Below are 57,671 nucleotides of genomic sequence, written 5' to 3'. Positions count from 1 at the left end.
GAAGATAAACACGTAACCATACTTACCAAACCGAAGCTCACGCGCCCATTCTAGCACCCTTTGCTGAATGTCGCGTTCGACATCCACCACATAATCTCCGGTACCAATAAACCAGTCATAAGGCGCAAAGTACTTGCCAAAGCCTATCTTCTCAAACTCCTGGTTTGTGTTATCCGGTTTAACAAACCACCAGCGATGATAAGTCTCGCCTTTGGTTTTTACCTGCTGGCCCAGCTCGCGTACCACATAACTTCCACGGACGTCCTTAAAGTCCCACATTGAGGTCCCCTCGATATGGGGCAGCAACGGATGCATCACATTGATACCACTGGACTTATAGATAAAAAAGTATCCACGACCATTATTAAAACGGATATCTCTCAGTGCTGAAGTAATAATTGCGGTGACTTCAGACTCAGAAAGGTGACGGTTTTGCTCATAAATACGGGAGGCAATCGCGTGGGCTTCGCGCACACGCTGTTTGATAGTGGTTTTAAGCTCCTGCTCAGTTTTTGAGCGGGCATATTCGATCTGAGAGGCAACATGCCCGACCTGGGCTTTTAACAGTGATTCCTGCTGCTCCTGATGCTGCAGATAAAGCGCATTAAGGTCGGCGGCAGAGCTGTTCACCCTGTCTTTGATCCCAAGCCCTACCCACAACAGGGTAAACATGGCAACGATGAGGGCCGGAGCGTATTTAATCAGCCTGATCAATTTGTTATCGGTAAGCTCCGCCATGTTTACTCCCACTCTTTCAGTGCTCCTGTTAACCATAGACGCGCTTTTGACTGTTGGCGAAAAGAAGAGATAACGATTGCGGGCTGACTCAAATTTCGCAGACACTTTTCGCAGCAAACCAAACTCTTTTCTCAATAAGCAAAGACTGCTAGGCTATGCGGCCTGTTTTTCCACCATCACCCAGTTATGAAACTTTCCGCCAGCCCGGTTACTGAGCACGTTTTTAACCAGACCGCGTTTTACTTAAAGCGTGATGATCTGCTCCATTCCCAGTTCAGTGGCAATAAAGCCCGTAAGCTCGCCACCCTGCTTGAAGCGGACATGCCAGAAATCCAGACCCTGATTTGCTACGGCTCAGCCCAGGCGAACTCGCTCTATTCACTGGCAACCCTGGCAAAAATCAAAGGCTGGGCACTGGAATTCTACGTCTCTCACATTCCTGACTGGCTGAAAGCCCAGCCAAACGGCAACTACCGGGCCGCACTGGAGCTGGATGCCAACGTCATTGAAGTAGGCCACCAGCACCACCCGAAAGAATACATAGAATCAGTACGCAAACCGGACAACAGCTGCCTGGTACTGGAAGAAGGTGCGCGCAGCCCGCTGGCCGAGGAAGGGGTAAAACAGCTGGCTCAGGAGATCAAATGCTGGGCTCAGTCCAAACGCGTAACAGAACTGGTGGTCGCCCTCCCTTCAGGAACAGGCACGACCTCGCTCTACCTGCACAAGCATCTTAAAGCCTGTGGTATTCAGGTAGTGACCTGTGCCTGTGTCGGCGGTGATGAGTACCTGACCGAACAGTGGCGCTCACTGGGCGAAGAGGATCACCCAACGATCCTGAGTCTGGGTAAAAAACACTACTTTGCCCGCCTCTACTCTGAGGATTATCAGATCTGGCAACAGCTCAGCGATCAGACCTACATCGAGTTTGACCTGCTCTACGACCCACTGATGTGGCGCTGCCTGCAAAGCTGGTGGCCGGAACAACAGGGCAAAACTCTGCTCTATATCCACCAGGGCGGTCTGCTTGGCAATGAGTCCATGCTGCCCCGCTATCACCGTCTGGAAGAGAAAAGCTACTGACGCCTTCTGTCCCCCTTATCCTGACGACCCGGCCCTGCGCCGGGTTATCTGTCTGACAGGTAATCCAGCATCCCCTGAATGGTCAGTACTTTCGGGTAATCCACTTCCGGTACGTTAATGCCGGTCTGTTTGCTCACCGCTGTCACCAGATTCAGAAAGTCCATCGAGTCCAGATCAAATGCATCACGCATATCTTCGTTTTCCACCAGAACTTCGCCTTCAAGTTCCGGGGCAATGTCTGTCAGCTGAGTGATGATCAGCTGGTGTAGTTGCTCTCTGTCCATAAACGCTCCGGTTGCTGTAACAGCTTGTTGAGTTGATAGAGGAACTTAGCCCCGATATGGCCGTCACTTACGCGGTGATCGGCGGCCAGACTGCAGGTGATCACATCCCGCACTTTCACCTCGCCATCAATAACCAGCGCCTCCTGGTGAGGGCTGCCTGGGGCGATGATCGCCACCTGAGGAGGAAGGATAACCGGCAGCATCTGCTCTGCGCCGCGCTCACCGATACTGCTCACGCAACAGGTCCCGCCGGTGAGCTGAGACAGCGGCAGACGACCCCGGCGCGCTTCAGTCACCTGACGGGTAATAGCCTCCATCATCGCTGGTGCGTCCATCAGGTGAGCATCGCGTATTACCGGCATGATCAGCCCCGTACCACGGACATTGACGGCATGTGACAGGTGCACCACAGATGAAGACGTGAAGCCTCCCTCTGTATACAGCCCATTAAGCTGTCCAGACTCCGCTAACAGGTGCGCAATCGCGCACATCATGGGTGCTGCGAGTAATACCCGCTCCTGTGGCGGCCTGTCCTGATTAAACTCACTGAGGTATGCCACCAGTGCCGTCACGTCGAGACGATGAGTCAGGTAATAATGAGGAATGGTTTGCTTCGAAAGAGTCACCGTATCGCTGATCGCATCGCGCATCATCTGGCGGGTATCCGGCTCTGTCTGAACCGGTTTTGTTTTCGGCTCTGGCACTCTTCTCTCAGCTTCATATCCCGGAAAATCGCTCAGAGTAACCGGCCTGCCGTTCTTCCCGGCAAGTTCAGCAAGATCAAGCCCCAGTGCCGTGGCCTGATAACGGGCTGCGGGTGAAGCAGGAACGAAGGATGAAGACGAACCTGCAGCTGTGCTCACCACTGGCTGTTCAGTAACACTAACCAGCAGCTCAGTGACCGGTTCCTCTGCCTGCGTTGCTCTATCCGGCTCAACAGCCATTTCATTATCACTCTCCGGACCCGGCCCCTGCAGACGGGCGATCACCGTGCCGACTTGCACTTCATCGCCAACCTGTGCCAGCAGGGTATCAATTACGGTATCTTCGAAAATATCGAGCTCAATCGCGCCTTTGTTGGTTTCAATGACCGCCACCACATCACCGCGCTTAACCTCATCGCCCTCTTTTACCTGCCACTCTATCAATGTGCCGGTGGCCATATCTGCGCCAAACGCGGGCATTACCAGATTATGGGTCTGTTTGGTCATAAGCGCCCCCTAACCTGTCTGGCCACTGCCCAGCATCTCAAGGGCGGCTTTCACTATGTCTTCCACCTGCGGAATACACGCCTGCTCCAGATGCTCAGGGTAAGGGAAAGGCACTTCCTGGCCACAGATACGTCTTACCGGCGCATCCAGATACCAGATCGCTTCTTCTGCCAGGGTTGCGCTGATCTCAGCCGACATGCCCACACTCTTCCACGACTCATCAACAATGATCGCTTTGTGGGTTCGCTTCACTGACTCAATCATCGCGTTTCGGTCCAGCGGACGCAGGCAGCGCAGATCCACGACTTCCACTTCAAACCCCAGCTCGTTAAGCTGCTCTGCTGCCTCCATCGCTTTGTACAGGTTGCCACCCCAGGTAAATATGGAGAGGTCACTGCCCGGGCGCCGCACGACTGCGTGGTGCATATCTTCCACTGGTGCAGCTTCGTCATACTCTTCTGTCCGGTTATAGAGCATCACGTGTTCGAAAATGATGGTTGGATCCGGGTCATCCAGCGCCATTTTCAGCATATTGCGGGCATCAGCGATGGTGCCGGGATAGAGCACTTTAAGCCCCGGAACATGAGCAAACATCCCTTCAAAACTGTGAGAGTGCTGCGCCGCCAGTTGTTTACCCGCGCCGCAGGCCATACGGATCACCAGCGGTACACCAACCTGACCATTAGACATGTGCCGCAGCGTAGCGGCATTATTAATGATCTGATCGAGTGCCAGCAGGCTGAAGTTTACCGTCATGATCTCAACAATGGGCCGCATACCGCCCATGGCCGCGCCAACCCCGGCACCGACAAATCCGGATTCAGCCAGCGGCGTATCTATGATCCGTTCACGGCCAAACTGCTCAATCAGCCCCTTGGTGACAGCGTAACATCCACCATAATCCCCGACATCTTCACCCATCAGAAATACCCGGGGATCGTTTTCCAGCGCTTCAACAATTCCGGCTTTAAACGCTTCACGATATGAAAGCTCAGTCATGGCGCACCTCCCGGGCGTAAACGTGTTTATGCAGATCGCTGACCGGCTCATCACGACCGGCGAGCGCAGCTTTCACCGCTGCGTCAATCTCCAGGTCTGCCTTTCTCTCAATCTCCCGGATCTGCTCTTCATCAATATGGTGGTTTTCCTGCAGCCAGTGGCTCAGCTGCACAATCGGTCCTTTCTTCTGCCAGGACTGGATCTCATCTTTGTCACGGTACTGCTGGGAATCAAACATCGAGTGACCCCGGAAACGGTAAGTACGGCACTCAAGAAACTGTGGCCCGGCTCCGCTTCGAATCGCCTGACAGGCAATCTGACTGGCCGCTTCCACATCCACCACGTTCATTCCATCCAGCTGCTGGGCAGCAATGCCGTAACTGGCGGCTTTAGTAAAGATCTGCTGGTTGGACTCCTCGATAGCCAGTGCAGTGCCCATGGCATACAGGTTGTTTTCACACACAAACAGGATGGGCAGTTGCCACAGCTTGGCGAGGTTCATGCTTTCATGAAACTCCCCTTCTGCCACCGCCCCTTCGCCGAAGAAGCAGCAGGTGATGTTATTGCGGCCCTGCATCTTATCCGCCATCGCAAGTCCCACTGCCAGCGGCAGCGCACCGGCCACAATGGCGTTACCACCATAGAAACGCTTCTGTTTGTCGAACAGGTGCATAGAACCACCCCGTCCGCCACTGCAGCCCTCCATTTTGGCGAACATCTCGGCAAACAGGGATTCCATCGAAATGCCTCTCGCCAGTGCATGGCCGTGTTCACGATAGGTCGCGAGGATGGAGTCCTGCTCTGTAAGCGCCTGCATCACACCTACGGAGATCGCCTCTTCACCGTTATAGAGATGCAGGAAGCCACGGATTTTTTGCTCGTTATAAAGACCGACGCAGGCTTCCTCAAAGCGCCGGATGCGGATCATCTCCGTCAGCAGATAATGCAAATGCTCACGGGTGATATGAGTTTTGTGATTTGCCATTCGCTTCTCCTTACGCTTCCCAGGCTACTTTTCATCGCTTTCGAGAGTGGAAGTATCGCCCTCAGGCAGCCCCAGTTCCCGGGCCTTAAGTAACCGGCGCATGATTTTTCCGCTGCGGGTTTTTGGCAGGTTCTCCCGAAATGCAATTTCCCGCGGCGCAACCGCCGGACCGAGACGTTTACGGGCGTGACCGAGCAGGGTTTTACGCAGCTTCTCATCAGCGTCAAAACCAGGTTTTGTCACCACAAAGGCTTTAACGATCTCCCCTGCGACCGGATCAGGCAGGCCAATCACCCCGACTTCAGCGACAGCCGGGTTCTCCATCAGGGCGCTTTCCACTTCAAACGGCCCGATAAGGTGACCAGAACTTTTAATCACATCGTTGGCCCGGCCAACAAACCAGAAATACCCCTGCTCATCCTGATAGGCCAGATCCCCGGTCAGATACCAGTCATCAGTAAAGCAGCTGCGGTACTTCTCTTCCTGATTGAGGTAACCCCGGAACATCGAAGGCCAGCCGGTTTTAATGGCCAGCTCCCCGACTTCCCCGGCCTTGGTACTTATCTGCTTTTCACCTTCTGCGCCGGTATACACCGCCGCCTCAATGCCAGGCAGAGGTTTGCCCATAGAACCGGGACGAACAGTATTGGTGGCGACATTGGCGATCAGAATGCCGCCGGTTTCGCTCTGCCACCAGTTATCATGAATTGCCATGCCAAAGCACTTCTGCCCCCAGACCACCGCTTCCGGATTCAGCGGCTCACCGACGCTGGCAATAAAGCGCAGCGAACTCAGGTCATAACCCTGCGCCAGCTCTTCCCCGACTTTCATCAGCATGCGAATTGCCGTCGGCGCGGTGTACCAGATGGTCACCTTCTGGCTGCTTAAGATCTGATACCAGCGCTCAGCATCAAACTCGGCCTGATCGATGATCAGGGTAAGGCGGTTACACAAAGGCGCGATAATGCCGTAGGAAGTACCGGTCACCCAGCCGGGATCGGCGGTGCACCAGTAGATGTCGCCCGGATGCATGTCCAGCGCGTAGTAACCGGAGAGCTGATGCCACAACACAGCATTGTGGACGTGCATCGCGCCTTTAGGCTTGCCTGTGGTACCGGAGGTAAAGTGCAGCAGGGCTAACTGCTCAGGATCCGTCTCTGCCACCTCAAACTCTGCAGAGCTTTTCTCCAGCAACGCATCCAGGTCCAGACAGCCTTCCGGCAGCTCGTCTGACACGTCATAAAGCAGCACATGCTTCAGGCTTTCCAACTCATGGCGCCACGCCATCACTTTCTTGCGGTACAGGGCCTCACTGGTCACCAGCACCCTGCCGTGACCAATCTCCATCCGCGAGTGAATTGGCTCCGGGCCAAACGCAGAAAACAGCGGCGAGAAGACCGCGCCATATTTCACGCTGCCCAGCATGGCGTAATAGAGGTCCGGTACCCGCTGACACAGGGCAAATACCGTATCGCCCCGCTCAATGCCCAGCTCAGAAAGCAAATTGGCAAAGCGGCTGGTCTGCTCCATCAGCATCTGATAGCTGATATCAACCTGCTGCCCCTCTTTTCCCAGCCAGCGAATCGCGACCTGATCCCCAAACCCAGCCTGAACATGGCGGTCCACCGCCTGATAAGCGATATTTGGTACGCCAGAGTCCCCAATAAGCTGATGTCTGGCGCGCTGCCAGTCGAAGTTTTGGTATGTCTCTGAGTAATCAACCAGATTGTGTAAATGCGCCTGTGACGGGTCTTTTTTGATTTCGGCAAAGTCCATGATTTTCTCCATAGCCAAACGACCTGATGCCTGTATTTAAAGGTTAGGAGACTTGTTGCGGTTTAGCACAGAGAAAGGATGTTCTGAATCAAAAATTTATCTGGTTACACCCGGTGCGACGCCATGTCCGGGGCCTGAGCTCTGACCGGTTCTTCCACCGGGTAAGGCAGGCAGCGGACACAACATCCTGCTTGCCATTTCACCTGTTTGGTATATGTTAGCTGCCAATATATACATTGCCGGTATAGTGGCCGTGTATCTGAAAGACCTCAAGAGCATTACCATGACAAAAGATGTAATTAAGTTTGTTGCCGCCGATATGGATGGCACCCTCCTCGACGCCAACAGCCAGCTTGACCCGGCTTTTTTCCCTCTGCATGAACAGCTTGAGCAAAACGGCATCATCTTTGCCGCCGCTTCCGGCCGCCAGTACTACAGCCTGCTGAAGACATTTGAGCCGATTAAAGAGCGCATGATGTTTATCGCCGAGAACGGCACCATGGTAATGCACAAAGGCGAAGAGCTTTACAGCTGCACCATGAACGGTGATGCCATTGCCGATATCATCCGCACCGCCCGCGCAATTGAGGGCACGCATATCGTACTTTGTGGCAAGCAATCCGCTTACATTGAAACCAGAGATCCGGACGCGCTTAACGAGTTCGCCAAGTACTACGAACGCACCCGCCAGGTAGACGACCTTCTGGAGGTTGACGACGAATTTATCAAAGTCGCCATCTGTAACTTTGGCGGCTCAGAGCAGCTGGTTTACCCGACGATTAACGCCCGTTTCGGCGGGGATCATAAAGTCGTGGTCAGCGCCAAAATCTGGCTGGACATCATGCACAGCGAAGCCTCAAAAGGCGCGGCACTAAAAAGCCTGCAGGAATCACTGGGCTTCAGCTTCGAGCAAACCATGAGCTTTGGCGACTACTTCAACGATATTGAGATGCTGCAGGAAAGCTACCACTCGTATGCAATGGAAAATGCACATGAGGAAGTGAAGAAGTATGCGCGGTTTAGTGCGCCTTCGAATAATGAGCGAGGGGTGATCCGGGTGTTAGAAGAATATCTCAATACCCTGAGTTAAGCGAAAACAGTGATCAGGCTCAGTTTACCTCTTATACGTTTGCCCTTATAAATAAAGCCCCGGCATTTCAGCCGGAGCTTTTCGATAACCAGGCGTTTAGGAGAGCGAATAAGCAACAACTAAACCATTGTTAATAAAGCTTATTCACCCTATCAAAAAGACTGCCGATTGTATTGCTTTCGCTGTCGGTAGTCCTGTATTCTCCGGCTCACATCGACTTATCAGGAAGCACTCTTACTTCAAGTACATTATTGACATCAATTAGCTTAGCCACCGCCAGAATATCTTCTTTTGTGGTTGCAGCTAACACTGCAGCACTGATCCCTTCTGCTTCTATTATGTCCGGGTAAGTTTGAGCTGTTGACGTCAGGTCAAACCAATAGCCGTTACTTTCAACCCGCTGCTCCACCGCATCTATAAGTGGCGTGACAGCCCGCTTAAGTTCATCATCACTGATCAGTCTGCTCTGCAAAGATATCAATACTTTCTTATAAGCTGAAAAAACCTTATCAACCTGATCAACAGTGGTATTGCTATTGATTGTCAGGTATCCGAAGTTCTTGAAATTATAAGATTGCATAAGGCCTGAGCGAGGACTATACGCAGCGCCGGTAGCCTCTCTGATTTCTCTTGTCACACGTTGCTGAATGACACTCTCCAACAATCGAAAGTGCAGCATCTGTTCCGTGTTACGGGCATCAGGCAAGCTCCAGTAGCCACTTGCTAATGCCGTTGTTTTTTCACCTTTGTGATACCAGGTCACGGCTTCTTTCTTGATCGGCGGAAACTCAGCCTGATAACGGTCGATAGCCTGGTCTGCCCTGATATCCAGAGCTCCAAATGTCTGAGCAACATAGTCAACCGCCTCTTGAGGCGAAATATCACCGACAATACCGATCTCTACCGGACCATTCGATATGGCGCTATCAATGATGGGTTTCAAATCAGACATGGAAAATGCGTTAAGCTTTTCCATGGAAGGCTGCGCCCACCGCAAATCACCGCCATGCAGTTTGAGCCCGATAGAGTTACCCATAACGCTTTCTGGACTTTCCTGGTATGTGTTAAGGTGATTACTCAGCATTTGGCGCGCAAAAGACATCCCCTGCTCACGGTAGCCCCCATCGGTCATCAGAGCGGTAAACACTTTAAGCTGACTGAGCGCATCTTCCTTTTTGACAAACCGGTGAGAAGCAAATGCATTCACGTCTACGCTCAGATCAAGCCCCAGAGTCCTCCCTGAAAATATCCGCCTCAAATCATTCATTTCATGTGCTTTAAGCCCACCAGCCGCCATTCCTGCGTTATAGAGGAGGATTAATGGATATTGCTCTTCGGTCAGAGCCATCATTCCTTTACCGACACGCGCAGAGATAAAAACAACGCCCTTTTCATAATCTGTCTGCTTAACATTGAGCATGACGCCGTTATCAAAGCGATAGCTGAGTATTCCCCCAAACCCGGACGTTCCGGTCAGCGTGGCTTTGCCCGGCTTACCAAAATGGTTGTAAGCAAACTCGGTACTTGCTTTTTCAACGTAAGGAGAGACCTTTTCTTTTCTGCTTGCCGCATATGCGTTAAGAAGTTTCTGTTCCAGACCCGGAGTATCACTACGCACAGTTAAATAGATACGGGGAGAAGCCAAAGCCCATCTACTGCGAAAAACCTGATTAACAGACTCAACCGTCAGCTGGTTTCGTAGTTCCTCAAACATAGCCCGGTCTGCTTGCGGTGACGCGATAACGAACCCGCCATCGACAGCATTCAACACGTTATCGGCAAGAGTTGCACTGAACGTATCCCCTTCACTCTCGACACTAAACTGCAGTTCCTTCTCTATCTGTAGAAGCTCACGCTCAATCTCTGCTTTGCTAAAACCAAACTCCGCCGCCTGACGCAACATCTGGTCTATTGTTGTCAGGCCAAACTCCCAGTCATCGTCTGCTGTCGTCACTCCAATCGTATTTACGCGAACCGATTCCAGATTGAAATCTGACGAAATACCCGGAGACATAATGCGCCCACCGCTTTCGTAGGATAATGTATCAATACGGTTGTTTATTGCTCTAAGGCCAATCAAGTTGGTCCAGCGTTCCAATACGGCAGCCTTACTGAGCGCTTTAGGTGACTCCTTCTCAATAAAACTAAGCTCTATACGCGTATCTATATTTGGATCAGAAAAGACTTTAGCTTCCGTCTTCTCAGGAAGGATAAGGTTAAATTCAGGATCAACGGCGGGTTGAAACGCTTTATTACTCCAGTTTGAAAAATAGTGCTTCACACGCTCCAGCATGACCTCATGACTGACATCACCCGCCAAAATCAAGGTTGTATTCGCCGGAGCATAATAAGCCTGATAGAAGCTTCTCAATCCTTTTTGAGTGACCTGGTCCATCCCTTTCAGTGTTCCCAGACCAATCTTTTTAGGCAGGTTTGCGCCTTCGTAAATATAATCTGCAAAATCAAGACTTCGCACCAACCCAACCGAGCTGCGTTCGCGCACTTCAGACTTAATAACCTTACGCTCGCTGTCTATTGCACTTTGTTCCAGGCTCAGTTCAGAAGCGGTCTCCCGCAGCAGAAACAGTGCGGTATTGATACTATCGATATCCGCCTTAGGTAGATCGAGCCGGTAATTGGTATTCGTCATACCTGTTGTCGCGTTGGTATCGGCTCCAAAGGCTAAACCGTGCCTTTCCAGCATTGATATCATTTCACCTTGAGGGACATTCGTTGAGCCATTGAAGGCCATATGCTCTAAAAAATGGGCTAATCCGGGCTCTTCACCCTTCTCCTGAAATGACCCGGCATCAACAAACATCCGAATGGACAGGCCATTCTTTGGGTTACTGTTTTCAATGGTGATAACACGCAGTCCATTCTCAAGCAGCACGGTTTGATAACGAGAGTCCAGAGAAATATCAGTCTGAGGAAACCAGAGGGCTGATTTATTAGGTGCTGAGACGGCAGTAAAGGGAACGCACAGAAGAGAAAGTAATGAGAGATAACACTTAAGACTCAGTTTACACATAGGCACACATCCATTCATCCATCCATACAGGATGAGCAATCAAATAAGCCAATCCTATAAACACCATAAATACCTATCAAGGCATTATCTGTAAGCGTCTGTAGTCATCATGTAATCCTCACCGAAAAACAGCCCCGACACTTCTGAGCATCCGGAAGATGCTGATAAGCAGGCCCTCTTTGCCCCACGCGGCCCCTGGGTAAGGCGAAGCAAAGCCCCCATGGGCAGATTCATACGAGTCTGTGCTCAGCATTTTCCTGATTGACTCATATTTTTGAGCAGTTATGCTGAGTCTGGAGGCAAGTTAAAGATCCGAACTCCCGGCGCGCAAAAACTGCGTTTCTACTTTGAACCACCGACTTCCGTCAATGCCAGCGACAACCGCAACATATCAATATGCTGCCGCCCCCGCTCGAACACCGGTTCATCATAGTGATCAATAAAGAAGTCCTTTATCTCCCCGTCGACCTGAAAGCCGTGGCGCAGAAAAAACCTCAGCTGGCAACCAAATGCCCCGGCACCGGTAAAAACCTGCAAGAATCCCTGCCCAGAGAGCTCCTGTAAAGCAAACCTCAGCAGCCCTGAGCCAATCCCTTTTGACTGCTCTTCCCGCCATACCGCAAGATTGCAGATCTCGCAGATATCCCCCTGACTGGAACTGGTCACGCAGGCCCCCACCAGCTTATTCTGCTCAAACGCACCAAAGCAGACCGAATCTGGCAGATAAGAACGAATACGCTCTTCAGAGGGTTCAGCTTCGAGTAGCAGGGGAAGCGGGATCATTTTTGCGTTGATCTGTTCGTAAGTTGGCATCGCTTTGCCCTTTGGTATTGTTGTCTGTGCTTAGCCTTTCAATTTCAAGCTTAGACAGCATACAGGAAGTACGGCAGATTCAGATACGAAAAAGCCCCTGCATTTCTGCAGGGGCTTTTCTGAATTTGGCGGTGAGTGAGAGATTCGAACTCTCGATACGTTGCCGTATACACACTTTCCAGGCGTGCTCCTTCAGCCACTCGGACAACTCACCGTATTGTTTCTGTCAGTGCCGTTGGCTGCTGACAGGGCGCTAATTTAATGATTATGCCCGGTTGGGTCAAGCATAAATCTTAAAAAAAATCGCTCTTTTGATTCAAGTGGACATTAATTAACTATTTTCGACAAACTTTCACCACTTCGATGAAAAATCAGGCGCTTTGGTAGTAGCCTGGCACACGGAAAAGCTTGCGGCACGAATCCAGGAAGTAGCCGTACAGTACGCCAAGTGCGCAGGAAACCACCGCGTTACTGCTCACGGCAGTGATGATCTGGTCGGTCGATGCGCCAACAGAGAGCAGGATCAGGGCGTAAGCTGGTGACTGGAATGTCACGTAGGCGATCAGGTCGCCAAGTTTGCGCGTAAAACTGCTGTCGTGGAATCGCACGCCGGTACGCAGTACCCAGTCACGGAACACGCCGTAAGGCCAGGCGATCGCGATATTAACCGGTATCGAAAGCACGCGGGAGGCCAGCGACTGTTCAAACGACATACCCGAGACAAAAATCTCAATCAGCATACCCGCTATAAAACTAAACACTACCATCGCAAAAGTATCTGCCAATGCATTACGCATACAGAAAGGCGCTTTCACTTTCATCGCTCAATTCCACCAAAGAAAAAACCAGAAAAAGTCAGAAATGACAAAAGATATAACCAGCAAAAGAACAACCAACCAGTTATGTGAGCTATTAAAACACAAGATTCATAGAATTAGATTCTATATTTTAACTTAAGTGGTAAACTTTCAACCAGTTTTGATTTAAAAAGCAGTCAGATAGACTACCTTCCGTTAACAAAGGATTTCCCACTGCTTTCACTCGTATGAAACGTTACTTTTATACAGAAAAGTAGCCGGAATACACCGGGTGTGGAAGGCGTTGCCAGAGAAAATGGTGAGCAGAAAAAAGAAAGGGGCCGGATGGCCCCTCAGTCAGTCTTTAAGAGGATTTAAGGTAAGGAAGTCCATGTCTTCCGGCGCGGGTGCCAGCTGGTTCTCCAGCGAGGTCTGAATCCGCAGCACAGTCTGTACCATGTCGGCTTTGCCCTGATCTTCACATTTGAGGCGCAGCTGCTCGGCAGTATCAAACGCTTTGGCAAAGTCCTGGTTTTCGATACTGACGTACAGGTCAACCAGCAACTGCTCATAGGTGAGGCCCTGCTGCTCCGGTGGTGGCTGGGAGGATGCCGCTGCTGTGCCAGCCCGGGACTTAAGCTTATCGGCGTTCATCATCAGCACATCATCCAGCTCGGTTTCATCGATTGGTTTGGCGATGATATCGTCTACACCAGCCTGGGTCATTTTCTCCCGGGTGTCTTTGAAAACATCGGCGGTACAGCCAATGATCAATGAATCACACAACGGTGGTGGCATCTGGCGAATAGCCCTTGTGGCTTCAATACCATCCATTACCGGCATGTGGTTATCCATCAGGATCAGGTCAAAAGTCTGGTTTTTCAGAAGCTCAATGGCTTTCTCGCCATTTGGTACTGAAACCGTGACAAAACCTTTGCCGCGCAGGAAGGCGTCAATAATCATGGTATTGGTGCGGTTGTCTTCAACAATCAGTACGGTGAGGCCATTACAGTCGATATCCGTTGTATGGGCGCTCTCTTTGATGAGTGGCTCACACGGCTCTACTTTGATCGTGATATAGAAACTCGAACCCACCCCTTCTTCACTATCGAGCTGAATATCGCCCTGCATGCCTTTAATGATTTGCTTCACAATCGCAAGTCCGAGGCCGGTGCCACCATATTTGCGCGTAGTGGTGCTTTCTGCCTGCTCAAAAGGCTTAAAGATACGCTCCTGGGCCTGTGGCGAGATACCCACCCCGGTATCGCGGATCTGAACAGCCATGAATGTCTCACCATGGCGGATCTCTTCTTTCAGGTACACTTCCACAAAACCTCGGCTGGTAAACTTAATCGCGTTGTTAAGCAGGTTAAACAGAATCTGGCGGATCCGGGCCTTATCAGCGTTATACCAGCGTTCTGCCGGCAACTCGGAGTGAACATTGAAGTTAAGGCCTTTCTCGGCAGCAAGAGTCTGGTACACGCTGTTAATACTGCCAATAATCGCCGCCATGGCGAACGGAGCATTCTCAAGCTCAAGTTTGCCCTGCTCGATTTTCGAAAAGTCGAGGATCTCGTTAAGCAGCGTCATCATGTGCTCGCCGGAATCATACAGGCTGTGAAGTAATTTGGACTGCTGTTCATCCAGCTCCGTTTTAAGCAACAGCTGAGCCGTACCCAGCACGCCGTTCATCGGAGTACGAATTTCATGTGACAGTGTGGCAAGAAACGCAGTCTTGGCCTTGGTTGATGCCTGAGCCCGAAGTTTTTCCTCTTCCAGTGTGTGTGTTTTATGATTGAAACAGTCGATCAGGTGACCAATTTCGTCCTCCTGGGTGTAGTCCATTTTGATCTCACCCCCCGACTGAGTGTCAGAGACTTCATCAGCCAGCTGCACTATCGGCTCAATCAGGTTGCGCCGGATCAGGTAATAACCGGCCATAACGCCGATCAGGAGAATTCCCAGCAGAACCAGTTCAAGCGTGGTTACCAGGTCAAAAGTTTCCTCTGCGACTTTACGTCCCGCATTAATGACATCGATTTGCCAGTTATACGGTCCAAACACCAGAGTCGAGATATACAGATCATCACTCATCCGGAAGTCATATTCGTGGATACTGGCTCCGGCAGAATCTTTAAGCAACACACCAAGGCTGTAACGGTCTGCCTGCTTCTGCAGTTGCTCCACCACCGCAGACAGGGAAACATCGACCGTAGCCACACCGGCAAGGCCCTCACTGCCAAAATAAGGCATAGACGCAGTGATCATCTGCACGTGCGTATAAGGGTCGATATAAACGCCTGACCAGGCCATTTCACCAGCGGCAAGCGCAGCTGCTGAAGTGTACCAGGACTCTTTGTGATAGCCACCGGACTGGGGATTGTTCCAGGAATGGATCCTGTCTGTGCTGCCATCATCACGCTTGTTGAAGAACAGGCTGCTGTATGCCACATCCGGGTCAATGGAATAAGGGGCGGGCCAGATGCCACCACTCACCAGAGCGTCATCGCTTTGACCAATGATACCGGCAATCAGATCATGAGACTGTTCGGTATCATTGTTTTGCGCCGCCGCGACCAGACTGCGCAGGGTGCCAAGAGAAAAAGAAATGGATTTACTGAGATCGGAGGCCAGAAGCTCTGTTCTAAGATCCAGATTCTGCTCCAGCTTACTTCGAACGGGCTTTTCGACCACGAAATAGGTGATGCTGCCGAAAACAGCGATAAAGAGGCACAGGTAAATCCCTAACGCATAAATGCTTCTCTTCTTAAGTGAAGAACGTATATCCATAGCCAAGCCCTCGGGGTACATAATAAAAACTTATATGCTGAGTCTTGATCCATCAAGTCTTTTTCACTATTCGACCTGCTGGTACACTAGTATTTAAATTCACATAAATCGCTTTACGCACACTAATAAAGCGGACTCAGATAAAGGACATCCCCTTGACGCTACAAGAGCTGTTAAACCACCCGGACCTTGAAGGTAAACTGTTGTCAGACGGCCAGATCCGCGGTTTTGTTACTGCTATGGCTGCGGCCCCTAACCTGCTGATGCCCAATGAATGGCTGGCTTTCCTGTGGGGAGGCGATGAACAGGCACCTTTTACAGACCCAGCGCAGCTTGAGAGCTTTGCTGAACAGGTAATTGAGATCTGGAACCAGGCCCGCCCTGCCCTGTTGGGTGGTGAGTGGCAATGGCCTGAGGGTTGTGCGCTGGACGAAGAAGAGATCGTAACCGCCTACACCCGTGAGTTTTGTGAGGGCCTGCTGCAGGGCTGGACGCTGGCACGGGATGACTGGGAAACCCTGATGCCGGAAGAGAGTCAGGATAACGCGCTGCTGGGCGGCGTACTGCTGTCACTGAGCATGCTGTACGATCCGGAAACCGCACTGGCTACCCTGGCTGAGCAGGGAATGGAAGGTCTGGACGAGTTTGAAGAGATCTACAACGCGGTACCAGTGATGCTGTGTGGCCTGACCCAGCGTGGTGATGCGCTGGCGCAGGAGCAGTAAGCTCCTTTCTGGTTTAATCAGACAAATACAACAAGGGCCACGTAATGTGGCCCTTTTCTTATCCGCTCAGTGAGAGCTTAGGCGTTGCCTTTCACTTTCAGGTTCAGTTGCTCGGCAAAATCGAGCATTCGGTTCAGCGGGATCAGTGAGCGTTCACGCAGCGCTTCATCAACAAACACTTCGTGTTCACTGCTGTCTTCAGTCAGCGCTTTTTCAATCGCAGCCAGGCCGTTCATCGCCATCCACGGGCAGTGTGCACAGCTGCGACAGGTTGCACCGGCACCTGCGGTTGGCGCTTCCATCAGCTCTTTCTCTGGTACCATTTGCTGCATCTTAAAGAAGATGCCGCGGTCAGTGGCCACGATCATTTGCTTGTGTGGAAGCTCTTTGGCTGCTTTGATCAGCTGGCTGGTAGAACCCACTGCATCAGCCAGTTCCACTACGCTTGACGGTGATTCAGGGTGAACCAGTACCGCCGCTTCCGGGTACATGGCTTTCATATCACGCAGCGCAGCAGATGAGAACTCGTCGTGCACTACACACTCACCCTGCCACAGCAGCATTTCTGCGCCGGTTTTGTTGGCGATGTAAGAACCCAGGTGACGGTCCGGGCCCCAGATGATCTTCTTGTCTTCTGCGTCCAGATGTTCAACGATTTCCAGTGCGATACTTGAAGTCACCACCCAATCGGCACGGGCTTTTACCGCAGCGGAAGTGTTAGCGTACACCACTACCGTATGGTCAGGGTGCGCATCACAAAACTCGGTGAACTTGTCAGCAGGACAGCCCAGATCCAGAGAACACTCGGCTTTCAGATCCGGCATCAGAATGCGTTTTTCCGGGGTCAGGATTTTTGCTGACTCGCCCATAAAACGAACACCAGCGATGATCAGTGTGCTGGCCGGGTGGCGGTTACCAAACTTGGCCATTTCCAGTGAATCACCCACGAAACCGCCGGTCTCTTCAGCCAGCGCCTGAATTTCAGGGTCAGTGTAGTAATGGGCGATCAGGACGGCATCTTTCTCTTTAAGAAGTCGTTTGATGTTCGCGGTGTGCTGTTGCTTCTGTTCATCCGTTAATGGAGTTGGTTTAGGAGGGAACGGGTAAACAGTATCGATTTTATCTAGTATGTGCGCCATTGCTTCAGCTCTTAGCTACGTCTTAGCTACTTCGTCCAGGAATCCGGGTATTGTACACTTTCAGGCTGCAATTACCACTTTCCCGCATGGCTGACGATTTCTGGCTTCAGACAGCAAAACAGGCAGCCGTGGCTGCCTGTTGATTAGCTGAGAACTACTTAAGGTTCTTACGTGCAATGTTGGCACTGGACGTGTCCGGATGCTCGTCAACAACCTGCTGGTAGTATTTCTTCGCTACGTCCGCTTTGTTGTTGCGGGCCGCAATGTCGCCCAGCTTAAGCAGTGCATCTGCACGCTTGTTGGACTCTTTATAGGCTACCACCGCAGCAAAGCTTTTCGCTGCTTCCTGGTCCTGCTTATTGGCGAAATAAAGCTGTCCAAGCCAGTAATGGGTATTCGGCATGAACTTGGAATCAGGATAGGTTTTCTGGAACTCATTAAACGCCACAATAGCGCCGGCGTAGTCACGTTGTTTGAGGATCAGATCCACCGCCTCTTTATAGGCGCTGTCTTCGTCCTTGTTAGTGGTAAACGTGCCCTGCTTGCCTTCTGCAGGCTCCTGCGCGGCTTCCACTGCAGGCTTGTCCTGAAGCTGGCGCAGACGATCAATCTCGAGGAACAGCTCACGCTGACGCTCGGTCATTTTCTTCATTTCGTAGCTGTTTCGCTCAACCTCACCACGAAGTTGTCCAACTTCAGCCAGCAAATCGTCAATCTGACCCTGCATTTGGATCTGAAGTGCTGCGCGGTTTTTTAAAAGGCGCTCAAGACGCTGTATATCGGTCTCTGGAGCTGAAGACGAGGACGGGGTAACGGACGTGGAGTCGTTGAGGTCGGATACTGGGGCTGGTGCGGCGAACGCAAAGTTCGCCGCACTTGCCAGTAACGTAAGCGTAACTACGCGCTTAGTGTTACTGAACATAGGCTATACCTATTAGTATACTAGAACTGCGCGGCGGTTCTTAGCGTAAACTTCGGCAGTCTGACCCAGCAGAAGTGGACGCTCTTCACCGTAGCTCTTGATTTCGATCTGGTCTGCCTGAACACCCAGTGCCTGCAGGTACTTAGCTACTGCTTTAGCACGACGCTCACCCAGAGCGATGTTGTACTCAGGAGTACCACGCTCGTCCGCGTGACCTTCGATCTTCACTTTGATTGAAGGATCTTTGCTGATGAATGCTGCGTGTGCTGCCAGCATATCTTCGTACTCAGAAGAGATAGCCGAGTTGTCAAACGCGAAGTAAACAGTTTGAGTTTCACGAAGCTGCTGCTCTTTAAGCTCTTGCTCAGTCAGCTGAGTATCTGCACCAAGAGGAGTTGCTACTGTTGCATCGGTAGTCTGCTCCTGGTTAGTCTGCTGAGATGCTGAAGCATCAGCCGCTTTGTCGCTTGAGCTACATGCTGTTACTGCCAGAACAGGCAGCGCGATCATCAGCCCTTTAAGAACTTTATTAAGTTGCATCTTATTCTTCCTTATGTATCCGAAACTGTGTTGAAATCCAAAACTGGATTCATGCTACAAAAATGGTGACCATGCTGGCGCGCGAACACGCCCGTTTGTTGCTGGCAATCTGGCTCTGAAACGACCATCTATAGAAACCATAGAGAGCACATTTTGCTTTCTGTACATGGAGCTGTAGATGACCATACCGCCATTTGGCGCAATACTCGGAGACTCGTCCAGTTGGGTATTGGTTAACACCTGTACTGTACCCGTCTCGAGATCCTGCTTGGCAAGGTTAAAACCGCGGTCGTTGCGATTCACCATAACAAGATGCTTCCCGTCAGGCGTGATCTGCGCCGCAAGGTTCTGACTGCCCTGCCATGTCAGACGGTCGGTCGCTCCGTCTAACAAATTTACTCGATAAATCTGTGGTTTACCACCCCGATCAGAGGTAAACACCAAAGATTGGCCATCAGGATACCAGAATGGTTCCGTATTATTGGCCCGGCCGCGTGTAATTTGCTTCATGTCACGGGTTTTAAGGTCCAGAATGTAAATTTGCAGACTGCCGGTCTTGGATAAGACCAGTGCCAGCTTACTGCCATCCGGAGAGAAGCGCGGCGCACCGTTGTGACGCGGGAAAGAGGTCATCTTTTCACGCTTACCGGTGTAGATATCCATGACGAAAATTTCTGACTGGTCATTTTCGAAGCTGACATACGCCAGTTTCTTACCGTCCGGAGACCAGGCCGGTGACATCAGCGGCTGGGTGGAACGCAGCACCAGGCGCTCGTTATAACCGTCGTAATCTGCGATACGAAGCTGATACGGGTACTTGTCTTTGTCGTTAACAACCACGTAAGCAATGCGGGTCAGGAACGCGCCGCGCTCGCCGGTCAGCTGCTCGTAAACCAGATCCGAAATACGGTGCGCGTATTCACGCAGGCGTTTGCCTGGTACGGTTGCGCGCTTGGTAAACAGGACGTGATCTTTGGAAAGTACCAGTTCACCATCCTCGCTAAGGGCACGGCTCTGGCCTTTGGTCAGTTGGCCACGTACCACGTCGATCAACTGATATTCCACTACATAGTTACCATCGGCGTTCTGAGAGATGGTACCGGTCAGCAGAGCGTCTACACCCATAGAGGTCCACTCAGAGAACTTTACTTCTTCATCTGAGTAAGGGGTCTGCGGCATTTTGTTTGGGGCAATGGGGCTGAACTTGCCACTGCGCTGAAGGTCGGATGCGACAATTCTGCTCACATCGTGTGGCAGTTTGGTGCTGCCTTTCCACTGAAACGGCACGATCGCAATCGGGCGCGCTGAGTCGATACCGTCTGTGATCACCAGCTCCAGCGCTGCGTTAGCAACCTGGGAAGCACTGGCCAATACCAGCATAAATCCAAGTATAAAGCGTTTAATCACGACTCCATCCTTATTGTAGCTCTACCGTTAAATTAATATCTTTCAGTTTCCTGGCAACGTCCTGGTCCTTGGGAACCGGAAAACCGCCTACCTGGGCAATCGCACTCTTGGTTGCAGAACAAACCCGCTTGTCACCACTGAGCACCTGAACATTGCTAACAATCGCTTCTGAGCCGGTGTGCACCAGCTTCATGTTGATGCGGCACGGCTTTCCCAGAAACGAATCATCCTTTAAAAGCCGGCTCTGGATCAGCTGAGTGTAGATTGCACCGTACCGGGAGACTTCATCGGTCACATAGCGCTGCTTGGCGCTGCTGTTGGCCGAGGCTTCCGTCTCAAGGCCGGCGAAAATATTTTCCATCGCCGCTTCCTGCTCTTTGCGCTCACGCTCAAGCTGTTGCAGACGCTCTTTTTCTTTGCGGGCCTTTTCAGCAGCCTCTTTGGCCGCTTTTTCTTTGGCTATCCGCTCGCGCTCTGCTTTTGCAGCGGCTTCTTTCTCTTTGCGCGCTTTTTCAGCGGCAGCTTTGGCGGCTTTTTCACGCTCAAGACGCTCTTTTTCCGCTTTGGCTGTTGCTGCCTGTTTGGCTTTGCGATCTGCCTCAGCTTTTTTCGCCCGCTCACGCTCTTTACGCACTTTTTCTTCTTCGCGCTTACGCTCCTGCTCTTTCAGCTTGCGTTTTTTCTCCGCTTCTCGAGCAGCCTTTTCGGCTTTGGCTTTCTCTTCTTTCAGCTTGCGAATACGCGCTTCTTCCGCCTGACGGTTCTTCTCCAGCAGCTCGCTCTGCTTGCGCAGCTTATCAATGCGCTCCTGCTCGGCGCGCTCTGCGGCCTCGCGCTTCTGGCGAATTTCACGGGCCTGCTGCTGAACCAGTTTAGGGTCAATGACCACTGCCTGAACCATGTTTCCGACTGGTTCAGGTTTGGACATTGAGAAATCTGTCCCCCACAACAGCGCCGCCACCAAAACTGCATGCAGGGCAACGGAGATAACTATCGCGGAAGTGTAGTTGTTATTCTTTTTCATCGATTAACCGATGGTATCCCTACTTAATATCCGTCAGCAGACCGACTTTTTCGATCCCTGCCTGGCTTAGTTCATCCAGAACCAGCACCACCTCAGCATAAGGCGTCCTGGCATCGCCGCCCACTGCAACCGGTGAATCCGGCGCAATAGACAATTCGGCTTTAACCCGCACGATGATCTGCTCAAGGCTCATACCGCGCTGTACGTCTTCATCGTTCACACTCAGGCCAAGCTGACCCTGGTCATCCACTTCAATAATGATGAAACTGGAGCTGCTGTCACCAGCCAGATCAGCAGTAGATTTGGCACTGCTGGTTTTCGGCAGCTCTACGTCTACCCCCTGGGTGACGAATGGCGAAGTCACCATAAAGATGATCAGCAGTACCAGCATCACATCGATATATGGCACCACGTTGATTTCCGCCGTCATACGACGTTTTTTACGCTGGTAGCCCGCCATGCTTATTCCTTATCCGCCATCGCCTGGCGGTGAAGAATACTGTGAAACTCTTCAGAGAAAGTCGCGTAAGCGTGCTCAATCTTACTCACCTGGTTACTCAGGCGGTTGTACGCCATTACCGCAGGAATCGCGGCAAACAGACCCATCGCCGTTGCAATCAGGGCTTCTGCGATACCCGGTGCTACCATTGCCAGAGTCGCCTGCTTCACTTCACCAAGGGCGATAAAGGCATGCATGATACCCCATACAGTACCGAACAGACCGATATACGGACTGATAGAACCAACGGTGGCCAGAAACGGCAGGTTGGTTTCCAGCTCGTCGACTTCACGGGAAACCGCTACGCGCATCGCACGGCCGGTGCCATCCATCACGTACTCCGGTGATGCGCCGTTGGTGCGGCGAAGTTTGGCAAACTCGGTAAAGCCCTGATAGAAGATCTGCTGAGCGCCATCGATGTTCTCTTTACGCGCTTTCACTTCCTGGTACAGTTGAGAAAGATCCACACCGGACCAGAACTTGTCTTCGAATTTATCGACTTCTTTATGAGCCTGGTTCAGCACCTTGCTGCGCTTGATGATCATCGCCCAGGATACTACCGACATCCCCATCAGGGTTAACATGACCAGTTTTACCAGCAAACTGGCCTGAAGGAATAAGTCGAGAATAGAAATATCAGCAGTCACTGTTTAACTCCGCAGTAATTGAGCTTGGTATCGCTTGAGGTTTCATAAATTCCGGATTTACGCATGCTACCTTAACCTGCGCTTTGCACAATAACTTACCGTCAGGATTGACTAACTCCTGACAGAAAGTAAGGCTGGCCCGTTTAAGTTCTGAGATGGTGGTTCTCACACACAGATCATCATCGAGTCTTGCGCCCTGCAGGAAGTCAATATCGATATGACGAACCACAAACGCGATGTTTTGCTCCAGCATGACCTGTTGAGAGACCCCGATTGAGCGCAGAAGTTCAGTCCTGGCGCGCTCAAAGAAATTGAGGTAATTGGAGTGATATACCACCCCACCGGCATCTGTATCTTCGTAATAGACCCGAACCGGCCACTCAAATACAGACTGGTTTATTCCTTTCACAACGTTTCCAACATATTCCGGTAATTTAGCTGTACTGCCACTATGTTGCCTAAGCCACAAAAAAAAGAAAAAGGTTTTTTGTGTCAAAGCATAAAAAATGAGAGCGGTCGGGTGAAAACTGCTCTCATTTGTTCATTTCACAGGCACAGAATTGTCATTAACGCCAGTACGCTGCCCGATATATAGGGGCTGAACAGCAGTTGCCACAGCCAGAAACGGGGTTTAAAACCGATGCCATACACCATGGCAGAACAGATACTCAGCACGAACATAAAGCCAAGCAGCGGGCTGAATCCCCCAATGCGCTCAGCGTATGCCTGCGGCTCCCACATAAACAGACCTGCGTGGCCAAAAGCAGCCAGCATAACCAGAATGCGCAGAGGCCAAAGGTCCACTGGCTTGTGCAGTTTTTCAAAAGTTTGATTTAATTGCGTCATCAGATACTTCCGGTAACAAATAAGCCCCACATTCGCGGGGCTTATGTTCGGACTAAAGATCCTTACTCGGAGTCTTTATCCATCATTTCTGTGTGTTCAAGCCAAAGAGCATTGATGATGCCGAATGCACAGGCCAGTAACACACCCAGAATCCAGGCGAAATACCACATAGTAATGCTCCTTAGTACAGTGAGTTTTTGTTTTCTTCGATGAACTTGCCGTCCAGACGACCGAACATCTTGTAGTAAGTCCACGCAGTGTAACCCAGTACAATCGGAACCATTACGATGGCTACGCCAGTCATCAGGTTCAGGGTCAGCTCACTTGATGTTGAGTCCCACATGGTCAGGCTGTGACCTGGTTCCATGCTCGAAGGCATCACGAACGGGAACATTGAGAAACCAGCGGTCAGGATAACACCCGCGTTGGTCAGGCTCGATGCGACAAATGCAACCGCACCTTTGCCAAAACGCGCTGCCAGAATCGCAATCAGCGGCATCGCAGCACCCAGTACAGGGGCAATCCACATCAGAGGATATTTCTCAAAGTTGAGCATCCACGCGCCCGCTACCTGCGCCACTTCTTTGTTCAGTGGGTTAGATTGTGCGCCAAGATCCATCACGCTTGTTACCACGTAGCCTTCAATGTGCTGTACCCAGAAGCCAGCAGCAACGAACAGTACGATAACCAGAGCACCAGTCACCTGAGCCACCAGCTGAGCACGCTGATAAACTTCATCAGTAGTTTTCATCAGCAGCCAGGTTGAGCCCTGCATAATGATCATCGATACGCTCACCAGACCACACAGCAGTGCGAACGGGTTCAGCAGGCCGAAGAATGAGCCGTGGTAAGTCGGCATCAGGAACTCGTTCAGGGTGAACGGAACGCCCTGAAGCAGGTTACCGAATGCCACACCGAAGATCAGCGGTGGAACAAAGCCACTGAAACCGATCGCCCAGTCCCATGCATCACGCCACTTGTTATCTTCCAGCTTGGAACGGTAATCCAGACCAACCGGACGCAGCCAAAGTGCAGCCAGGGTCACGATCATCGCCAGGTAGAAACCTGAGAACGAAGCCGCGTAAACCAGTGGCCATGCAGCGAACAGCGCACCACCAGCGGTGATAAGCCATACCTGGTTACCGTCCCAGTGCGGGGCGATTGAGTTAATCATAATACGGCGTTCGGTGTCGTTTTTGCCCATTACAGGCACCAGGGCACCAACACCCATGTCAAATCCATCTGTGATAGCGAAACCGATGCACAGCACACCGATCAGCACCCACCAGATAAATCGTAAGATTTCGTAATCAAACATGCTTTAATCTCCCTGCCTTAAGCTTCTACCTGGCGGCCAACTTTGTCTTCTGCAGAGTCAGCGTTTTGTTCGAAGTGATAGCGGCCGGTTTTCAGGCTGCTTGGTCCCTTACGGGCGAATTTCACCATCAGGTACACTTCAGCGATTAGCAGAACGGTGTACATAGCCAGGATCACAAACAGTGAAGTCCAGAGCTCACCCGCAGTCAGAGCAGATGCTGCGGTATGTACCGGCAGAACTTCACCTACCGCCCATGGCTGACGACCATACTCGGCCACAAACCAGCCTGCTTCAATTGCAATCCACGGCAGAGGAATACTAAACAGCGCCGCTTTCAGTACCCATGGCTTTTGCTCGATCTTCTGACGACAGGTCTGAACGAACGCCGCACCGAATACAAACAGCATGATGAAGCCACAGCCAACCATGATACGGAATGACCAGAACAGTGGCCAAACAGTCGGGATAGAATCATCAGCAGCTGCCTGGATCTGCTCTTCGCTTGCACCAGCCACGTCATCGGTGTAACGCTTCAGCAGCAGGCCGTAACCCAGGTCACCCTTAACTTCATCGAAGGCGGCCAGGTTTTGCTCTGTGCGCTCGCCGGCGCGAAGTTTTTCAAGCAGCTCGTAGGCGTACATACCGGTGCGGATGCGGTCAACGTGCTCTTCACGAAGATCGCGCAGACCAGTTACCTGAGTATCAAATGAACGGGTAGCGATGATACCCATCACATAAGGGATCTTGATTGCCAGGTCGGTTTCCATTTTATCCTGGTTTGGCAGACCAAACAGGGTAAATGCCGCCGGTGCAGGCTCGGTGTGCCATTCAGCTTCGATTGCTGCCAGCTTCACTTTCTGCACATCACCCAGCTCGTAGCCAGACTCATCGCCCAGTACGATTACAGACAGAATTGATGCCATACCGAAAGATGCCGCGATAGCGAATGAACGACGTGCAAAAGCAACGTCACGGCCTTTCAGCAGGTAGTAACCACTGATACCCAGGATGAACATTGCACCTGTGGTGTAACCAGACGCTACGGTGTGAACGAATTTCACCTGAGCTACCGGGTTAAGGACCACTTCTGCAAAGCTCACCATTTCCATTCGCATGGTTTCAAAGTTGAACTCAGCGCCAACCGGGTTTTGCATCCAGCCGTTTGCCACCAGAATCCAAAGGGCAGAGAAGTTAGAACCCAGAGCAACCAGCCAGGTGACTGCAAGGTGCTGACGTTTGGAGAGACGATCCCAGCCAAAGAAGAACAGGCCTACAAAGGTAGATTCAAGGAAGAAGGCCACCAGGGCTTCGATCGCCAAAGGCGCACCGAATATATCGCCTACATAGTGAGAATAGTAAGACCAGTTTGTACCAAACTGGAACTCCATGGTAAGGCCGGTGGCCACACCCAGAGCAAAGTTAATACCGAACAGCTTACCCCAGAACTTGGTCATGTCCTTATAGATTTGCTTATCGGTCATTACGTACAAAGACTCCATGATGGCCAGAAGGAAGGCCATACCAAGAGTCAATGGAACGAACAGGAAGTGATACATCGCTGTCAGTGCGAATTGCAACCGCGACAGATCAACTACGTCAATCATGATAACTCCTTTCGTGTCGGCTGAATGACACCAATACATATCCGCTCTGGTTTTTTAAGCCTGCCTGTCAGAAAAACCGTCTCCGAAAGCACGATTGTTAGCAAACATAAACCATTGTTAGAAATATGTATTTATTTGGTTGATTTATTGTTAAGTACCAGCTAATATAGCTAGGGCTAATACTAAAGCTAAATCCAGTTTGTTTCAAAAGATTTATCACCAATTTCTGCTTTGATCTGTATCAAATTTCACTTCGACACACCGGTCAAAAAACACCCAAAATGATTCAGGTCAATTTTCACCCGGTTTTTACCCTGCTAAACCGTGAATCAACCTCCAGTTATTAATCGAATAATTGCCACGTTTTAAACAATAAAATTCATAAACAAATGCACACGATTTCCCTGCAACAAGACGTAAGTCAGGAAATGTGACGGATTGTTAAGCAAAGTAAACAGACTGAGCGCAATTGCTAAATTAGCAAATGATCTGAAAGGGAGAGGCAGATAACGAGAACCGAGAACCGAGAACCGAGAACCGAGAACCGAGAACCGATTATAAAAACAGCATGGCAAAAAGTGCCATACTGTTTTTAAACTATTGCCGGATTATTTCTCAAGCCCAAAATGCAGGTAGGCCCTGTCGGTGGCAATACGCCCGCGCGGGGTGCGCTGCAGGTAACCCTGCTGGATGAGATACGGTTCGATGACATCTTCGATAGTGTCTTTCTCTTCACCGATTGCGGCAGCAAGGTTGTCCAGACCAACCGGCCCACCACTGAACTTCTCCATAATCGCCATCAGAAGCTTGCGGTCCATATAGTCAAAGCCCTGGTTGTCGACATCCAACATATTCAATGCTCTGTCAGCGATATCAGAGCAGATATGGCCATCGCCTTTTACTTCTGCATAGTCACGTACCCGGCGCAGAAGACGGTTAGCAATACGCGGCGTTCCCCTCGCCCGGCGCGCCACTTCCAGTGCGCCACCACTCTCCATGGAAAGGCCCAGGCAATCCGCACTGCGCTGAACAATATGCTGGAGATCCGGGATCTTGTAGTACTCAAGGCGCTGAACGATACCAAAGCGGTCACGCAGCGGTGAAGTCAAAGAGCCAGCGCGGGTAGTCGCACCAATCAGGGTAAAGGGAGGAAGGTCAATCTTAATCGAACGCGCTGCCGGGCCTTCACCTATCATGATATCCAGCTGGTAATCTTCCATTGCCGGATAGAGCACTTCTTCCACAACCGGGCTGAGACGGTGGATCTCATCGATAAACAGCACGTCGTTTTCTTCAAGGTTGGTCAGAAGCGCCGCGAGATCTCCGGCTTTCTCCAGCACAGGACCAGAGGTGGTACGAATGTTTACTTCCATCTCGTTGGCAACAATGTTCGCCAGCGTGGTCTTACCCAGACCAGGAGGGCCAAAAATCAACAGGTGATCCAGCGCTTCGCTGCGCTTTTGCGCCGCCTTGATAAAGATCTCCATCTGATCACGCACGTGATCCTGCCCCTGGTAATCATCCAGTTTCTTGGGCCGGATCGCACGGTCGATCACTTCTTCATCTTTAAACACCGGATTATCCGGCGCGATTAAACGATCTGCTTCGATCATAAAAAATAGGGTCCCTATTTTTTGGCCCTGGGCCCTGGGCTCTCGGCTCTGGGTTTCTTTGCCCAGCGCCCAGCGCCCAGTACCCAGCGCCTAAAGTTTTACACCATCGACTTCAGCGCTTCGCGGATGACCGTTTCTGAGCTCATATCAGGTTTAGCCACTTTCGATACCACTTTTTCGGCCTGGGCGGCTTTGTAGCCAAGAGCAACCAGTGCAGCAACCGCTTCGTCAATCGCGCTGTCTGCCTGCATGGCGGATACGCTGTCCATCGGAGCGGCATCCGTTGCAGGGGTGAACAGGTCACCTGCGCCCCAGCCTTTCAGGCGGTCTTTCATTTCTACGACCAGACGCTCGGCGGTTTTCTTACCTACGCCCGGCAGTTTCACCAGAGTAGAAATATCTTCACGCTCAACACAGGAAACAAACTGCGCCGCATTCATACCAGACAGGATAGCCAGACCGAGTTTAGGACCGACGCCATTGGCTTTGATCACTTCGCGAAACAGTGCGCGCTCTTTGACGGTATTAAAGCCGTACAACAACTGGGCATCTTCCCTTACTACAAAGTGAGTGTAGACAATCGCTTCTTCGCCAACGTTTGGCAGTTCGTAAAAACAGCTCATCGGCATCTGCACTTCATAGCCGATACCGCCGACTTCAATCAATAGTTCTGGGGGTTGTTTTTCGATCAGTAAACCGCGAAGACGTCCAATCACGGGAGTTCCTTTGTTGCTGGTTGAGATTAGAAAAGATGATAATGGATAACTGGATGGATAGCCAGTAATTTACTGGTTACACTAATCAGCTATACACCCCGACACATACAGAGTCAGGCTGATGCTGATAAGCAGACCCTCCTTGCACCTGGGCGGCCCCCAAGTACGGCAAGGCGGAGCCCCATGGATGGGTTTATGCGAGTCTGTGTTCAGCATCAGCCTGACCGACTCGCACTTAAAAACTAACGATAACGCCCTTTCCTGGCGCTGGTTGCTTTCCCGGCCATCGCCAGCAGGGTTTTGTTGGTATTGGCATGACAGATAGCCACACCAAGGGCATCGGCAGCATCGGCCTGGGGCTTAGCCGGCAGCTTGAGCATGTTCATCACCATGTGCTGAACCTGGGACTTATCCGCACCGCCAGTTCCGACGACCGCCTGCTTGATAAGACGCGCCGCGTATTCGTAGACAGGCAGGTCAGCATTAACAGCTGCAACAATAGCACTGCCCCTTGCCTGACCAAGCTTCAGCGCCGAGTCAGCGTTTTTCGCCATAAATACCTGCTCGATGGCAAATACATCGGGCTGAAACTGGGTAATGATCTCGCTCACTCCGGCATAGATCTGTTTCAGACGTCCCGGCAGATCATCCTGCGAGGTGCGGATACATCCGCTTCCCAGGTAGATCAGGTGCCTGCCCTGCTGGCGGATAACGCCGTAACCGGTAATACGCGAGCCTGGGTCGATTCCTAAAATAATGGACATTAAGTATTGGTACGTGGTTCGTGGGCGCTTCGCTGCGTGGTTCGCGGCGCTTCACCCAAAAAAGTAATATACAGATTAAAACAAAAACTCCCGCCTGAGCGGGAGTTTTTTTAGCAAAAGTTGCGGGATTACTCCGCGTCCTTGTCTTTCGCTACAGTCACTGCAACTGCCAGTTCTTCAAGCGCTGCCGGGTTCGCCAGGCTTGGGGCGTCGGTCAGCAGACACGAAGCTGCGGTTGTTTTAGGGAACGCGATAACATCACGGATGTTCTCAGTACCACACAGCAGCATAACCAGACGGTCCAGACCAAACGCCAGGCCAGCGTGAGGAGGCGTACCAAACTTCAGTGCGTCCAGCAGGAAGCCAAATTTCAGCTGCTGCTCTTCGGCGTCGATACCCAGGATATCGAATACCGCTGCCTGCATTTCTGCGTTGTGGATACGAACTGAACCACCGCCTACTTCGTAGCCGTTAATTACCATATCGTATGCGTTTGAGTTTGCTGCAGCCGGGTTCGCTTTCAGCTCTTCTGCGGTTACGCCCAGAGGAGAAGTGAACGGGTGGTGCATCGCGTGCAGGTTACCTTCGTCATCTTCTTCAAACATTGGGAAGTCAACTACCCATAGTGGTGCCCATGCAGACTCGTCTGTCAGCTCCAGGTCTTTACCCAGCTTCAGACGCAGCGCGCCCATCGCTTCAGCAACGATGCCTGCTTTGTCTGCACCGAACAGGATGATATCGCCAGACTGAGCATCAGTACGCTCAAGAATGCCGTTGATCACTTCTTCATTCAGGAACTTAGCAACCGGAGACTGGATACCTTCCATGCCTGCAGCACGGTCGTTCACCTTCATCCACGCCAGACCTTTCGCGCCGTAGATGCCAACGAACTCTGCGTAGCCGTCGATCTGCTTACGGGTCAGAGAAGCACCGCCAGGTACGCGGATTACCGCTACGCGGCCTTTCTCATCGTTCGCCGGGCCAGAGAATACTTTGAACTCAACGTCTTTAACCAGGTCGGCTACGTCCACCAGCTCAAGCGGGTTACGCAGGTCAGGTTTGTCAGAACCGAAACGACGAATCGCTTCTGCGAAAGGCATTACCGGGAACTCGCCAAGGTCAACGCTCAGCAGCTCCTGCCACATTTCGCGGATCATTTTTTCAGTGGTCGCACGAACTTCGTCAGCGCTCATGAATGAGGTTTCGATATCGATCTGGGTGAACTCCGGCTGACGGTCAGCACGCAGGTCTTCATCACGGAAACATTTAACGATCTGGTAGTAACGGTCGAAGCCAGACATCATCAGCAGCTGTTTAAACAGCTGAGGTGACTGAGGCAGAGCATAGAAGCTGCCTTTGTGAACACGGCTTGGTACCAGGTAGTCACGCGCGCCTTCCGGCGTTGCTTTGGTCAGTACCGGGGTCTCGATATCCAGGAAAGCATTCTCATCCAGGAAGCGACGAACAAAGCTTGAGGCTTTCGCACGCAGTTTGATACGGTCGCTCATTTCAGGACGACGCAGGTCCAGGTAACGGTACTTCAGACGCTGCTCTTCTGAGTTCTTCTGGTTGAAGTCCAGTGGCAGTACGTCAGCACGGTTGATGATTTCCAGGCCACGGGCCAGGAGCTCAACTTCACCGGTTGCCATGTCTTTATTTACCTGGCTGTCAGGACGAACGCGCACTTCACCGGTCAGCTTGATGCAAAATTCGTTACGCAGTTGGTTAGCAACCTCGTAGGCTTCGGCCATATCCGGGTCAACCACCACCTGAACAATACCTTCGCGATCTCGCATATCGATGAAAATCAGACCGCCTAAATCACGGCGACGGTTTACCCAGCCGCAAAGTTCTACTGTTTGTCCTGCCAGGGACTTGTTCAGGTGACCACAATAATGGCTACGCATAGTGAATTTCCCAATCTCTGTTAAGTTATCAATCTGTCCATCACTGAAGGTGAAAATACCTTCAGCGCAAACCGCCATTTATACGCCGTTCGATGATAAAAATCGACCTCTTGTTGACATATAAGGGTGGTTTTATCAGGCTTTGGTGCTTTTTGCAGCAAAATACGCCCAAACAAGCAGCTAAAGCCGAAAAATAGTTGCTGATTATATCCCGATTTTTGGCTACGTTGTAAGAGTGGCTATCGAAACTTACAGATTTATGTCCCAACTAAAACTCGGCCTGACTCTCTGGTCTCATAATCAGTGGCAACACAGTTTTTATGGCAAAGGAACCCAGCCTTCTGAGCGGCTGGCGAAATACGCCCAGGTGTTTAATACCGTTGAGGGCAACACCACTTTCTACGCCTCTCCCGTAGCAGCGACCGTCGCCAACTGGCACAGCGCCACGCCGGATGATTTTCGTTTCACTTTCAAGCTGCCTCAGCTCATCACTCACAAGAAAGCGCTCCGCCACTGCCGGAACGATTTACGTGACTTTATTAACCTGCTTGAGCCACTGCATGAGAAAATTGGTCAGTGGACCATTCAGCTCCCGGCGCACTTTTATCCTTTCCAGCTTGGTGACCTGCAGGCATTCTGCCGTCTTTTCCCGGAAGACTTTTCCCTAGGTATCGAAGTGCGGAATATGGCGTTTTTCGAAAAAGGGGAGGAAGAAAAACGCTTTAATCAGTGGCTGATCGAAGCAGGCCATAACCGGGTGATCATGGACAGCCGTCCGGTATTCTCTGCCCTGCCGTTAAGTGATGCCATAATCGACGCCCAGCAGAAGAAACCCCGGGTGCCGGTACACGCTATTGCGACCGCAAACAGCCCTATGATCCGCTTTATCGGTCATCCGGATCTGGACGAGAATCCCGCATTTTTCACACCCTGGCTGAGCACACTTTCTGACTGGCTTGCAGAGGGGAAAACCCCTTACCTGATGATCCACACCCCGGATAATATTCTGGCGCCCGAGTTGTCGGTCAAACTGTATGAAAAACTGTCCAAAGTCACCCCACAGCCCCCACTCCCTCCATTTCCCGCAGACACAGACGATCAACAGATTTCGATGTTCTGAGCACGCTTTGATGACATAGGGCCGGATATTGCGTAAAATACGCGCCCTTTTCCAGCAAGCGCCCGGTATGCAACATCCACCGGGATTTGAGGTAGCCAGCAATGAGCCCAAAAGACACTATTTTCTCAGCGCCTATCGATAAGATCGGTGACTTTACTTTCGACGAGCGGGTCGCGGAAGTCTTTCCGGACATGATCCAACGCTCGGTACCGGGATACAGCAATATTATCTCGGCGATCGGCATGCTGGCTGAGCGCTTTGCCAAACCGCACTCAAACGTCTACGACCTGGGCTGCTCCCTTGGTGCAGCAACGCTCTCAATGCGTCGTCATATCCAGCAGGAAGGCTGCCAGATCATCGCAGTCGATAACTCACCGGCTATGGTCGAGCGCTGCAAACTTCATATCAACGCTTATCGTTCCGATACCCTGGTTGAAGTCATTGAAGCAGACATCCGTGACATCGCCATCGAAAATGCATCAGTGGTGGTGCTTAACTTCACCCTGCAGTTCCTGTCACCGGAAGACCGTCAGAACCTGCTGGAGAAAATCTACGCCGGCCTGCGCCCGGGTGGGATCCTGATCCTGTCTGAGAAATTTGTCTTCGGTGATGAGCAGGCCCACGAACTGCTTATCGACCTGCACCACGACTTCAAACGCGCTAACGGCTACAGCGAGCTGGAGATCAGCCAAAAACGCAGCGCGATTGAAAACGTCATGCGCCCGGATTCCATCGACACGCACATGGAACGTTTTAAGCAGATCGGTTTTTCCAGCTACCAGGTCTGGTTCCAGTGCTTCAACTTCGGCTCGATGTTTGCGATTAAATAGAGATTCAGAGGGATAAACCCAGGACCCTGGACCCAGGACCCGCTTCTAACACTCTCATCTGATATAGAAAGAACTAACTAAGACGATTTACCATGTTCAACTTTGCTAATTTCTACCAACTTATCGCCCAGGATCAGCGTCTGCAGCCCTGGCTGAACATCCTGCCGCAGCAACTGACTGACTGGCAGAACGCCGAGCACGGTGATTTTGACCGCTGGCTGCGCGCACTGAAAAAGATCCCGGAAGGAATGCCTGAGCATATCGTTCTAAAAGAAGCGGTAAGCCTGGGTAATGCAGAGCCACTGCACACAGGTGAAGCGAAGAAGCTGGAAAACCTGCTCAAAACTTTTCACCCATGGCGCAAAGGCCCATACACCGTGCATGGTATCCACATCGATACTGAGTGGCGCAGTGACTGGAAATGGGATCGTGTGCTGCCACACATCTCTCCGCTGAAAAACCGCTCAGTACTGGATGTGGGCTGTGGAAATGGCTATCACATGTGGCGCATGCTGGGTGAAGGTGCGCGTCTGTGTGTCGGTATCGACCCATCGCACCTGTTCCTGGTGCAGTTCGAAGCGATACGAAAACTGATGGGTGATGACCAGCGAGCGCACCTGCTGCCGCTGGGTATTGAGCAACTTCCGGAACTGAAAGCGTTTGATACCGTATTCAGCATGGGCGTACTCTATCACCGTCGCTCACCGCTTGATCACCTTATCCAGCTTAAAAATCAGCTGGTTCAGGGCGGTGAACTGGTGCTGGAAACCTTGGTGATTGAAGGGGATGAAAACGCAGTTCTGGTACCGACAGACCGCTACGCTCAAATGCGTAACGTTTACTTCTTCCCGTCTGCAAAAGCACTGAAAGTATGGCTGGAAAAAGTCGGTTTTACCGATGTGCGCATTGTGGATGAGAACGTGACAACTGTTGGCGAGCAGCGTACCACCGAATGGATGACTCATAACTCGCTGCCGGATTATCTGGATCCAAACGATCCGTCTAAAACCGTTGAAGGTCACCCGGCGCCGCGCCGCGCGATCCTGGTTGCGAAAAACCCTGATTAATTCTCATTTTTCGTAATATGAGTGTCTCTGACCAGAGATTAACAGAAGGATGCTTCACGCATCCTTTTTTATCATATACACTTTCTGCTAATCCGTTCCTCAACCCTCTGTCCTACATAGGTAAACGATGTTTAAGAGAGTGATCGCCATCGCCCTGGCCGGCACTGTATCCGGCTGTTCTCTGATGGATGGCGAAAAATACAGCCAGGCGACTATTGACGCTATCAACCAAACCGAAACCAACCTGCAGACCCGCCTTGACTCTTTCAATGTCGAAATAGAAAAGCAGAACAAGCAGATTTCCGGCCTGAATTCCGAACTGAGCAAGCTCAACAAAGAAGTAGCCCGTCTGCGCCGAAACCAGAGCGCACTTATTGCGGCACAGGTTCCAAAACCTGCCGACAATGAAGTGATTCAGTCAACATCGTCACTGCCTTCTCAGCCTGTGGTACTGGGCGCCATCGAGAAAGTCAAAATCGATACCATCAAAACCCTGTTTGATGCCCGTGTCGATACCGGCGCAACCACTTCTTCCCTGAACGCGACAGATGTTCAGGAGTTTGAGCGTAACGGCAAGACCTGGGTGAAGTTCCATATTGATGATGCCAGTACACCAGCTGACGAAAAACACTGGATCGAAGCTCCGCTTATCCGCTATGTGAAGATCCGCCAGTCGAGCAATGATGATTCAGAGCGCCGGGCAGTGGTCGAACTTTGGGTACAACTGGGTGAAATCCACCAGCGCGCACAATTTACTCTTGCTGACCGTTCTCAAATGACCCACCCGGTACTTCTGGGGCGCGAGTTTATTCAGGACATCGCCCTTGTCGATGTCAGCAAAACTTACCTCCAGTCAGGTAAGAAATAAAACATAATAAAAGGACGATTTTTATGACGTCAAAAGTGCCATTCTATTTTGCTGTGCTCTTTCTGCTGGTGGCAGGTATTGCGCTCAGCGTAATGCGCCACACGGATTATGGCGTACCATGGACACCAGGCGAAACCCGCCAGATCTGGGATGTGGAAGCGCGCATCGAGTTCACCGCACAGGACAAACCGGTCAAAGTATCCCTGGCAGCACCTGAAACCCAACAGGGCTACACCCTGATCACTGAGAACGCCTCTTCACCTGGCTACGGCATCGCATATGTCACCACAGACACCGGCCGCCGCGCCGAGTGGAGTGTTCGTCAGGCCAGTGGCCCTCAGACTATCTACTACAAAACCCAGTTTCTGGTTGATGAGCAGGCTAAGTTCGAATCCATTCCTCCGGCTGAAGATACAGTTGAAAAGCCTATCTTTGACGGTCCTCAGGACGCCGCGGCTCAGTCTATCCTTCAGCAGGCCACCCGCCGCAGCGCCGATAACGTTACCCTGACGCGTGAGCTTATCAAACAGCTGAACGACGATGACAACCAGAACGCCGCCCTGCTGCTGAACAACCAGGACAAAGTAAAGCTGACAGCCAAACTGCTGAGCTACGCCAACGTACCGAATAAGCTGGTCGGCGTTATTACGCTGGAAGACGGCCGCCGCCGTCAGAGCATCAGTGCCATGCTTCAGGTATGGGACGGTAAGCACTGGCAACTGTTTGACGTAAACTCAGCAGAGCAGCTTCAGCAGCAAAACCTGTTGATCTGGGATCAGTCCAATGTTTCCCTGCTGGATGTAATCGGCGGTAAGAACAGCCAGGTGCACTTCTCGATGATCGCTCAGGAAGTAACACCACAACAGGCTACGAGCGAGAAAGTCTCTGCCGACAGCCTGCTGAACTTCTCGATTCACAGCCTGCCTATCGCAGAGCAGTCGATGTTTAAAACCATCATGCTGATCCCTATTGGCGCGCTTATCGTGGTATTTCTGCGTGTGATCGTCGGTCTGAAAACGTCCGGTACCTTTATGCCGGTTCTGATCGCAGTAGCCTTTGTTCAGACTCAGCTGCTGACCGGTATCGTCGGCTTCCTGCTGATTGTCGGCACCGGGCTTATCATCCGCGGCTATTTGTCCAAACTGAACCTGCTGCTGGTCGCGCGGATATCAGCGGTGATCATTACCGTAATCCTGATCATTTCTGTATTTACCATCGTAGCCTTCAACATCGGCCTGAATGAAGGTCTCAGCATCACCTTCTTCCCAATGATCATCCTGTCATGGACCATTGAACGTATGTCGATCCTGTGGGAAGAAGAAGGCGGTAAAGAGGTCTTTATCCAGGGTGGCGGATCACTGCTGACAGCTGTACTGGTTTACCTGGCGATGACCAACCCGTATATCCAGCACCTGACCTTTAACTTTATCGGCCTGCAACTGATTGTACTGGCGGGTATTTTGCTGCTGGGCACTTACACCGGCTACCGCCTGACTGAGCTGCGTCGCTTTAAACCGCTGACTGAGGACTGATTATGTTTGGGAAATTTACCTCCCCATTCCAGCTCCGGTCTCGCGGCATTATGGGGATGAACCAGCGAAACCACAGTTATATCGGCCGCTACAACGACCGTTCAAAATATCCTTTGGTGGATGACAAACTGAAGACCAAGATCATTGCCGAACGTGCAGGTGCTACTGTGCCTAAGCTTATCGGCGTGATCAGCCATCAGTACGAAGTAAAGCAAATCCACGATATGGTCAAAGACTGGCCCGGCTTCGTAATCAAGCCGGCTCAGGGAAGTGGCGGTAAAGGCATTCTGGTTGTCACGTCGCACAAAGACGGTGAGTACACCAAGCCGTCGGGTTCTACCATCAACAAAGAGGATGTAGAGCGCCACATCAGTAACGCACTGGCGGGCCTGTTCTCACTGGGCGGTAAAAACGATGTGGCCGTCGTTGAGAACCTGATTAAGTTTGACGACTGTTTCGACGGTTTCAGCTATGAAGGTGTGCCGGATGTGCGGATTATTGTCTTCAAAGGCTATCCGGTAATGGCGATGATGCGCCTGTCTACCTCAGCCTCTGACGGCAAAGCCAACCTCCACCAGGGTGCGGTCGGTGTCGGTATCGACATCGCCACGGGTAAAGCAGTAAGGGCTGTACAGTTTGACCAGCCGGTTACCCTTCATCCTGATACCGGCAAAGAGCTGGCCACCCTGCAGGTGCCCCACTGGGAACGTCTGCTGACCCTGGCCTCCAGCGCCTGGGAGATGACCGGCCTTGGCTATATGGGTACCGATATGGTGCTGGATAAAGAAGAAGGCCCTATGGTACTGGAGCTGAACGCCCGCCCGGGTCTCGCCATCCAGATCGCCAACGGCTCCGGCCTGCTCCCCCGCCTGCGCCACATCGAAGGCCTCGGCGAGCCAATGGAATACCCCCGCCCTGCAGAAAGGGTGGCGTATTCGATGAGGCAGTTTGCGGCTAAAAAAGAGGGATAAAAAAACGGGCTTTTCAGCCCGTTTTTTATTGGTTCTGGGTTCTAGGTTCTAGGTTCTAGGTAAGTTTGCCTGCCTCAGCAGTATAAGTTAAGCACTGATGTCTCAGCGCTCGCCCCCAGGGCCTAGAGCCCAGCGCCAGGATCATTTCCCCAACGCTTCCTTATAGTGCTGCCGGCAAACCGACACATAACGATCGTTCCCGCCAATCGCTACCTGGTCGCCTTCTGCAATCGGGTTACCGTGTTCGTCGGTACGGATCACCATGTTGGCTTTGCGGCCGCAGTGGCAGATGGTTTTCAGCTCTACCAGTTTGTCTGCCCACGCCAGCAGGTGTTTACTGCCTTCAAACAGCTCACCCTGGAAATCGGTACGCAGGCCGTAGCACAGTACCGGGATGTGCAGCTTATCAACCACTTCGGTCAGTTGCTGTACCTGTTCGCGGGTCAGAAACTGGCTTTCATCGACCAGAATACAGTGGTGAGCCTGCTCTTCGTTAAGCTGTTTAATGGTCTCAAACAGGTCCGTATCACCTTTAAACAGCATGGCATCAGACTGCAGACCGATACGTGAACTGACTTTGCCCACGCCGTAACGGTCGTCCAGCGCAGCAGTGAAGATCACCGGATTCATGCCGCGCTCGCGGTAGTTAAAAGAGGACTGAAGAAGTGTAGTGGATTTACCCGCATTCATCGCCGAGTAATAGAAATACATCTGAGCCACAGTAGTTGCTTCCTGTAATCAAATATTTAAATAAAAGGGCTGAAAACTCAGCCCTTATAATGAATCAGTTACTTACGACGCCAGGTCGTGCCCTGCGGCCCGTCTTCCAGGATGATGCCAATCTCTGTCAGCTTATCACGCGCCATATCAGCATTCGCCCAGTCTTTGGCTGCACGCGAGTCGTTGCGCAGTTTGATCAGCGCTTCGATCTCAGCGACTTCATCATCATCTTCACTGGCACCACCTTTCAGGAAGGTTTCCGGCTCCTGATAAAGAATACCGATAACGTCAGCCAGTTCACGCATCTGTGCACCCAGTGCAGCAGCTTTCTCAGGCTCTTCACCTTTCAGGCGGTTGATCTCACGCGCCATATCAAACAGCACAGAGTAGGCTTCCGGGGTGTTGAAGTCATCGTTCATCGCTTCAGTAAAGCGCGCTACGTATTCGTCACCACCAGCAGCTTCAACAGAAGTATCCAGACCACGCAGTGACGTGTACAAACGCTCCAGTGCAGAACGCGCCTGGTTCAGGTTGTCTTCGCTGTAGTTCAGCTGGCTGCGGTAGTGACCAGACATCAGGAAGTAACGCACGGTTTCTGCATCGTAGTACTTCAGTACATCACGGATGGTAAAGAAGTTACCCAGAGACTTGGACATCTTCTCTTTATCTACCATTACCATGCCACTGTGCATCCAGGTGTTCACGTACTGGGTGCCGTGTGCACAGCATGACTGAGCGATTTCGTTTTCATGGTGCGGGAACTGAAGGTCAGAACCACCGCCGTGAATGTCAAAGTGATTACCCAGGATAGAAGAGTTCATCGCAGAACACTCGATATGCCAGCCCGGACGGCCAGGGCCCCATGGTGATTCCCAGGTCGGCTCACCCGGCTTGGACATTTTCCACAGTACGAAGTCAAGCGGGCTGCGTTTCGCCTGCTCGATATCAACGCGGGCACCTGCCTGCAGCTGGTCCAGATCCTGTTTTGAAAGCTTGCCGTACTCATCGTACTTCTTCACTTCAAACATTACGTCGCCGTTATCAGCTACGTATGCAAAGCCGCGCTCGATCAGACGCTCAACCAGCTCGATGATCTCCTGGATGTACTGAGTCGCTCGTGGCTCAACATCCGGACGCTTCATGTTCAGCGCATCAAAGTCAGCGTACATTTCGCCGATCAGACGCTCGGTCAGATCATCACAGCTCTCACCATTCTCTGCCGCACGCTTAATGATCTTATCGTCGATATCGGTGATGTTACGCACAAATTTCAGGTCGTAACCCAGGTAGCGCAGGTAACGGGATACCACATCGAAAGAAACGAACGTACGGCCGTGGCCGATGTGACAGAGATCGTAGATAGTAACTCCACAAACGTACATACCGACTTTGCCGGCTTCGATGGGTTTAAATTCCTCTTTTTGTCGCGTAAGTGTGTTGTATATCTTTAACATGGTCTCTATCTGAACATTTTATTAAAACAAATAAGAAGCCGAGTATATCAACTCCTGCCCGGGGACGTAATACTCCCGGCCGATAAAAAAGCGTATGAAATCCCACTTGCCTCCCAAGTGGCGATAAAGCCAGCAACTATTGATTGTGACTGGTTTTACGCTAAAATTCACAGTTCATATCCCATATAAAGCAAAGGAATCTCTCATGATTACCCTTCACACCAACCACGGCGACATCAAAGTTCAACTAAACGAAGAAAAAGCGCCACAAACCAGCGCTAACTTCCTGCAATACTGCCGTGACGGTTTCTACGACAACACCCTGTTCCACCGCGTTATCGACGGCTTTATGATTCAGGGTGGCGGTATGACTTCTGGTCTGCGTGAGAAAGAGACTCGTGCACCGATCAAAAACGAAGCAAACAACGGCCTGAGCAACAAAGTGGGCACGCTGGCAATGGCACGTACTATGGAGCCGCATTCAGCGAGCTCTCAGTTCTTCATCAACGTAAACAACAACACTTTCCTGGACTTTAAAGCTGAGTCTATGGACGGCTGGGGTTACTGTGTTTTCGCTGAAGTTGTTGAAGGCATGGACGTGGTTAACAAGATCAAAGGTGTTGCTACCGGTTCTATGGGCATGCACCAGGACGTACCACTGGAAGAAGTGATCATCACCGGCACCACTATCGCCGAATAAGCACTCACTCCAAAAGGAGGGCCAGACTGGCCCTCTTTTTTCAGTACCGGAACTACTTTATGTCTACCCTTTTTATTTCCGACCTGCACCTCTCCCCTTCCCGCCCTGAGCTGACCCGTTGTTTCCTGGACTTTGTGCACCAGCATGCCGTTCATGCTGAAGCGCTGTATGTACTGGGCGATCTGTTCGATTTCTGGCTGGGGGATAATGATAACTCGGAGTTTGCCTGTCAGATCCGTGACGCCTTTCGTTTTCTGACCTCACGTGGCGTAGCCTGCTATTTCTGCCATGGCAACCGGGATTTTCTGGTCGGTAAGCGCTTTGCAAAAGAAACCGGAGTAACACTGCTCGACACCGAGCACCGCATCTCCCTGTACGGACGTGAGGCAGTCGTACTGCACGGCGATACTCTTTGCACCGACGATCAGCAGTACCTCGAGTTTCGCGCCAAAGTACACCAGCCCTGGCTTCAGTGGCTGTTCATCCGCATTCCTATGTTTATACGCAAAAAAATAGTGGCGGATATTCAGGGCAAGGCCAAAGAATCCAAGCACAATAAAGAGCTCAGCATCATGGATGTCAATGCAGAGGAAGTGGTTAACGTTATGAACCGCCACGGTGTTGACCTGATGATCCACGGTCATACCCACCGCCCGGCGACTCACTCTCTGGCCACAGAGCAGGGAGAAAGTGAGCGCATCGTGCTACCGGACTGGAATGAACTTGGCTATGCTTTATCCATTAGCCCGGATGAGAGAAGAGAACTCATATTTCCTGTGAAATAGGCTCGAAAACTCAGACCGGAAGATAGGTTTGAACAGTTGGCCTGATATATCATCAGGTTTAACTCACTCTATTATCAATAATAAGAAGCCGCTGAATTGAAGTACTCATACGTAGCACGCCAGCCTATTCTGGACAGTGAAAAAAACACCGTCGCTTATGAACTCCTGTTCCGTGATGGTCCTCAAAACACCTTTCCGGCAGTTGAAGCCCAGCATGCAACAAACCGCCTGCTGGTCGAGCAGTTTCTGAGCTCCCAGTACAAAAACCTTGGGAAAAAACGCGCCTATGTGAATTTCCCGTATCAGAGCCTTCTGGATCAAATCCCTGAACTGTTTCCGTCCACCAGCATTGTGGTAGAGATACTGGAAGACTGCGAACCAGACGACGAACTGTTCAATGCTGTCAAAGCCCTGTACAACAAAGGCTATACCATCGCCCTGGATGACTTTATCCCTTCACAGGAATGGCAGCGCTTCCTGCCTTATATCGCCATTATCAAAATCGATATCCGCGAGTTCCCGATGGAGAAGGCAGCGAGATTGATACAAAAACTGAGTAAGAGCAGAATTCAGTTTCTTGCCGAAAAAGTGGAGACCTATGAGGAGTACCTGCAGGCACAAAAAGCCGGGTTTACCCTCTTCCAGGGATACTTTTTTGCCAAACCCGAGGTCATCCAGCACAAGGATATCCGCCCTTCACTGCTGACCGTAGTGCAACTGTGTAAAGAGATAGCCAAAGACGAGATAGATTACCGGGCTATCGAGCAGATCTTTACCGGCGATGTTTCCCTCTCCTACAAACTGCTGCGCTCGGTGAACTCCACCGCCATGGTACGCCAGGAGATCAAATCGTTCAGACAGGCGCTGGTTTATCTGGGTGAAGCCCGGCTGAAAAAATTCGTCTCGCTGGTCGCGGTTTCCAGTACCACAGAAGGCAAACCCAACTGTCTGTATACCCTTTCGGTCGCACGGGCCCGTTTCTGCGAACTGCTGACCAAAGGAAGCAACTGCAAATGCGACCCGGGTCAGGCATTTCTGACCGGCATGTTCTCCCTGCTCGATTCGATGCTGGATCAGCCACTGGAAGAAATAATGGCCTCAATACCGGTCGACCACAGCATAAAGGATGCCCTGCTGGATAATGAAGGCGAACTCGGGGAACTTATCACCCTGGTCCGTGCATTCGAAAAGGCCAAATGGGAAACCGTTATCCGCCTGCGCAAGAAACTCGGCATCAACGAAAACTACCTGGCAGACTGCTACCAGCAATCCAACATCTGGTCTGCCGAACTGATGGATTTTAAGAAGTAGAGAACACCATGACATCATGTCCATGCGGCAGCGGCCTGAGCTATCAGGCATGCTGCCAGCCCGTCCACCAGGACACCACCAACGCAAAACACCCGGAACAACTGATGCGCGCACGTTACTGCGCCCACGTACTCGGCCTGGTGGATTTTGTTGTAAACACTTATCACCCAAGCTGCAACGCTGAAGCAGACCGCGAGGCAATAGCAGAGTCCATCGACAGCGACTGGCAACGCCTGGAAGTTCTGGAAAGCAAGGAAAACGGCGATGAAGGCTTTGTCACCTTCAATGCCTACTTCCGCCATGATGACGAAGAGTACTGCCTCGGCGAACGCTCCCGATTCATCCGCGAAAACAACCAGTGGTACTACATCGACGGCGAGTTCCCAAACAGTGAACCGGAACCAGACCCGCGCCTCAGCCAACCGGTAAAAAGCCTGAAAGTTGGCCGCAATGACCCGTGTATTTGTGGAAGCGGGAAAAAGTTTAAGAAGTGTTGTGGGTGATAAAGGCGCTGGGCTCTGGGCACTAGGCCCTGGGCGAGCACTTGGATAGTTCTTACAAACAACCAAAAATAACGGAGGGCTTAAAAGTCCTCCGTTCTCTATTTATTTCAACTGCGGGTTCAACGATCCCCCCCCAGAGCCTAGCGCCCAGGGCCAAGAGCCTATCCCCCGTGCCTCTCCTGCAGTTTCCCGATCACATCCGCCATCGACAGCCCCTGGTCCTGGAGCAGGACCAGCAGGTGATAGATGAGATCGGCTGATTCACAGACTAGCTCCGCCTTGTCACCCGACGTCGCTGCAAGCGCGACTTCGACGCCTTCTTCGCCCACCTTCTGCGAGATGCGCTTGGTGCCACGAGCGTAAAGGCTGGCCGTATAGGAAGAGTCAGGATCGGCACTCTTGCGGGCAGCCAGTAGCTGCTCAAGTTGATGAAGCCACACCATCTGGCTTTCAGGCTGTTTGTCTCCATCCCAGCAGGTTGTGGTGCCTGTGTGGCAGGTTGGGCCAACCGGGTCGACTTTAACCAGCAGGGTGTCCTGGTCGCAGTCGAGGGCGATGTTTTTAAGTTGCAGCACGTTGCCGGAGGTTTCGCCTTTAGTCCAAAGACGCTCCTTAGTGCGGGAGAAAAACGTTACCTGGCCGGTTTGAGTGGTTTTCTCCAGTGCCGCCGGGTTCATGTACCCCATCATCAGTACCTGACCAGAGCCATAATCCTGCACAATCGCAGGAACCAGACCGCCGACTTTTTCCCAGTCGATACGCTCTGCCAGCTGCTGGCTGTTTACCTGGCTTTCAAAACTCATATCCGTACCTCCACGCCCTGCTGTTTCAAATACTGCTTCAGCTCACCGATATTGATCACCTGCTTGTGGAACACAGACGCTGCCAGCGCTCCGTCCACATTGGCCTTCTGATACGCCTCAGCAAAATGCTCCATGGCACCAGCTCCGCCGGATGCAATCAGCGGTACCCGGCATACTTCGCGTACCATGTTCAGCTGCTCAATGTCGTAACCGTTGCGCACGCCATCCTGGTTCATCATGTTCAGTACAATTTCACCTGCGCCGCGCTTTTGCACTTCCTGCACCCAGTCGCGGGTTTCCCAGCGGGTTGCCTTAGTGCGGGCTTCATCTCCGGTAAACTGGTAAACCTGATACTTACCAGTCTCTTTGTCATAGTAAGAGTCGATGCCCACTACGATGCACTGAACACCAAACTTGTCCGCCAGATCGGTGATCAGCTGCGGATTTGCCAGCGCCGGAGAGTTTACCGAAACTTTGTCTGCGCCAAATTCCAGAATACGCGCCGCATCTTCAGCAGATTTGATCCCGCCTGCTACGCAGAACGGGATATCAATCACTTCAGCTACCCTGGCGACCCAGCTTTTATCTACCACACGGCCGTCACTTGATGCAGTGATGTCATAAAACACCAGCTCATCCGCACCCTCTTCGGCGTAACGCTGAGCGAGCGGCACAATGTCACCGATGATCTCATGGTTGCGGAACTGAACGCCTTTGACCACCTGGCCGTCACGTACGTCGAGACAGGGAATTATTCGCTTTGCCAGCATGCAAATGCCTCCTCTGCGGTAAACTTGCCATCCAGCAGCGCGCGGCCAACGATAACGCCTGCTACGCCACTTCCTTTAAGCGCTTCAATATCAGCGAGGGAGCCGATACCACCTGAAGACTGAAACTGTACCTGAGGGTACTGTTTACAAAGGTCCTGGTAGAGCTCTACGTTTGAGCCTTCAAGGGTGCCGTCCCGGGAGATATCGGTGCACAACACGTGGGTCAGGCCCACCGTCAGATAATCATCAATCAGGGATTCAATGGTCACGCCTGAGTCTTCCTGCCAGCCGGAAATCGCCACTTTACGCACACCTTCGGCGTCGATATTGATATCCAGCGCCAGAACGATTTTTTCTGCGCCGTATTTCTCCATCCAGCCTTTTACGAGCTCCGGCTGTTTCACCGCCGTTGAGCCCACTACCACGCGCTGAGCGCCGGCTTCAAGCAGATCAACTACGTCCTGTTCACTGCGTACGCCACCGCCGATTTGGATACTCGCCGGAGTGCTTGCCAGCAGTCTGGCAATCAGATCCAGCTGACGGGCTGTTGTGTCTTTCGCGCCGGTCAGATCCACCAGGTGCAGCCAGTTGGCACCGGCCTGGTGATAAAGATTAAACTGCTCTGCCGGGTCGACTTTGTATTCGGTTACCTGGCCATAGTCGCCCTGATAAAGACGTACCACCTGGCCTTCAATTAAATCGAGTGCTGGAATAATCACTTACTCATCCCTTATTTATAGTTCCAGGAAATTTTGGATCAGCCTTGATCCTGCTTTGCTTGAGCGTTCCGGGTGGAACTGCACGCCATAGTAATTACCGCTCTGGATCGCTGCGCTGAACGGATTGCCGTAGTCACACTCAGCAATGGTGTAATCCCCGGCAGGCATGGCAAAGCTGTGCACAAAATAGAAGTACTCACCACTCTCAATGCCTTTAAACAGCGGATGCCCGCCCCGGGCAGTCACCGTGTTCCAGCCCATGTGAGGCAGCGGAAGCTCGCCGGTTTCCATCAGCTTCACTTCCCCGTCACAAAGACCGAGGCAGGATACCCAATCATCGGCTTTCTGGCCTTTTTCCTGGGAGGCCCTTCCGAGCAGCTGCATCCCAAGGCAGATCCCAAGCAGCGGCTTTTCAACCCGCTTCACCAGCTCAATCAGATCACGTTCACGCAGGTTGTTCATCGCTTCGCTGGCGGTGCCTACGCCCGGCAAGAACAGCTTGTCTGCTGCCAGTACTACATCCGGGTCTTTAGACACCGTCACCGGATAGCCAAGGCGCTCTATGGCGAATTTCACCGAAGAAACGTTGGCACAGCCGGTATCGATGATCACCACTTTCTGTTCGGTCATCACAATACTCCTTTACTGCTTGGCAGCTCCGTCCCTTCCACTTTGATCGCCTGACGAAGGGTTCGGCCAAACGCTTTAAACAGGCTTTCGATGATGTGGTGATCGTTTTCACCAGACGATGACAGGTGCAGCGTACAGGCCAGGGTATCGGTTAGTGAGCGGAAGAAGTGCTCTACCATTTCGGTAGAGATATCGCCCACCTGCTCGCGGCTGAACTTCGCATCAAACTTAAGATACGGACGACCGGAAAGATCCAGACCGCACTGCGCCAGACATTCATCCATCGGCAGGCTGAATCCAAAACGGCCAATGCCACGCTTGTCTCCCAGCGCATCTTTCAGGGCCTGACCGAGCGCCAGAGCAGTGTCTTCCACCGTGTGGTGATCGTCTATGTGCAGGTCACCTTCCACCTGGCAGCGCATCTGAAATCCGCCGTGGGTCGCGATCTGATCCAGCATATGGTCGAAAAAGCCAAGACCGGTAGAAATTTCGTTGCCGCCCTGAGCGTCAAGGTTAACTGCGACTTTGATGTCAGTCTCTTTGGTCGTGCGCACCACTTCGGCCACGCGCGCTTTAACCGTCAGGTCAGTCAGGATTTCACGCCAACCCATGGTCTGCGGGTTGTACTGTATGCCACGAATCGCCATGTTTTCAGCCAACTGAAGGTCTGTGGCTCGGTCACCGATAACCACCGACTGCTGAAAATCGACTTTTCCGCCCTGAAGATACTCTTTCACCATACCCAGTTTCGGCTTACGGCAGCTGCAGTTGTCTTCCTCAAAGTGCGGGCAGATCAGCACATCATCAAACTTCACGCCCTGAGATTCGAAGATTTCCATCATCATATTATGTGGCGCATCAAAATCAGGCTGCGGATAGCTGTCGGTGCCCAGACCGTCCTGGTTGGTCACCATCACCAGACGGTAGCCCGCGTCCTGCAGCTCCAGCAGAACCGGAATAACAAAGGGCTCAAATTTGAGTTTATCCAGACGGTCAACCTGAAAGTCCACCGGTGGCTCTTCGATCAACGTACCATCACGATCAATAAACAGAATTTTTTGTTGTTTGCTCACTGCGACTTCCTTTTACTAAGCAACGTTTTTGGCCAGCTCATTGCGGATAAAGGCCACAACTTTTTCACATTCTTCCCGGTTGCCCACGCTGATGCGGACACAATCTTTAATTGGCGAGTTACGCAGGATAATTCCGCTGTCCCACGCCGCATTAAACAGCAGGTCTCCATCCGGGAATTTCACCAGCAGATAGTTCCCCCAGCCTTCAAAGACTTCCACTCCATCGAGCATGCTCAGACCTACCTGCAGATAGGCACGGTTGGCGTTGAGATCCAGCGTCTGGAACTTCATTTTTGCAAGACCCGCTTCAGACAGTGCCTGACAGGCGATGTCCGCCACCGGAACCGGAACAGGATAAGGCGCGATCACTTTAAGCAACACCTGAATCAGATCTTCGTTCGCCAGGGTAAAACCACAGCGAAGACCAGCCAGGGCAAAAGCCTTCGACAGGGTTCTTAAGATCGCAAGGTTTGGATACTGCTCCAGCAGATCGACCGTCGACGCTTCCGGGCAAAAATCGATATAGGCTTCATCCATCACCACAATGGCGCGGTCTTTGGTCATCTCCAGCAGGGACACGATGTCTTCACGGCGAACCAGGTTGCCGGTCGGATTGTTCGGACTGCAGACAAATACCAGCTTCACCTGATCCAGGTTCGCTTCAATGCCCTCGAGATCCAATTGCCAGTCGGCTGTTAACGGCACTGTCTTCTGCTCAACACCAATGGTTTCTGCACTGATGGAGTACATGCCGTAAGTAGGCGGGCAATAAAGGATCGCATCCTCACCCGGCTCACAGAACGCACGGATCAGCAGTTCGATGCCTTCATCTGCGCCACGTGAGGTGAGGGTTTGCTCCGGCTTGACGCCTGCATAAGCGGCGTAAGCGTTAATCAGGGATGCAGGCTGACACTCGCTGTAGCGGTTCAGGCGGGCGAAGTCTGTTTTGTATTCATTATCAAATGGCGATTCGTTAGCATTGAGCCACACGTCACCACTGCCGCCAATACGGCGGGCTGACAGATACGGCGTCAGTTGCTGTACCTGTTTTCTGGCCAGTTTCTCCATTACGCCTCTCCTTTTGCCAGCTTCTCGACACGGATAGTCACCGCGCGTTTGTGGGCATCCAGCCCCTCAGCTTCTGCCATAGTAACAACGGTTGGTGCCAAGGTTTTGAGACCGTCTGCACTCAGCTCCTGCACCGTCATACGCTTGGAGAAATCAGCAAGGCCAAGACTTGAGTAGGTACGGGTATAACCGTAAGTCGGCAGCACGTGGTTGGTACCGGAGGCGTAATCACCGGCCGATTCCGGCGACCAGTCGCCAAGGAAGATCGAACCGGCGTTATCGAGCAGTGGCAGCAACTCACGCGGCGCTTCGGTTTGTACGATCAGGTGCTCCGGGCCATAGAAGTTAGAAATGGCGACACACTGGCTGATGGACTCCGCCACAATGATCACACTGGCACCCAGTGCCTGCTGCGCGATCTCTTTGCGTGACAGCTCTGCCAACTGACGCTGCACTGCGTCCGCCACTTTGTCGGCAATTACGACTGACGGCGTTACCAGCACAACCTGAGAATCCGGGCCGTGCTCAGCCTGGCTCAGCAGATCGGCGGCGATAAAATCCGGATACGCACTGTCATCGGCAATCACCAGCACTTCAGAAGGCCCTGCAGGCATATCAATCGCCGCACCGCGGAAATCATTGCTCACCTGGCGCTTGGCTTCGGTGACATACGCGTTACCCGGGCCAAAAATCTTGTCCACTTTCGTAACGCTTTCACTGCCATAAGCCATGGCGGCAACGGCCTGAGCACCGCCAAGCTGGTACACCTTATCGATCTTACACAGCTTCGCCGCATACAGGATCTCATCGGCGATCGGCGGCGGAGAACAGAGCGCGACTTCGCGGCAACCGGCGATCTGAGCCGGCACGCCCAGCATCAGTACGGTTGATGGCAACGGGGCACTGCCACCCGGGATATACAGGCCAACCTTATTGATTGCGCGGGTTACCTGCTCACAAACCACGCCAGGCTGAGTTTCAACCCGCACGGTCTGCGGTTTTTGCGCTTCGTGGAACTTAGAAATATTGTCATACGCCTGTTCCAGCGCCTGCTTCATTTTTTCAGACAGGCGGCCGGACGCGGCTTCAATCTCTTCGCTGCTGACCTGAATACTGTCCAGAGCAACACCATCGAATTTTTCTGTCAGCGCTTTAAGCGCAACGTCACCCTCTTTGCGGACAGATGAAATTACCTGCTCTACCGCCTGAGTGATATTTGCGCCCTCAGCAATCGCCGGTCTTTCCAGTACCGAGTCCTGCTGAGATTCACTGAGTGATTGCCATACCAGCGTTTTCATTCTGTGTTACTCCATCATCTTCTCAATCGGCAGGACCAGAATCGAGCTGGCACCCAGTTCTTTCAGCTGTTCCATGGTTTCCCAGAACAGGTTTTCAGTACTGACCAGGTGTACCGCCACACGATTTTGCTCAGCAGACAGCGGAAGTACGGTTGGGTCTTCTGCGCCAGGCAGCAGCGCCTTAACCTGATTGAGTTTTTCAGTTGGAGCGTGGAGCATGATGTATTTGGACTCTTTGGCCTGAATCACGCCCTGCATACGGGTCAGCAGTTTTTCGATAAGCGCCTGCTTGTCAGCAGCGAATTCACCGTCACGCTGGATAAGGGTGGCTTTGGAACGGAAGATCACTTCCGCTTCCTTCAGGCCATTGGCTTCAAGGGTTGCGCCGGTAGACACCAGGTCAGCAATCGCGTCAGCAAGGCCTGCGCGCGGGGCAACTTCGACCGAGCCGGTCAGCATACAGGTTGAGAATGGGACGCCCTGCTCGTCCATGTAGCGTTTGAGCAACTGTGGGTAGGTGGTAGCAATGCGTTTTCCAGCCAGATCCTGCGGGCCGTTGTACTCTTCATCCTTGTCGATGGCAATGGACAGACGACAGCCGCCAAAGTCGAGTCTGCGCAGCGCGGTGAAACCACTTGGCTCGCCGCGGGACAGGCGTTCAAGACGAACTTCTTCCAGTTCATTCTCTCCGATAAAGCCAAGGTCAACCACACCATCCATGACCAGACCCGGGATATCGTCATCACGAACCAGAAGCAGGTCGATAGGCATGTTTTCTGAGTGGACGACCAAACGCTCACCCATGATGTTGAACTTAACGCCGCATTTTTTCAGCAGCTCCTGACACTCTTTACTCAGGCGTCCTTTTTTTTGAATAGCGATTCTTAAGCGTTGTGTTTGCATTGCGTTTTCCCTGTGCGAATTTTGTATCAAAAGTAAACAGTACAAAAAGAAAAAATCCCCGGAAGCTTGGTGTCTCCCGGGGATCTTAATCTGTCATCTCTGATACCACCGGGACTTTCCTGTCTCCCGGTGTGCGTAAACCTCCCGAAAGACTAGTCAGGATGGTGATGATGAATGTTCATTACTGATTTACGCATGATGTGTATCTCCTTGAGTTAACTTCACACTAACCGGGCTGATTTTATTTTGCAACCCCAAATTAAACATCAGATAAAAAAAAAGGGAACCAACGGCTCCCCTCGTAACATTTGACGCTTATAACGCCGCTTCTTTAGTCTGGCGGGACTTAGCCACCACCGACAAGGCAAAGCAGACAAGTACGAAAGCCACAGAGGTCGCAGCGAAAGAGAGCGCAACCGAGCTGCTCATACCCAGCACGATGAAACCAATACAGGAGACGGCCGCCACAGACAGTGCGTAAGGCAGCTGAGTAGCAACGTGGTCAATATGATTACAGCGCGCACCGGTAGACGACAGAATCGTCGTGTCTGAAATAGGTGAACAGTGGTCACCAAATACAGAGCCAGCCAGAACCGCACTCAGCATTGGCAGCATCAGTGCCAAATCTGTCGCACCGGCCATATCACCAGCGATTGGCAGCATAATACCGAACGTTCCCCATGAGGTGCCGGTAGAAAATGCCATCAGACCAGACAGCAGGAATAAAATGACCGGCAGCCAATGTGGGTCAATATTACCCTGCACCTGAGATGACAAATAAGCTCCGGTTTTCATATCACCAATAACCGAACCAATTGTCCATGCAATGAACAGGATAAGAATTGCACCAAACATAGATTTAGCACCAATCCACATTGTCATACCAATATCAGCAAAAGAGAGCTTCTGACGCAGAACGGTAATTAGCGCAGCTGCAAGACCAACCAAACCACCGTAACAAAGTGACTTACCTACATCGGTATTCTCAAATGCACCAAGCACAGAGAATGGTAAATCACTGGAAGCCAGTGATTTACCGCCTGTATAAATCATTGCCGCAATCGTTGCGATAATCAGCGCAATAATAGGGAACACCAGATCAGCAACGCGGCCGTTTTCACTTTCGACGATATCCAGCTCTTCATTAATATCGTGTGCTTCTTCGCTGTCGTTATCACCATTAAAGCCTTGCCCCTGAGACGCTTCAATTTCACGCTGACGCATCAGACCCACATCTAATTGGAACCATGCAACGGCGAATACCATTAATAGTGCGAAAACAGCGTAGAAGTTCATAGGGATCATACGCAGGTAGGCACCAAGGGCTGAATATTCGGTCATACCGTGGGTAACCAGAATACCGCCAATAATGGTCATAATATATGCGCCCCAGCTCGATGCCGGCATCAGCACACACATTGGTGCTGCGGTAGAGTCAAGAACGTAAGCCAGCTTTGCACGGGAAACATAGAAACGATCCGTCACAGGACGGGAGATCGCACCGACCGCCAGGCTGTTGAAATAATCATCAACAAAGATGAAAACACCCAAAGAGGCCGCCAGCAGCTTAGAGCCACGTTTGCTTTTAACCCGGACCTGAGCCCACTCAGCAAAAGCTCGGGTACCGCCAGAGAGTGTCAGCAGAGCGGTAGTCATACCCAGCAGAATAAGGAAAGCAATAATGCTCATATTCCAGCTGTTTATACCGCCATCTTCAATAACCAGTCCGCTGACAGTAGAAGCGATATAGGAAACTGAGGCAGTCACGGAATAGTCGTGGAGAAGGACAGCGCCAAGCAAAATGCCGACACCAAGAGAAATCAGTACGCGTCGCGTAAGAATAGCCAGACCCAGCGCTATTAACGGCGGTAACAGCGAGAGTGCAGAGTTAGTATAATCGATAGTATTCATGATCTTCATTAACCAGTGTTTGGTCAGAGATCTACTGCAGACAGCCCGGGTACAGGCATAGTTGAACAAGCGACAGGGAAGCAGACACTTCACCCAACCCTACAGTAGCGCTCCATAGTTTAACAACAATATAGACTATGGCAGTGTTATTCCTGTTCGGAGATAACCCCAGCGACAGGCTTCGACCGGCTCTGTCACTTCGGCGTATGGCTCCTTTCTGTGCTCCTCAAAGGTGTCACCCTAAGAGCATATACTGATAGCCACCGCACCTCTACGTTGAAAAGCTCTTTATACAGAGTTTTCAAATCAGGTTCGGGCAATACTACCGGACCTGAGCGGTATTGCAATACAAAGTTAATGCTTATTTACACTTTGCCAGATATAGCGCTCACCGCACACAATGCAACCAGTTACACTTACTGGCGCACCCGTGAATACCGCCTTTTTTAAGTTCCAAAGTCAGGGAAGTGTCATTTTTATGATATACACACAACAATATATAAGTATTTACCAGAGGAAATATTGTATTCTTTATTTTCGCTGTTATGATTAAAGCGTTAACAAAATAATTAAACAGGATTTGTCATGTCAGATATTACTAAGACTCTGCTGAATATTCGCAGCCTGCGTGCTTTTGCCCGCGATGTAGATTTCTCAACTCTTGAGGAAATGCTGGAAAAATTAACTTTAGTTGTTGAAGAGCGTCGTGAAGCTGCTGAAGCAGAAGAAGCTGCAAAAGCAGAGCGCGAAGCTAAACTGGCTGAATATGCCGATATGATTGCTAAAGAAGGTATTGCACTGGAAGACCTGATTGCAGCAATGTCTGGCGAAGGCAAAGCAAAAACCAAGAAAAAACGTGAACCACGTCCGGCTAAATACGAGTACACCGTAGATGGCGAAAGAAAAACCTGGACTGGTCAGGGCCGTACACCTTCTGCAATTCAGGCAGAGCTGGACAACGGTGCAAACCTGGAAGATTTCCTAATCAAATAGTTTATATTTGTTTAATTAATAAAAAAGAGCGCATAAGCGCTCTTTTTTTATATCTTCCGGTTCTGATTATCTTTCCCAGTATGCCTCTTCCAGACTGTCTTCTCTTTCCGGCAGGCCACGGGACAGACGCGGAGAGTGCTGAACCAGCACTTCATAGCTCGCACGGTTAGAATACTTACATACCTGAGAGAATGAAGAATAAGTCAGGAATGACTGCTGGTGCTTGCTTGAATTTGGCACATTATCTTTGTGATAACGGTTTGCGGCCATATCATGCAAAAGAGCAGACAGTGCAGCATCACCCGCACCATTGGTGTTCTTGATCTTCTCCGGGCCACCCATATAAGGCGCGATATGTGAGTAAACCTTAATAGGATTATCCACATAGTCTTTCTTTGCCGGACGGCTGAACTCATACTGGTTAAACTCAGCAATCGCACCAGGCAGAAGTGGCAGACTGGTCTGACGCTTCACGCTGTCTTCAGTGTAACCAGCCATATACAGACCTACAGGGCCAGCAGTACACAATACCAGGTCTACCCACTCCAGCGCCTTGTCAGCGGCCAGCAGAGGGTCATCCTCGCCAGTCAGGGCCTGAGCCTCATCTTCGTTCATCGCAACCACTGAAATATGATCGTTCAGGAACTGCTGCCAGTATTCCGGATCATCCTGAATCACGTATTTGGTGCCCAGGGTCAGAACAACAGGAACATCGTGTTTCTTCGCGTATTCGATCGCCTGCATGGTGGCTTCCGGCATTGGGTCACCATCTTTGCAGCGCACCAGGTAAGCTGTCAGAACCAAAGCAGAAGCTTTTTTAAAGATGTGCTCAGGAATATTATCCGGGTGAAGCTGGTTCATCTGACCTTCGCTGATCGCAAAGGTGCGCTCACCGTCTTCACTGATAAGGGCAAAACAGCGGCCAATCGCACCGTTCACACCCTGAAGGTGGTTCAGATCCATGCGGCTTGATGTGTTACACAGGTAACGGTAGCCATAGCTGCCAATCTGAATATCGCTGCTCATTACGCCCAGCAGGATAGATTTGTCATCAGCCAGAACCGAATAATTGTGCAGCGTGTTACCAATAGTACCGCCTGCATACTCATTGGTTACCAGGTTTTCTTCTTTCAGTTCCGAATAAAGCGCCTCTGCGGTCTGGTCATCAATAACCAAAGAATGTCCCTTACTTAAACCGAATTTGGCAATAAACTCATCCGTTACCTTAGCTTCGATATCCACCAGAGTCTGGTCAATACCAACAATATGAGTGCGCGACATTTTTTTGCTGGTCTGAGCCTGGCTCACCAGCGGATCGCGGGCATGAACGGGGAAATAGTGCTTGGATTTGCGTTGACCGGGAAATTTCATAGTATCGTTAAACTGTAAGGAGACATGTCGGGACGGAGATTTTAGCCTGCCAGCCAATCCCCAGCAATATAGCCAAGGATAGCAAACGTTTGCCCCAAAAAAAAAGAAGAGACGAGAAGCGGGAAGCGGGATTTAGAGAGGCGGGAAGACCAGACAGAGCACGCCGGCTCTGTCTGATTAAGCAATTATTCCTGGTCGATGACCCATTTGCGGAAGGCTTTTTTGTCTTCAGCTGAGGCTTTCAGGTACCAGGCTTTCAGCTGTTCCAGTGCCTGAGGGTGAGGCTGTTTGGTTTTGGCTGCGGCTTTTTGTTGTGTTTTTTGTTTTTTGGCTGGTTTGGTTTTGGCCGGGGCTACAGCTTCGGAAGCTGATACCGCAACGGCTGCTACACCGAGGTCGATGTTGTTTTGCGCATTGTATTCAGCCAACAGTTTTTCGGTTTCGTAATAAGGCATGAAGCCTTCTTTGCCTTTTAACTTATCACTTTGGTGCTCAACGGCTTTTCCATCGGCTGTCAGGCGCCAACTTGGGTTACCCTTAAATACCTGTTCAGCGTGGATTACGCTGTACACTTTTGGATGATTAACCTTAATATCATTAACACCAGCACTGAAAGTAATGACGTATGGCGCAGAGGTGAACCGTGCATCCCCTCCCCCTTTTCCAACTGACTTATCCATTTCAACCACAATTTGGTTAAGCCCGGATTTCAACTTGGCTGGTTTCATCTTGCTGTCAGCCTCAACACCATTAACGAACAAAAGGCTAACGCCATTAGCAGGAACTATATCCGCTGCTGATATACCAAAACTAACCAAAACACCCGCAACTAATGAAGCAAAACATGTCTTCAAGTTCATACCTCTACCCCGTTCAACACATAGCCAATAATTTAAACATTGCTGCGCTAAAGAACCAGAACTCCATATTACAGCCTTCTGGTGAACTCTGTCGCAATAAAAAAGCCACCCATAAGGTGGCTTTACAATCAGTTACTTCTAACAACTCAGATTAGAATTCAGCTTTAATACCGATACCGTAACCCATATCAGTGTTGTCTTTGCTGTTGTCACCGATCTCTACGTATGCAGTAGTAGAAGGAGCAATCGTGTAACCTGCATTCAGGAACCAAGTGTTGAAGTCGTTGTCACCTTTCTCATCTACGCGGCTGAATGCACCAGCGAATTTCCATGCATTCATAGTGTAGTCTGCTGCAAGAGCGTAAGTCTTAGCATTAGCATCTGCTTCTTTCAGGTCGCCACTGTAAACTGCAGCTTGCAGGTTCAGGTTTTCAACGCCAGAGTAAGTAGCTTCCAGAGCAAGAAGAGTCAGCTTCTCATCATTTGTGTTAGCAGCTTCATCAATCTTAGACTGACCAGCAAATGCGCGAACATCGAAATCAGCTACACGGTAGCCAATTTTTGCATCAAGGTGAGTACCATCTTCGCCCTTAAGGCCAGTGTTAGACTTATGTTTGTTCTGAATCGCACCCAGACCGAAGTAGAAATCACCTTTGTCCAGATCGTAACGCACTGCTTCATGGCCGCCGAAACCAGCGTCTTTGAAGAACTTGGTGATACCGAACAGGTAATCAGAACCAATACCAGCATCATCCAGTTGAGTGTCCAGTTTACCAATTTTCAGAGAGCCAAACTGGTCGTTGTAGAAACCAACGTAAACATTACCAACTTTAAAAGTGCCAGTTTGACCTGGGTTATTTTTATCGTTGTCAGCGCCAGAGAACTCGTAGTAGAAACCTACCTGAGTTGCGTCATCCATTGCGTAACGGGTATCGAAACCGAAGTCAGCATCATCGATTTTTTGCTTCAGTTTTTCTTCGTTGCCGATAGCCTGAACGTACTGGACTTCGATGTCACCTTTCATGTTTACGGTAACGCCGTCTTTGTTGTACAGCTCGATACCTGCGTTAGCGGTACCAGCTACTGCCATAACTGCTAGAGCTACTAGAGTCTTTTTCATAATAATCCACTGCCTTTTCTTAGATGGGAATTCCGTTTCGGTTCCCTATATATTTTTTTGTGTTTAGTTGGAACCGATTCGAACATCTGGTGTCAAAGCCGATTCCGCTAAATTCGAAGTTAAGATTGCAAGATAAATCCCGGGCTGTCAAATTGATAAAAAAACACAAATCAAAAAACCTCAAACCTTGCAAATCAATAACTTACATTAACCAGCAACAAATTTAGAGCAAAATCACACCATATATTAGTAAAAAATTGAGTTCTGAAGTTTTTATTTTTTCAGCATATAAATTTATACGCAAGCTCATGAGGCATTAATGACAGCACAATCATCCATTACAAAAACATTAACTGACAGATAATCTCGCTCAAACATTACCCCCTCCCTAACCTCCTGATGGTTCAGTTTTTTTTTGTGATTAAGATCCAGCTTTACCCAAAAACCATCTCTTTTGCGTACTATAGGCGGGGATTTTGGGTTTGTGCTACAATCCCGCGGTCAAAATTTGAGGCAGCCAATGCTTAGTCAACACGTACAAAAATCCATCCGTAACAGCTACCAAAATCTGCAACATCAACTGGACAACTTTATCCCCCGCCGGGCACAAAACTATCTGGTTGCCGAAATCGCAAAAACCCTGGGCGGCGAATATCACGATAAAAACCGCATTCTGGTTGCAGAAGCCGGTACCGGCATTGGTAAATCTCTCGCCTATCTGATGAGCAGCATTCCGTTTGCGCGACATAACAATAAGAAGGTAGTGATCGCGACCGCTACTGTGGCGTTGCAGGAGCAGTTGGTGAACAAAGACCTGCCTCTTTTCCGCCGTATCAGCGATCAGCCTTTCAGTTTCACCATTGCCAAAGGCCGCCAGCGCTACTGCTGCGCAGAAAAGCTGGCGCAGGCCAGCGGAACGGCAGGCGGTGAACAACTGGCGATGTTTGAGAAAAAGCCCACCACCAAAGAAGTGGATCTGCTTAAACGCATGCACCGTGCATACAGTGAAAACAAATGGGATGG

General features: G+C 51.2%; 55 protein-coding genes, 1 tRNA gene, 1 riboswitch and 1 other annotated feature (2 of these 58 running past the window's edge). Of the genes, 15 read left to right on the top strand and 41 right to left on the bottom strand.

Annotated elements, in window-relative coordinates:
- A protein-coding gene (locus tag ACVB80_RS13325) for a bifunctional diguanylate cyclase/phosphodiesterase (RefSeq protein ID WP_481081775.1) crosses the window boundary here: on the bottom strand, window positions 1–738 show its beginning. It extends 1,755 nt beyond the left edge of the window; the window shows 738 of its 2,493 coding nt (coding positions 1–738); the start codon lies at window positions 736–738; its stop codon lies off the left edge, out of view.
- Window positions 739–924: 186 nt separating this feature from the next.
- Between ACVB80_RS13325 and ACVB80_RS13320 the strand changes: the two genes are divergently transcribed.
- The gene (locus ACVB80_RS13320; RefSeq protein ID WP_481081774.1) at window positions 925–1,821 is read left to right on the top strand and encodes a pyridoxal-phosphate dependent enzyme; all 897 of its coding nucleotides are present in this window, start codon (window positions 925–927) and stop codon (window positions 1,819–1,821) included.
- Window positions 1,822–1,865: 44 nt separating this feature from the next.
- Here ACVB80_RS13320 and ACVB80_RS13315 read toward each other — a convergent pair whose 3' ends face one another.
- The 5 genes from ACVB80_RS13315 to acsA are packed head-to-tail and all read right to left on the bottom strand — an operon-like array spanning window position 1,866 to window position 7,076.
- The gene (locus ACVB80_RS13315) at window positions 1,866–2,105 is read right to left on the bottom strand and encodes an acyl carrier protein (RefSeq protein WP_481081773.1); all 240 of its coding nucleotides are present in this window, start codon (window positions 2,103–2,105) and stop codon (window positions 1,866–1,868) included.
- On the bottom strand, window positions 2,078–3,316 hold the full coding sequence (locus ACVB80_RS13310) for a dihydrolipoamide acetyltransferase family protein (RefSeq protein WP_481081772.1): 1,239 nt from the start codon (window positions 3,314–3,316) through the stop codon (window positions 2,078–2,080). The genes ACVB80_RS13315 and ACVB80_RS13310 overlap by 28 nt, the downstream gene beginning before the upstream one ends.
- 9 nt (window positions 3,317–3,325) lie before the next feature.
- Window positions 3,326–4,315 carry an alpha-ketoacid dehydrogenase subunit beta gene (locus ACVB80_RS13305; RefSeq protein ID WP_481081771.1) on the bottom strand — a complete coding sequence of 330 codons (990 nt, stop codon included), beginning with the start codon at window positions 4,313–4,315 and terminating at the stop codon, window positions 3,326–3,328.
- Window positions 4,308–5,300, bottom strand: a complete 993-nt coding sequence (pdhA, locus tag ACVB80_RS13300) for a pyruvate dehydrogenase (acetyl-transferring) E1 component subunit alpha (RefSeq protein ID WP_481081770.1) — start codon at window positions 5,298–5,300, stop codon at window positions 4,308–4,310. The genes ACVB80_RS13305 and pdhA overlap by 8 nt, the downstream gene beginning before the upstream one ends.
- 24 nt (window positions 5,301–5,324) lie before the next feature.
- Window positions 5,325–7,076 (bottom strand): acetate--CoA ligase, encoded by a 1,752-nt coding sequence (gene acsA / locus ACVB80_RS13295; protein ID WP_481081769.1) that lies wholly within the window; start codon window positions 7,074–7,076, stop codon window positions 5,325–5,327.
- Window positions 7,077–7,359: 283 nt separating this feature from the next.
- Between acsA and ACVB80_RS13290 the strand changes: the two genes are divergently transcribed.
- Entirely contained in the window at window positions 7,360–8,166 is an 807-nt protein-coding gene (locus ACVB80_RS13290; protein WP_481081768.1) for a Cof-type HAD-IIB family hydrolase, read from the top strand.
- A gap of 208 nt (window positions 8,167–8,374) precedes the next feature.
- Here the strand turns inward: ACVB80_RS13290 and ACVB80_RS13285 are convergent, their stop codons facing one another.
- The 5 genes from ACVB80_RS13285 to ACVB80_RS13265 form a co-directional block, all read right to left on the bottom strand.
- A complete protein-coding gene (locus ACVB80_RS13285; RefSeq protein WP_481081767.1) occupies window positions 8,375–11,197 on the bottom strand; it encodes a M16 family metallopeptidase in 2,823 nt (940 codons plus the stop codon).
- 342 nt (window positions 11,198–11,539) lie between these two features.
- On the bottom strand, window positions 11,540–12,010 hold the full coding sequence (locus ACVB80_RS13280) for a GNAT family N-acetyltransferase (RefSeq protein ID WP_481081766.1): 471 nt from the start codon (window positions 12,008–12,010) through the stop codon (window positions 11,540–11,542).
- A 126-nt stretch (window positions 12,011–12,136) separates the two neighbouring features.
- Window positions 12,137–12,224, bottom strand: a tRNA-Ser gene (locus ACVB80_RS13275).
- 157 nt (window positions 12,225–12,381) lie between these two features.
- Window positions 12,382–12,831: an L-alanine exporter AlaE gene (locus ACVB80_RS13270; RefSeq protein WP_481081765.1), complete on the bottom strand. Its 450-nt coding sequence runs from the start codon at window positions 12,829–12,831 to the stop codon at window positions 12,382–12,384.
- Between the two features lie 333 nt (window positions 12,832–13,164).
- A complete protein-coding gene (locus ACVB80_RS13265) occupies window positions 13,165–15,597 on the bottom strand; it encodes a hybrid sensor histidine kinase/response regulator (protein WP_481081764.1) in 2,433 nt (810 codons plus the stop codon).
- Between the two features lie 155 nt (window positions 15,598–15,752).
- Here ACVB80_RS13265 and ACVB80_RS13260 point away from each other — a divergent pair, with 155 nt between their 5' ends.
- Complete coding sequence (locus ACVB80_RS13260; protein WP_481081763.1) at window positions 15,753–16,322, top strand: UPF0149 family protein; 570 nt, start codon at window positions 15,753–15,755, stop codon at window positions 16,320–16,322.
- 77 nt (window positions 16,323–16,399) lie between these two features.
- On the opposite strand, the gene nadA is transcribed toward ACVB80_RS13260, so the two are convergent.
- The 16 genes from nadA to aspS all read right to left on the bottom strand — a co-directional run bounded on the left by nadA (window position 16,400) and on the right by aspS (window position 31,268).
- Entirely contained in the window at window positions 16,400–17,461 is a 1,062-nt protein-coding gene (nadA, locus tag ACVB80_RS13255) for a quinolinate synthase NadA (RefSeq protein WP_481081762.1), read from the bottom strand.
- 154 nt (window positions 17,462–17,615) lie between these two features.
- On the bottom strand, window positions 17,616–18,383 hold the full coding sequence (gene ybgF / locus ACVB80_RS13250) for a tol-pal system protein YbgF (RefSeq protein WP_481081761.1): 768 nt from the start codon (window positions 18,381–18,383) through the stop codon (window positions 17,616–17,618).
- Window positions 18,384–18,395: 12 nt separating this feature from the next.
- On the bottom strand, window positions 18,396–18,923 hold the full coding sequence (gene pal / locus ACVB80_RS13245) for a peptidoglycan-associated lipoprotein Pal (protein WP_481081760.1): 528 nt from the start codon (window positions 18,921–18,923) through the stop codon (window positions 18,396–18,398).
- 54 nt (window positions 18,924–18,977) lie between these two features.
- Window positions 18,978–20,303 carry a Tol-Pal system beta propeller repeat protein TolB gene (gene tolB / locus ACVB80_RS13240; RefSeq protein ID WP_481081855.1) on the bottom strand — a complete coding sequence of 442 codons (1,326 nt, stop codon included), beginning with the start codon at window positions 20,301–20,303 and terminating at the stop codon, window positions 18,978–18,980.
- A 37-nt stretch (window positions 20,304–20,340) separates the two neighbouring features.
- Entirely contained in the window at window positions 20,341–21,354 is a 1,014-nt protein-coding gene (gene tolA, locus ACVB80_RS13235) for a cell envelope integrity protein TolA (protein WP_481081759.1), read from the bottom strand.
- Window positions 21,355–21,373: 19 nt separating this feature from the next.
- Window positions 21,374–21,814: a protein TolR gene (gene tolR / locus ACVB80_RS13230; RefSeq protein ID WP_481081758.1), complete on the bottom strand. Its 441-nt coding sequence runs from the start codon at window positions 21,812–21,814 to the stop codon at window positions 21,374–21,376.
- Between the two features lie 2 nt (window positions 21,815–21,816).
- Entirely contained in the window at window positions 21,817–22,500 is a 684-nt protein-coding gene (gene tolQ, locus ACVB80_RS13225) for a protein TolQ (protein WP_481081757.1), read from the bottom strand.
- Window positions 22,490–22,909, bottom strand: coding sequence for a tol-pal system-associated acyl-CoA thioesterase (gene ybgC, locus ACVB80_RS13220; RefSeq protein WP_481081756.1), 420 nt, complete (start codon window positions 22,907–22,909; stop codon window positions 22,490–22,492). Before ybgC ends, tolQ begins: the two co-directional genes overlap by 11 nt.
- 137 nt (window positions 22,910–23,046) lie before the next feature.
- On the bottom strand, window positions 23,047–23,346 hold the full coding sequence (locus ACVB80_RS13215; RefSeq protein WP_481081755.1) for a cyd operon YbgE family protein: 300 nt from the start codon (window positions 23,344–23,346) through the stop codon (window positions 23,047–23,049).
- A 62-nt stretch (window positions 23,347–23,408) separates the two neighbouring features.
- Window positions 23,409–23,516: a cytochrome bd-I oxidase subunit CydX gene (gene cydX / locus ACVB80_RS13210; protein WP_000270285.1), complete on the bottom strand. Its 108-nt coding sequence runs from the start codon at window positions 23,514–23,516 to the stop codon at window positions 23,409–23,411.
- Window positions 23,517–23,527: 11 nt separating this feature from the next.
- Complete coding sequence (cydB, locus tag ACVB80_RS13205; RefSeq protein ID WP_481081754.1) at window positions 23,528–24,664, bottom strand: cytochrome d ubiquinol oxidase subunit II; 1,137 nt, start codon at window positions 24,662–24,664, stop codon at window positions 23,528–23,530.
- 17 nt (window positions 24,665–24,681) lie between these two features.
- A complete protein-coding gene (cydA, locus tag ACVB80_RS13200) occupies window positions 24,682–26,268 on the bottom strand; it encodes a cytochrome ubiquinol oxidase subunit I (RefSeq protein ID WP_481081753.1) in 1,587 nt (528 codons plus the stop codon).
- 608 nt (window positions 26,269–26,876) lie between these two features.
- Complete coding sequence (gene ruvB / locus ACVB80_RS13195) at window positions 26,877–27,881, bottom strand: Holliday junction branch migration DNA helicase RuvB (protein WP_481081752.1); 1,005 nt, start codon at window positions 27,879–27,881, stop codon at window positions 26,877–26,879.
- A gap of 98 nt (window positions 27,882–27,979) precedes the next feature.
- Window positions 27,980–28,597 carry a Holliday junction branch migration protein RuvA gene (gene ruvA, locus ACVB80_RS13190; RefSeq protein WP_481081751.1) on the bottom strand — a complete coding sequence of 206 codons (618 nt, stop codon included), beginning with the start codon at window positions 28,595–28,597 and terminating at the stop codon, window positions 27,980–27,982.
- Window positions 28,598–28,839: 242 nt separating this feature from the next.
- Entirely contained in the window at window positions 28,840–29,361 is a 522-nt protein-coding gene (gene ruvC / locus ACVB80_RS13185; RefSeq protein ID WP_481081750.1) for a crossover junction endodeoxyribonuclease RuvC, read from the bottom strand.
- 128 nt (window positions 29,362–29,489) lie between these two features.
- Complete coding sequence (aspS, locus tag ACVB80_RS13180) at window positions 29,490–31,268, bottom strand: aspartate--tRNA ligase (RefSeq protein ID WP_481081749.1); 1,779 nt, start codon at window positions 31,266–31,268, stop codon at window positions 29,490–29,492.
- A 259-nt stretch (window positions 31,269–31,527) separates the two neighbouring features.
- Here aspS and ACVB80_RS13175 point away from each other — a divergent pair, with 259 nt between their 5' ends.
- The 6 genes from ACVB80_RS13175 to ACVB80_RS13150 all read left to right on the top strand — a co-directional run bounded on the left by ACVB80_RS13175 (window position 31,528) and on the right by ACVB80_RS13150 (window position 37,656).
- Window positions 31,528–32,388, top strand: a complete 861-nt coding sequence (locus ACVB80_RS13175) for a DUF72 domain-containing protein (RefSeq protein WP_481081748.1) — start codon at window positions 31,528–31,530, stop codon at window positions 32,386–32,388.
- Between the two features lie 101 nt (window positions 32,389–32,489).
- Window positions 32,490–33,218, top strand: coding sequence for a carboxy-S-adenosyl-L-methionine synthase CmoA (gene cmoA, locus ACVB80_RS13170; protein ID WP_481081747.1), 729 nt, complete (start codon window positions 32,490–32,492; stop codon window positions 33,216–33,218).
- A gap of 92 nt (window positions 33,219–33,310) precedes the next feature.
- Window positions 33,311–34,285 carry a tRNA 5-methoxyuridine(34)/uridine 5-oxyacetic acid(34) synthase CmoB gene (gene cmoB / locus ACVB80_RS13165; RefSeq protein ID WP_481081746.1) on the top strand — a complete coding sequence of 325 codons (975 nt, stop codon included), beginning with the start codon at window positions 33,311–33,313 and terminating at the stop codon, window positions 34,283–34,285.
- Between the two features lie 127 nt (window positions 34,286–34,412).
- A complete protein-coding gene (locus tag ACVB80_RS13160; RefSeq protein ID WP_481081745.1) occupies window positions 34,413–35,153 on the top strand; it encodes an ATP-dependent zinc protease family protein in 741 nt (246 codons plus the stop codon).
- A gap of 23 nt (window positions 35,154–35,176) precedes the next feature.
- Window positions 35,177–36,685, top strand: coding sequence for an inactive transglutaminase family protein (locus tag ACVB80_RS13155; RefSeq protein ID WP_481081744.1), 1,509 nt, complete (start codon window positions 35,177–35,179; stop codon window positions 36,683–36,685).
- 2 nt (window positions 36,686–36,687) lie between these two features.
- Entirely contained in the window at window positions 36,688–37,656 is a 969-nt protein-coding gene (locus ACVB80_RS13150; protein ID WP_481081743.1) for an alpha-L-glutamate ligase-like protein, read from the top strand.
- 141 nt (window positions 37,657–37,797) lie between these two features.
- Here the strand turns inward: ACVB80_RS13150 and ACVB80_RS13145 are convergent, their stop codons facing one another.
- Both ACVB80_RS13145 and cysS read right to left on the bottom strand, forming a co-directional pair.
- On the bottom strand, window positions 37,798–38,376 hold the full coding sequence (locus ACVB80_RS13145; protein ID WP_481081742.1) for a thymidine kinase: 579 nt from the start codon (window positions 38,374–38,376) through the stop codon (window positions 37,798–37,800).
- 68 nt (window positions 38,377–38,444) lie between these two features.
- Window positions 38,445–39,830 (bottom strand): cysteine--tRNA ligase, encoded by a 1,386-nt coding sequence (cysS, locus tag ACVB80_RS13140; RefSeq protein WP_481081741.1) that lies wholly within the window; start codon window positions 39,828–39,830, stop codon window positions 38,445–38,447.
- A gap of 205 nt (window positions 39,831–40,035) precedes the next feature.
- Here cysS and ACVB80_RS13135 point away from each other — a divergent pair, with 205 nt between their 5' ends.
- The 4 genes from ACVB80_RS13135 to ACVB80_RS13120 all read left to right on the top strand — a co-directional run bounded on the left by ACVB80_RS13135 (window position 40,036) and on the right by ACVB80_RS13120 (window position 43,129).
- The gene (locus tag ACVB80_RS13135; RefSeq protein WP_481081740.1) at window positions 40,036–40,530 is read left to right on the top strand and encodes a peptidylprolyl isomerase; all 495 of its coding nucleotides are present in this window, start codon (window positions 40,036–40,038) and stop codon (window positions 40,528–40,530) included.
- A gap of 59 nt (window positions 40,531–40,589) precedes the next feature.
- The gene (gene lpxH, locus ACVB80_RS13130) at window positions 40,590–41,315 is read left to right on the top strand and encodes a UDP-2,3-diacylglucosamine diphosphatase (RefSeq protein WP_481081739.1); all 726 of its coding nucleotides are present in this window, start codon (window positions 40,590–40,592) and stop codon (window positions 41,313–41,315) included.
- A 96-nt stretch (window positions 41,316–41,411) separates the two neighbouring features.
- Window positions 41,412–42,626, top strand: coding sequence for an EAL and HDOD domain-containing protein (locus ACVB80_RS13125; RefSeq protein ID WP_481081738.1), 1,215 nt, complete (start codon window positions 41,412–41,414; stop codon window positions 42,624–42,626).
- Between the two features lie 8 nt (window positions 42,627–42,634).
- Entirely contained in the window at window positions 42,635–43,129 is a 495-nt protein-coding gene (locus ACVB80_RS13120; RefSeq protein ID WP_481081737.1) for a YchJ family protein, read from the top strand.
- Window positions 43,130–43,290: 161 nt separating this feature from the next.
- Here ACVB80_RS13120 and hisIE read toward each other — a convergent pair whose 3' ends face one another.
- From hisIE to ACVB80_RS13075, 9 genes are all read right to left on the bottom strand, one after another.
- Window positions 43,291–43,932: a bifunctional phosphoribosyl-AMP cyclohydrolase/phosphoribosyl-ATP diphosphatase HisIE gene (hisIE, locus tag ACVB80_RS13115; protein ID WP_481081736.1), complete on the bottom strand. Its 642-nt coding sequence runs from the start codon at window positions 43,930–43,932 to the stop codon at window positions 43,291–43,293.
- Complete coding sequence (gene hisF, locus ACVB80_RS13110) at window positions 43,929–44,702, bottom strand: imidazole glycerol phosphate synthase subunit HisF (protein ID WP_481081735.1); 774 nt, start codon at window positions 44,700–44,702, stop codon at window positions 43,929–43,931. Before hisF ends, hisIE begins: the two co-directional genes overlap by 4 nt.
- Complete coding sequence (gene hisA / locus ACVB80_RS13105; protein WP_481081734.1) at window positions 44,684–45,421, bottom strand: 1-(5-phosphoribosyl)-5-[(5-phosphoribosylamino)methylideneamino]imidazole-4-carboxamide isomerase; 738 nt, start codon at window positions 45,419–45,421, stop codon at window positions 44,684–44,686. Before hisA ends, hisF begins: the two co-directional genes overlap by 19 nt.
- 15 nt (window positions 45,422–45,436) lie before the next feature.
- Window positions 45,437–46,051: an imidazole glycerol phosphate synthase subunit HisH gene (gene hisH, locus ACVB80_RS13100; RefSeq protein ID WP_481081733.1), complete on the bottom strand. Its 615-nt coding sequence runs from the start codon at window positions 46,049–46,051 to the stop codon at window positions 45,437–45,439.
- On the bottom strand, window positions 46,051–47,124 hold the full coding sequence (gene hisB / locus ACVB80_RS13095; protein WP_481081732.1) for a bifunctional histidinol-phosphatase/imidazoleglycerol-phosphate dehydratase HisB: 1,074 nt from the start codon (window positions 47,122–47,124) through the stop codon (window positions 46,051–46,053). Before hisB ends, hisH begins: the two co-directional genes overlap by 1 nt.
- A 15-nt stretch (window positions 47,125–47,139) precedes the next feature.
- Entirely contained in the window at window positions 47,140–48,192 is a 1,053-nt protein-coding gene (gene hisC, locus ACVB80_RS13090) for a histidinol-phosphate transaminase (RefSeq protein ID WP_481081731.1), read from the bottom strand.
- The gene (hisD, locus tag ACVB80_RS13085) at window positions 48,192–49,490 is read right to left on the bottom strand and encodes a histidinol dehydrogenase (protein ID WP_481081730.1); all 1,299 of its coding nucleotides are present in this window, start codon (window positions 49,488–49,490) and stop codon (window positions 48,192–48,194) included. The genes hisC and hisD overlap by 1 nt, the downstream gene beginning before the upstream one ends.
- 6 nt (window positions 49,491–49,496) lie before the next feature.
- Window positions 49,497–50,393, bottom strand: a complete 897-nt coding sequence (gene hisG, locus ACVB80_RS13080; RefSeq protein WP_481081729.1) for an ATP phosphoribosyltransferase — start codon at window positions 50,391–50,393, stop codon at window positions 49,497–49,499.
- Between the two features lie 46 nt (window positions 50,394–50,439).
- Window positions 50,440–50,570 (bottom strand) — a sequence feature (His leader region).
- Between the two features lie 138 nt (window positions 50,571–50,708).
- The gene (locus tag ACVB80_RS13075; RefSeq protein WP_481081728.1) at window positions 50,709–52,304 is read right to left on the bottom strand and encodes a Na+/H+ antiporter NhaC family protein; all 1,596 of its coding nucleotides are present in this window, start codon (window positions 52,302–52,304) and stop codon (window positions 50,709–50,711) included.
- A 97-nt stretch (window positions 52,305–52,401) separates the two neighbouring features.
- A riboswitch (Lysine riboswitch) is annotated at window positions 52,402–52,586 on the bottom strand.
- Window positions 52,587–52,889: 303 nt separating this feature from the next.
- Here ACVB80_RS13075 and ACVB80_RS13070 point away from each other — a divergent pair.
- Entirely contained in the window at window positions 52,890–53,297 is a 408-nt protein-coding gene (locus ACVB80_RS13070) for an H-NS family histone-like protein (RefSeq protein ID WP_481081727.1), read from the top strand.
- A 66-nt stretch (window positions 53,298–53,363) separates the two neighbouring features.
- Here ACVB80_RS13070 and ACVB80_RS13065 read toward each other — a convergent pair whose 3' ends face one another.
- The 3 genes from ACVB80_RS13065 to ACVB80_RS13055 all read right to left on the bottom strand — a co-directional run bounded on the left by ACVB80_RS13065 (window position 53,364) and on the right by ACVB80_RS13055 (window position 56,648).
- Window positions 53,364–54,668, bottom strand: coding sequence for an inosine/guanosine kinase (locus ACVB80_RS13065; protein WP_481081726.1), 1,305 nt, complete (start codon window positions 54,666–54,668; stop codon window positions 53,364–53,366).
- Between the two features lie 185 nt (window positions 54,669–54,853).
- Window positions 54,854–55,528, bottom strand: a complete 675-nt coding sequence (locus tag ACVB80_RS13060; protein WP_481081725.1) for a DUF2057 family protein — start codon at window positions 55,526–55,528, stop codon at window positions 54,854–54,856.
- A gap of 151 nt (window positions 55,529–55,679) precedes the next feature.
- Entirely contained in the window at window positions 55,680–56,648 is a 969-nt protein-coding gene (locus ACVB80_RS13055) for a porin (protein ID WP_481081724.1), read from the bottom strand.
- A gap of 520 nt (window positions 56,649–57,168) precedes the next feature.
- Here ACVB80_RS13055 and dinG point away from each other — a divergent pair.
- On the top strand, window positions 57,169–57,671 hold the beginning of the coding sequence (gene dinG / locus ACVB80_RS13050) for an ATP-dependent DNA helicase DinG (RefSeq protein WP_481081723.1). The gene runs 1,576 nt beyond the window's last position; 503 of the gene's 2,079 nt are visible here — the first part of the coding sequence; the start codon lies at window positions 57,169–57,171; its stop codon lies off the right edge, out of view.

Source organism: Vibrio sp. 9-16B-A1 (assembly GCF_056726165.1).
This window is presented reverse-complemented; position numbering and strand designations above follow the sequence as displayed.

Coding starts and splice junctions, on each gene's coding strand:
- pal (WP_481081760.1), bottom strand. CDS start 18,923: ATGCAACTTAATAAAGTTCTTAAAGGGCTGATGATCGCGCTGCCTGTT.
- tolB (WP_481081855.1), bottom strand. CDS start 20,303: ATGCTGGTATTGGCCAGTGCTTCCCAGGTTGCTAACGCAGCGCTGGAG.
- hisIE (WP_481081736.1), bottom strand. CDS start 43,932: ATGAGTTTTGAAAGCCAGGTAAACAGCCAGCAGCTGGCAGAGCGTATC.
- ACVB80_RS13075 (WP_481081728.1), bottom strand. CDS start 52,304: ATGAATACTATCGATTATACTAACTCTGCACTCTCGCTGTTACCGCCG.
- acsA (WP_481081769.1), bottom strand. CDS start 7,076: ATGGACTTTGCCGAAATCAAAAAAGACCCGTCACAGGCGCATTTACAC.
- cydX (WP_000270285.1), bottom strand. CDS start 23,516: ATGTGGTATTTCGCCTGGATTCTGGGTGTGTTACTGGCCTGTGCATTC.
- ACVB80_RS13315 (WP_481081773.1), bottom strand. CDS start 2,105: ATGGACAGAGAGCAACTACACCAGCTGATCATCACTCAGCTGACAGAC.
- cysS (WP_481081741.1), bottom strand. CDS start 39,830: ATGTTAAAGATATACAACACACTTACGCGACAAAAAGAGGAATTTAAA.
- ACVB80_RS13175 (WP_481081748.1), top strand. CDS start 31,528: ATGTCCCAACTAAAACTCGGCCTGACTCTCTGGTCTCATAATCAGTGG.
- ACVB80_RS13270 (WP_481081765.1), bottom strand. CDS start 12,831: ATGAAAGTGAAAGCGCCTTTCTGTATGCGTAATGCATTGGCAGATACT.
- ACVB80_RS13285 (WP_481081767.1), bottom strand. CDS start 11,197: ATGTGTAAACTGAGTCTTAAGTGTTATCTCTCATTACTTTCTCTTCTG.
- ACVB80_RS13060 (WP_481081725.1), bottom strand. CDS start 55,528: ATGAACTTGAAGACATGTTTTGCTTCATTAGTTGCGGGTGTTTTGGTT.
- hisH (WP_481081733.1), bottom strand. CDS start 46,051: ATGACCGAACAGAAAGTGGTGATCATCGATACCGGCTGTGCCAACGTT.
- ACVB80_RS13055 (WP_481081724.1), bottom strand. CDS start 56,648: ATGAAAAAGACTCTAGTAGCTCTAGCAGTTATGGCAGTAGCTGGTACC.
- ACVB80_RS13215 (WP_481081755.1), bottom strand. CDS start 23,346: ATGACGCAATTAAATCAAACTTTTGAAAAACTGCACAAGCCAGTGGAC.
- cydB (WP_481081754.1), bottom strand. CDS start 24,664: ATGTTTGATTACGAAATCTTACGATTTATCTGGTGGGTGCTGATCGGT.
- ACVB80_RS13155 (WP_481081744.1), top strand. CDS start 35,177: ATGACGTCAAAAGTGCCATTCTATTTTGCTGTGCTCTTTCTGCTGGTG.
- tolA (WP_481081759.1), bottom strand. CDS start 21,354: ATGAAAAAGAATAACAACTACACTTCCGCGATAGTTATCTCCGTTGCC.
- nadA (WP_481081762.1), bottom strand. CDS start 17,461: ATGGCGCACATACTAGATAAAATCGATACTGTTTACCCGTTCCCTCCT.
- ACVB80_RS13280 (WP_481081766.1), bottom strand. CDS start 12,010: ATGCCAACTTACGAACAGATCAACGCAAAAATGATCCCGCTTCCCCTG.
- ruvC (WP_481081750.1), bottom strand. CDS start 29,361: ATGTCCATTATTTTAGGAATCGACCCAGGCTCGCGTATTACCGGTTAC.
- ACVB80_RS13120 (WP_481081737.1), top strand. CDS start 42,635: ATGACATCATGTCCATGCGGCAGCGGCCTGAGCTATCAGGCATGCTGC.
- ACVB80_RS13265 (WP_481081764.1), bottom strand. CDS start 15,597: ATGGATATACGTTCTTCACTTAAGAAGAGAAGCATTTATGCGTTAGGG.
- ACVB80_RS13305 (WP_481081771.1), bottom strand. CDS start 4,315: ATGACTGAGCTTTCATATCGTGAAGCGTTTAAAGCCGGAATTGTTGAA.
- ACVB80_RS13065 (WP_481081726.1), bottom strand. CDS start 54,668: ATGAAATTTCCCGGTCAACGCAAATCCAAGCACTATTTCCCCGTTCAT.
- cydA (WP_481081753.1), bottom strand. CDS start 26,268: ATGATTGACGTAGTTGATCTGTCGCGGTTGCAATTCGCACTGACAGCG.
- ACVB80_RS13310 (WP_481081772.1), bottom strand. CDS start 3,316: ATGACCAAACAGACCCATAATCTGGTAATGCCCGCGTTTGGCGCAGAT.
- lpxH (WP_481081739.1), top strand. CDS start 40,590: ATGTCTACCCTTTTTATTTCCGACCTGCACCTCTCCCCTTCCCGCCCT.
- hisF (WP_481081735.1), bottom strand. CDS start 44,702: ATGCTGGCAAAGCGAATAATTCCCTGTCTCGACGTACGTGACGGCCAG.
- ruvB (WP_481081752.1), bottom strand. CDS start 27,881: ATGATCGAAGCAGATCGTTTAATCGCGCCGGATAATCCGGTGTTTAAA.
- ACVB80_RS13160 (WP_481081745.1), top strand. CDS start 34,413: ATGTTTAAGAGAGTGATCGCCATCGCCCTGGCCGGCACTGTATCCGGC.
- ACVB80_RS13320 (WP_481081774.1), top strand. CDS start 925: ATGAAACTTTCCGCCAGCCCGGTTACTGAGCACGTTTTTAACCAGACC.
- hisD (WP_481081730.1), bottom strand. CDS start 49,490: ATGAAAACGCTGGTATGGCAATCACTCAGTGAATCTCAGCAGGACTCG.
- ybgF (WP_481081761.1), bottom strand. CDS start 18,383: ATGTTCAGTAACACTAAGCGCGTAGTTACGCTTACGTTACTGGCAAGT.
- ACVB80_RS13135 (WP_481081740.1), top strand. CDS start 40,036: ATGATTACCCTTCACACCAACCACGGCGACATCAAAGTTCAACTAAAC.
- pdhA (WP_481081770.1), bottom strand. CDS start 5,300: ATGGCAAATCACAAAACTCATATCACCCGTGAGCATTTGCATTATCTG.
- aspS (WP_481081749.1), bottom strand. CDS start 31,268: ATGCGTAGCCATTATTGTGGTCACCTGAACAAGTCCCTGGCAGGACAA.
- ACVB80_RS13150 (WP_481081743.1), top strand. CDS start 36,688: ATGTTTGGGAAATTTACCTCCCCATTCCAGCTCCGGTCTCGCGGCATT.
- ACVB80_RS13070 (WP_481081727.1), top strand. CDS start 52,890: ATGTCAGATATTACTAAGACTCTGCTGAATATTCGCAGCCTGCGTGCT.
- hisG (WP_481081729.1), bottom strand. CDS start 50,393: ATGCAAACACAACGCTTAAGAATCGCTATTCAAAAAAAAGGACGCCTG.
- hisC (WP_481081731.1), bottom strand. CDS start 48,192: ATGGAGAAACTGGCCAGAAAACAGGTACAGCAACTGACGCCGTATCTG.
- tolR (WP_481081758.1), bottom strand. CDS start 21,814: ATGGCGGGCTACCAGCGTAAAAAACGTCGTATGACGGCGGAAATCAAC.
- cmoB (WP_481081746.1), top strand. CDS start 33,311: ATGTTCAACTTTGCTAATTTCTACCAACTTATCGCCCAGGATCAGCGT.
- cmoA (WP_481081747.1), top strand. CDS start 32,490: ATGAGCCCAAAAGACACTATTTTCTCAGCGCCTATCGATAAGATCGGT.
- ACVB80_RS13290 (WP_481081768.1), top strand. CDS start 7,360: ATGACAAAAGATGTAATTAAGTTTGTTGCCGCCGATATGGATGGCACC.